The organism is Streptomyces sp. NPDC030165, from assembly GCF_055573595.1.
Window position 1 is genome coordinate 1 of record NZ_JBVIBD010000041.1, and the last position, 41,054, is coordinate 41,054.

General features: G+C 73.5%; 35 protein-coding genes, 1 other RNA gene and 1 pseudogene. 16 read left to right on the top strand and 21 right to left on the bottom strand.

What is annotated here, in order from left to right:
* Both ACZ4Z1_RS40030 and ACZ4Z1_RS40035 read left to right on the top strand, forming a co-directional pair.
* Window positions 1-1,677 (top strand): ArnT family glycosyltransferase (locus tag ACZ4Z1_RS40030; protein WP_468491629.1); only part of this gene is annotated, 1,677 nt, incomplete at its 5' end.
* 174 nt (window positions 1,678-1,851) lie between these two features.
* Complete coding sequence (locus ACZ4Z1_RS40035; protein WP_370443954.1) at window positions 1,852-1,929, top strand: 50S ribosomal protein bL37; 78 nt, start codon at window positions 1,852-1,854, stop codon at window positions 1,927-1,929.
* Window positions 1,930-2,008: 79 nt separating this feature from the next.
* Here ACZ4Z1_RS40035 and ACZ4Z1_RS40040 read toward each other — a convergent pair whose 3' ends face one another.
* The 3 genes from ACZ4Z1_RS40040 to ACZ4Z1_RS40050 form a co-directional block, all read right to left on the bottom strand.
* Window positions 2,009-2,509 carry a peptidylprolyl isomerase gene (locus ACZ4Z1_RS40040; RefSeq protein WP_468491630.1) on the bottom strand — a complete coding sequence of 167 codons (501 nt, stop codon included), beginning with the start codon at window positions 2,507-2,509 and terminating at the stop codon, window positions 2,009-2,011.
* Window positions 2,510-2,622: 113 nt separating this feature from the next.
* An RNA gene (rnpB, locus tag ACZ4Z1_RS40045) (RNase P RNA component class A) lies at window positions 2,623-3,023 on the bottom strand.
* Between the two features lie 84 nt (window positions 3,024-3,107).
* Window positions 3,108-4,571, bottom strand: coding sequence for an RNB domain-containing ribonuclease (locus ACZ4Z1_RS40050; RefSeq protein WP_468491631.1), 1,464 nt, complete (start codon window positions 4,569-4,571; stop codon window positions 3,108-3,110).
* A gap of 161 nt (window positions 4,572-4,732) precedes the next feature.
* Here ACZ4Z1_RS40050 and yaaA point away from each other — a divergent pair, with 161 nt between their 5' ends.
* Complete coding sequence (gene yaaA / locus ACZ4Z1_RS40055; RefSeq protein WP_468491632.1) at window positions 4,733-5,530, top strand: peroxide stress protein YaaA; 798 nt, start codon at window positions 4,733-4,735, stop codon at window positions 5,528-5,530.
* A gap of 77 nt (window positions 5,531-5,607) precedes the next feature.
* Complete coding sequence (eda, locus tag ACZ4Z1_RS40060; protein ID WP_468491633.1) at window positions 5,608-6,255, top strand: bifunctional 4-hydroxy-2-oxoglutarate aldolase/2-dehydro-3-deoxy-phosphogluconate aldolase; 648 nt, start codon at window positions 5,608-5,610, stop codon at window positions 6,253-6,255.
* Between the two features lie 37 nt (window positions 6,256-6,292).
* Here eda and ACZ4Z1_RS40065 read toward each other — a convergent pair whose 3' ends face one another.
* The 4 genes from ACZ4Z1_RS40065 to ACZ4Z1_RS40080 all read right to left on the bottom strand — a co-directional run bounded on the left by ACZ4Z1_RS40065 (window position 6,293) and on the right by ACZ4Z1_RS40080 (window position 11,455).
* Window positions 6,293-8,344, bottom strand: a complete 2,052-nt coding sequence (locus ACZ4Z1_RS40065; protein WP_468491634.1) for an alkyl/aryl-sulfatase — start codon at window positions 8,342-8,344, stop codon at window positions 6,293-6,295.
* Window positions 8,345-8,669: 325 nt separating this feature from the next.
* Window positions 8,670-9,845 (bottom strand): bifunctional RNase H/acid phosphatase, encoded by a 1,176-nt coding sequence (locus ACZ4Z1_RS40070; protein WP_468491635.1) that lies wholly within the window; start codon window positions 9,843-9,845, stop codon window positions 8,670-8,672.
* A gap of 3 nt (window positions 9,846-9,848) precedes the next feature.
* Window positions 9,849-10,592, bottom strand: coding sequence for a zinc ribbon domain-containing protein (locus ACZ4Z1_RS40075; protein WP_468491662.1), 744 nt, complete (start codon window positions 10,590-10,592; stop codon window positions 9,849-9,851).
* A complete protein-coding gene (locus tag ACZ4Z1_RS40080; protein WP_468491636.1) occupies window positions 10,589-11,455 on the bottom strand; it encodes a Nif3-like dinuclear metal center hexameric protein in 867 nt (288 codons plus the stop codon). The genes ACZ4Z1_RS40075 and ACZ4Z1_RS40080 overlap by 4 nt, the downstream gene beginning before the upstream one ends.
* Window positions 11,456-11,789: 334 nt before the next feature.
* Between ACZ4Z1_RS40080 and ACZ4Z1_RS40085 the strand changes: the two genes are divergently transcribed.
* The gene (locus ACZ4Z1_RS40085; protein WP_468491637.1) at window positions 11,790-13,169 is read left to right on the top strand and encodes a hypothetical protein; all 1,380 of its coding nucleotides are present in this window, start codon (window positions 11,790-11,792) and stop codon (window positions 13,167-13,169) included.
* Window positions 13,170-13,320: 151 nt separating this feature from the next.
* Window positions 13,321-13,485 carry a hypothetical protein gene (locus tag ACZ4Z1_RS40090; RefSeq protein WP_468491638.1) on the top strand — a complete coding sequence of 55 codons (165 nt, stop codon included), beginning with the start codon at window positions 13,321-13,323 and terminating at the stop codon, window positions 13,483-13,485.
* Between the two features lie 146 nt (window positions 13,486-13,631).
* Here the strand turns inward: ACZ4Z1_RS40090 and ACZ4Z1_RS40095 are convergent, their stop codons facing one another.
* The 3 genes from ACZ4Z1_RS40095 to ACZ4Z1_RS40105 all read right to left on the bottom strand — a co-directional run bounded on the left by ACZ4Z1_RS40095 (window position 13,632) and on the right by ACZ4Z1_RS40105 (window position 16,685).
* A complete protein-coding gene (locus ACZ4Z1_RS40095) occupies window positions 13,632-14,585 on the bottom strand; it encodes a 3-oxoacyl-ACP reductase (RefSeq protein ID WP_468491639.1) in 954 nt (317 codons plus the stop codon).
* A gap of 61 nt (window positions 14,586-14,646) precedes the next feature.
* Window positions 14,647-15,732 (bottom strand): Zn-dependent alcohol dehydrogenase, encoded by a 1,086-nt coding sequence (locus ACZ4Z1_RS40100; RefSeq protein ID WP_468491640.1) that lies wholly within the window; start codon window positions 15,730-15,732, stop codon window positions 14,647-14,649.
* Window positions 15,733-15,818: 86 nt separating this feature from the next.
* Complete coding sequence (locus ACZ4Z1_RS40105) at window positions 15,819-16,685, bottom strand: MaoC/PaaZ C-terminal domain-containing protein (RefSeq protein ID WP_468491641.1); 867 nt, start codon at window positions 16,683-16,685, stop codon at window positions 15,819-15,821.
* A gap of 360 nt (window positions 16,686-17,045) precedes the next feature.
* On the opposite strand from ACZ4Z1_RS40105, the gene ACZ4Z1_RS40110 reads away from it, so the two are divergent.
* The 3 genes from ACZ4Z1_RS40110 (at window position 17,046) to ACZ4Z1_RS40120 (ending at window position 20,605) form a co-directional block, all read left to right on the top strand.
* Complete coding sequence (locus tag ACZ4Z1_RS40110) at window positions 17,046-18,356, top strand: sensor histidine kinase (RefSeq protein ID WP_468491642.1); 1,311 nt, start codon at window positions 17,046-17,048, stop codon at window positions 18,354-18,356.
* A 127-nt stretch (window positions 18,357-18,483) separates the two neighbouring features.
* Window positions 18,484-19,881: a condensation domain-containing protein gene (locus tag ACZ4Z1_RS40115; protein ID WP_468491643.1), complete on the top strand. Its 1,398-nt coding sequence runs from the start codon at window positions 18,484-18,486 to the stop codon at window positions 19,879-19,881.
* Between the two features lie 85 nt (window positions 19,882-19,966).
* Entirely contained in the window at window positions 19,967-20,605 is a 639-nt protein-coding gene (locus ACZ4Z1_RS40120; protein WP_468491644.1) for a response regulator, read from the top strand.
* Between the two features lie 19 nt (window positions 20,606-20,624).
* On the opposite strand, the gene gcvH is transcribed toward ACZ4Z1_RS40120, so the two are convergent.
* The 5 genes from gcvH to ACZ4Z1_RS40145 all read right to left on the bottom strand — a co-directional run bounded on the left by gcvH (window position 20,625) and on the right by ACZ4Z1_RS40145 (window position 26,931).
* Window positions 20,625-21,020, bottom strand: a complete 396-nt coding sequence (gene gcvH, locus ACZ4Z1_RS40125; RefSeq protein WP_468491645.1) for a glycine cleavage system protein GcvH — start codon at window positions 21,018-21,020, stop codon at window positions 20,625-20,627.
* A gap of 52 nt (window positions 21,021-21,072) precedes the next feature.
* Window positions 21,073-21,876 carry an SDR family NAD(P)-dependent oxidoreductase gene (locus ACZ4Z1_RS40130; RefSeq protein WP_468491646.1) on the bottom strand — a complete coding sequence of 268 codons (804 nt, stop codon included), beginning with the start codon at window positions 21,874-21,876 and terminating at the stop codon, window positions 21,073-21,075.
* Window positions 21,869-23,317, bottom strand: coding sequence for an MFS transporter (locus tag ACZ4Z1_RS40135; RefSeq protein ID WP_468491647.1), 1,449 nt, complete (start codon window positions 23,315-23,317; stop codon window positions 21,869-21,871). Before ACZ4Z1_RS40135 ends, ACZ4Z1_RS40130 begins: the two co-directional genes overlap by 8 nt.
* Window positions 23,318-23,448: 131 nt before the next feature.
* On the bottom strand, window positions 23,449-24,645 hold the full coding sequence (locus ACZ4Z1_RS40140; protein WP_468491648.1) for a lipid-transfer protein: 1,197 nt from the start codon (window positions 24,643-24,645) through the stop codon (window positions 23,449-23,451).
* 30 nt (window positions 24,646-24,675) lie between these two features.
* Entirely contained in the window at window positions 24,676-26,931 is a 2,256-nt protein-coding gene (locus ACZ4Z1_RS40145; protein ID WP_468491649.1) for an acyl-CoA dehydrogenase, read from the bottom strand.
* A gap of 341 nt (window positions 26,932-27,272) precedes the next feature.
* Between ACZ4Z1_RS40145 and ACZ4Z1_RS40150 the strand changes: the two genes are divergently transcribed.
* The 4 genes from ACZ4Z1_RS40150 to ACZ4Z1_RS40165 all read left to right on the top strand — a co-directional run bounded on the left by ACZ4Z1_RS40150 (window position 27,273) and on the right by ACZ4Z1_RS40165 (window position 31,146).
* Window positions 27,273-27,923 (top strand): class I SAM-dependent methyltransferase, encoded by a 651-nt coding sequence (locus ACZ4Z1_RS40150; RefSeq protein ID WP_468491650.1) that lies wholly within the window; start codon window positions 27,273-27,275, stop codon window positions 27,921-27,923.
* 21 nt (window positions 27,924-27,944) lie between these two features.
* Window positions 27,945-28,925, top strand: a complete 981-nt coding sequence (locus tag ACZ4Z1_RS40155; RefSeq protein WP_468491651.1) for an N-acetylmuramoyl-L-alanine amidase — start codon at window positions 27,945-27,947, stop codon at window positions 28,923-28,925.
* A gap of 176 nt (window positions 28,926-29,101) precedes the next feature.
* Window positions 29,102-29,965 carry a DUF5336 domain-containing protein gene (locus ACZ4Z1_RS40160; protein ID WP_468491652.1) on the top strand — a complete coding sequence of 288 codons (864 nt, stop codon included), beginning with the start codon at window positions 29,102-29,104 and terminating at the stop codon, window positions 29,963-29,965.
* A 170-nt stretch (window positions 29,966-30,135) separates the two neighbouring features.
* The gene (locus ACZ4Z1_RS40165) at window positions 30,136-31,146 is read left to right on the top strand and encodes an LLM class F420-dependent oxidoreductase (RefSeq protein ID WP_468491653.1); all 1,011 of its coding nucleotides are present in this window, start codon (window positions 30,136-30,138) and stop codon (window positions 31,144-31,146) included.
* A 37-nt stretch (window positions 31,147-31,183) separates the two neighbouring features.
* On the opposite strand, the gene ACZ4Z1_RS40170 is transcribed toward ACZ4Z1_RS40165, so the two are convergent.
* Window positions 31,184-31,987, bottom strand: coding sequence for a maleylpyruvate isomerase N-terminal domain-containing protein (locus tag ACZ4Z1_RS40170; RefSeq protein WP_468491654.1), 804 nt, complete (start codon window positions 31,985-31,987; stop codon window positions 31,184-31,186).
* Between the two features lie 111 nt (window positions 31,988-32,098).
* Between ACZ4Z1_RS40170 and ACZ4Z1_RS40175 the strand changes: the two genes are divergently transcribed.
* The gene (locus ACZ4Z1_RS40175) at window positions 32,099-32,398 is read left to right on the top strand and encodes a hypothetical protein (RefSeq protein WP_468491655.1); all 300 of its coding nucleotides are present in this window, start codon (window positions 32,099-32,101) and stop codon (window positions 32,396-32,398) included.
* A gap of 35 nt (window positions 32,399-32,433) precedes the next feature.
* On the opposite strand, the gene ACZ4Z1_RS40180 is transcribed toward ACZ4Z1_RS40175, so the two are convergent.
* The 3 genes from ACZ4Z1_RS40180 to ACZ4Z1_RS40190 form a co-directional block, all read right to left on the bottom strand.
* Window positions 32,434-33,504, bottom strand: coding sequence for a prenyltransferase/squalene oxidase repeat-containing protein (locus ACZ4Z1_RS40180; RefSeq protein WP_468491656.1), 1,071 nt, complete (start codon window positions 33,502-33,504; stop codon window positions 32,434-32,436).
* A complete protein-coding gene (locus ACZ4Z1_RS40185; protein ID WP_468491657.1) occupies window positions 33,501-34,274 on the bottom strand; it encodes a class I SAM-dependent methyltransferase in 774 nt (257 codons plus the stop codon). Before ACZ4Z1_RS40185 ends, ACZ4Z1_RS40180 begins: the two co-directional genes overlap by 4 nt.
* A 118-nt stretch (window positions 34,275-34,392) precedes the next feature.
* Window positions 34,393-35,775, bottom strand: a complete 1,383-nt coding sequence (locus ACZ4Z1_RS40190) for a glycosyltransferase family 4 protein (protein WP_468491658.1) — start codon at window positions 35,773-35,775, stop codon at window positions 34,393-34,395.
* 295 nt (window positions 35,776-36,070) lie between these two features.
* Here ACZ4Z1_RS40190 and ACZ4Z1_RS40195 point away from each other — a divergent pair, with 295 nt between their 5' ends.
* Window positions 36,071-36,703, top strand: a complete 633-nt coding sequence (locus tag ACZ4Z1_RS40195; protein ID WP_468491659.1) for a TetR family transcriptional regulator — start codon at window positions 36,071-36,073, stop codon at window positions 36,701-36,703.
* A gap of 120 nt (window positions 36,704-36,823) precedes the next feature.
* Window positions 36,824-37,414 (top strand): annotated as a pseudogene (locus tag ACZ4Z1_RS40200) (response regulator transcription factor); the annotation flags it as partial.
* On the opposite strand, the gene ACZ4Z1_RS40205 reads toward ACZ4Z1_RS40200, so the two are convergent.
* A complete protein-coding gene (locus ACZ4Z1_RS40205) occupies window positions 37,340-39,226 on the bottom strand; it encodes an ATP-binding cassette domain-containing protein (protein ID WP_468491660.1) in 1,887 nt (628 codons plus the stop codon). The pseudogene ACZ4Z1_RS40200 and the gene ACZ4Z1_RS40205 overlap by 75 nt on opposite strands.
* On the bottom strand, window positions 39,219-40,925 hold the full coding sequence (locus tag ACZ4Z1_RS40210) for an ATP-binding cassette domain-containing protein (protein WP_468491661.1): 1,707 nt from the start codon (window positions 40,923-40,925) through the stop codon (window positions 39,219-39,221). Before ACZ4Z1_RS40210 ends, ACZ4Z1_RS40205 begins: the two co-directional genes overlap by 8 nt.
* Between the last annotated feature and the right edge of the window lie 129 nt (window positions 40,926-41,054).

Genomic DNA, 41,054 nt, shown 5'->3' on the forward strand with positions numbered 1-41,054 from the left:
CGCTGGCAAGGCCCCGCCACCGGCCTCCTGGCCGCCGCACTGCTCACCCTCACCCCCGTCACCGCCTCCCTGTTCGGCCACGCCATCCCCGACGCGGCACTGATCATGTGCCTGCTGCTGGCCGCCGACCGGTTCCAACTCGCCGTGCAGGGCGCCCGCTTGCACTCGCTGGTGTGGGCCGGTGTGTGGGTGGGCCTGGCCTTCCAGACCAAGATGATGCAGGCGTGGCTCATCGTCCCCGCCCTCGCCATCGGCTACCTCGTCACCGCCCCCGTCACGGCGCGCGCCCGGATCGGCCACGTACTGACCGCGGGGGCCGTGCTGTTCGCGGTGTCGTTCTCGTGGGTGCTGATGATGACGTTCACACCGAAGGACGTACGCCCGTACGCGGACGGCTCGACGAACAACAGCGCGCTGTCGATGGTCTTCGAGTACAACGGATTCAGCCGGCCGGCGGAGAGCGGACCGGGAGGGCCGGGCGGACCGAGCGGCAAATACCCGCCCACGGCCAACCGCCCCGACAGCCGCACCACCAGCCCGGCCACCCGCACCCCCGCCCCCGGCTCCCGCTCCGGTTCCGGCCCCGCCCGCAAAATGGTCAGCCTGGGCAGCGAGAAGAACACCTGGTACAAGCTGCTCACCTCCCGCTTCACCCCCCAGATCGGCTGGCTCTACCCGCTCGCCCTGATCGGCCTGGTCCACGGCCTGGTGCTGCGCGGCAGGCGTCCCCGTACGGACCGGCTGCGCGGCGGCTACCTGGTGTGGGGCGCCTGGCTGCTGACCACGGCCGCCGTCCTGAGCGTGGTCGACATCCCGCACACCGCGTACGTGGCGGGCCTGGCCCCCGCGCTCGCCGCGCTGGCGGCCGCCGGAGCCGTGACCTTGTGGCGGGTCCACCGCGCCGCCGCCGGCGCCCCGAGGCGCTGCCTCCTCCCTCTGGCCGTCGCCGTCCAGGCCGCCTGGGCGTCCTTCATCGCCGCCGGGCACACCGGCTTCGCCCCCTGGCTCGTCCCGGTGATCATCACGGCGGCGCTCGTCAGCGCCATCGCCCTCCTGTCGTACGGCCGCGCCACCGGCAGCCGCCTGCGCTCCGTCGCCCGCACCGCCCTGGCCGCCACCTGCGTCGCCCTCTTCGCGGCCCCGGCAGCGTGGTCCCTGTCCGTACTGGACCAGCGGTACGCGGGCTCGTCGTTCGAGGCGCACGCCGGGCCGGGCGGCCAGAACGCCACGGCCGGCGCGCCGGGCGGCGCGGTCTACGGGGGCGCGGGCGGCGCCTCGTACGACATGTCGCCGGCCCCGCTGACCGCCGCCCAGAAACGCCTGCTGGACTACGTGCGGCAGCACAACGGCCAGGCCGAGTACACCCTCTCCGCCGACGGCGGCTGGGCCCGCTCCCGGGCCATCACCCACACCGGTCTGCCGATCCTGCCGCTCGGCGGCTTCGCCGGCATGGCCACGTCGGTCACCCTCGCCGAGTACCGGCACCTGGTGGCCTCGGGTCATCTGCGCTTCGCCCTGCTCAACCCCACCGCGGCAGCGGGCGGCGGCGCCTCCGAAACGGCCAGGATCAACGCCTGGGTCCGTTCCGCCTGCGCCAAGGTCGACCCGAAGGCGTACGCCGCCGCCTCCGACCCCACCGTCCCCGAACCCCTCTACGACTGCGCTGCCGCCCCCTGATCCCTCTCCCCCGTGCCCTCCCACCTCTCCCCTCGTTCACCGTGATGTGTCTCACGAGACGTGTGGTGTTCCGTGAGGCGGGTATCCGGCCCCGGGACCGGAGGGCAGGACTCCGCCATGAAATGGTAGAAATGCGGAGGAAAGCCCTGCGAACCCCTGCGGAGAGGAGACGCCATGTCGTCGAAGCGACGCCGTAAGAAGAAGGCACGCCGGAAGAACGGTGCCAACCACGGCAGCCGTCCCCAGTCCTGAGCGGCCACGCCCGCCTCTACGCGAAGACCCCCGGGACACTGTCCCGGGGGTCTTCGCGGTCTCTGGCGCTATGGACCCGTTACGCGGCGTCCACGACGCCCGAGGACGCCACCTCGATCTTCGCGGAGGTGGCACCGGAGCGCGAGCCCAGCCCCTCGATCTTCTTCACCAGGTCCGTGCCCTCGACGACCTCGCCGAAGACCACGTGCGCACCGTCCAGCCACGGCGTCTCCACCGTCGTGATGAAGAACTGCGAGCCGTTGGTGTTCTTGCCGGCGTTCGCCATGGACAGCAGGAACGGGCGGTCGTGCTTCAGCTGGAAGTTCTCGTCCGCGAAGCGGTCACCGTAGATGCTCTTGCCGCCGGTGCCGTTGCGGCGGGTGAAGTCGCCGCCCTGCAGCATGAACTCGGGGATGACCCGGTGGAAGGGCGATCCCGCGTAACCGAAGCCGTGCTCGCCGGTGGCCAGCTCACGGAAGTTGCGCGCGGTCTTGGGCACGACGTCGTCGTACAGCTTGAAGACGATGCGGCCCGCGGGGGTGTCGTCAATGGTGATGTCGAAAAATACGTTGGAACTCATAGAACCCATCCTTCCACTTCCGTCACCCCATCCACCCCGCAGCCCGGCGCAGCCGTCCACGGTCACCGTGGACCGGCGCGGCTGCCCTGCCGGAAGAGTGCGGCGAAAGGCGGCGGACGAGTCGGCCTGTACGCCGGGTTCTGTCACCGGCGGGCCTCGCGGCCCGCCGGGAGACGGCCATCCATCTAGGGCTGCCGTTGCCGGCAGCCTCGTGCGGTCTACCCGCGGACTCGGGCGGGCAGCCCTCGAACGTCCGCGCAGAGACACCGGGGTGTCTCCTCTTGACCTTGCTCCGGGTGGGGTTTACCTAGCCCTCCGAGTCACCTCGGAGGCTGGTGGTCTCTTACACCACCGTTTCACCCTTACCGGCGCCTTGCGGCACCGGCGGTCTGTTTTCTGTGGCACTGTCCCGCGGGTCACCCCGGGTGGGCGTTACCCACCACCCTGCCCTGTGGAGCCCGGACGTTCCTCGGGAGGATGCGGTGCATCCCCACGCGGCCGTCCGGCCGGCTCGTCCGCCGTGCCGACCATGCTACCTTCCGGCCGGCTGAGGCCCGACCTCGCCGCGGGGGCAGGGCCGGCGGGGACCCGGACGCCGTCACGCGGGGGTGAAGCGGACGGGGACACGGCCGGGGTCGGCTTCGGTGAGGCGGACCCGCAGGGGGCGGCCCAGCGGCAGCTCCGGGACCTGCTCGCCGCCGTCGACGCGGCCGATCACCGCCGGGTCGTCCAGGTGCACCGTGCCCCGGTCCGGCCGCCCGTCCTGCACATCGACCACGTACCCGTCGAAGACCTCTCCGAGGCGGTCCTGCATCACGGCCGCCTCGACGAGGTCGACGCACTCCCGCTCGACCTGGGCTGCCCGGCGGCCGCCCTCCGCCATCTCGCCGGGGAGGGCGGGCAGCGCCGTACGGACCCAGTCCGGCGGTTCCTTTCCGGCCGCCGCGGCCAGGCACAGCTCGGCGCCGTAGCGGTCGGCGAGGCGGCGCAGCGGGGCGGTGACGTGCGCGTACGGGGCGGCGACGGCGGCGTGCCGGGCCTGGTCCGGGGCCGGCGGGTCGCCGTCGAAGACGGTGTAGCCCGCGCCGCGCAGCAGGGCCGTGCAGTCCTGGAGGAATGCGGCGTGCGTGCTGCGGGCGGGATCGAGGGTGCGGACGAGGGCGGCGTACGAGGTGTGGGGCGGCCAGTCGACGCCGAGGGCGCGGGCGGTACGGCGCAGGCGGGCGACCGCGCCGTCCGGGGCGGCGGGCAGCGTACGCAGCACACCGGTGCCGGAGGCGAGCATCAGCTCGGCCGCGGCCATGCCGGTGAGCAGGGAGATCTGGGCGTTCCAGGCGTCGGCGGGGCGGGGCGCCCGGTAGGCGAGGGCGTAGCCGTCCGGGCGCTCGACGATCTCCTGCTCGGGAACGTTGAGGGAGATGCCGCCGCGGGCCGGCTCCAGGTCCTCACGGAGGCGGCCGATGTCGCGCAGGAGGGCGAGCGGTTCCTCGGCGGTGCCGGTGTCGATGGCGCGCTGCACGCCTTCGTAGTCCAGCCGGGCCCGCGAGCGGACGAGGGCGCGGCGTACGTCCGTCGAGCGCAGCGCGCCGTCCGCGTCGAGGTCGAGCCGCCACAGGACGGCGGGGCGGACCTCGTCGGGGAGCAGGCTGGCGGCGCCCTCGCCGAGGACGGGCGGGTGCAGCGGGACGTGTCCGTCGGGGAAGTAGAGGGTCGTCACGCGGCGGTGCGCCTCGGCGTCCAGGGCGCCGCCGGGAGTGACGAAGGAGGCCACGTCGGCGATGGCGTAGTCGACGCGGAAGCCGCCGCCGGGGCGCCGGGACAGGTGCATCGCCTGGTCGAGGTCCATCGAGCCGGGCGGGTCGACGGTGAACAGCGGGATGCCGGTCTCGTCGGTGGCGGCCGTGTCGGCGGGCGGGTGCGGCCAGCGCGCGGCGCTGTCCGCCTCGGCCTGCGCGGAGAGCGGAAAGGTCTGCGGGATGTCCAGCCGCGCCCGCAGCTCCCGCAGCGCGGCGCGCACGGGCGCCTCGGCTGCGGCGGTCACGCGGAGGTGGCGGCGGGGCATGTTTTTGAGCGTAGGGGGGTTGGTGGGCGGGGGCACGTCAGGTCACTCAGGGGCGGGAGCCGCCCCTCGCCGCGCGGACCGGCCGTCCCTCGCCGCGCGGGCCGCCCCGCCCCGAACCGTAAGGTGGCGGAGCCAGTGCACAGGAGGTTAAGGAGAAGCGCGTGCTCGTGTTGTTGCCGCCGTCCGAAGGGAAGGCCGCGTCCGGGGGCGGGGAGCCGTTGGATCTGGGGGCGCTGTCGCTGCCCGGGCTGGGTCCGGCGCGGGAGGCGGTGCTCGAAGAGCTGGTCGGGCTGTGCGCGGCGGACGGGACGAAGGCGCAGGAGGTCCTCGGGCTGAGCGACGGCCTCAAGGGCGAGATCGCCAAGAACGCCGGGCTGCGGGCGGCCGGGACGCGTCCGGCCGGGGAGATCTACACCGGCGTGCTGTACGACGCGCTGGGGCTCGCCACGCTCGACGCGAAGGCGCGGCGGTCGGCGGAGTCGTCGCTGCTGGTGTTCTCGGGGCTGTGGGGCGCGGTGCGGGTCGGCGACCGGATTCCGTCGTACCGCTGCTCGATGGGGGTCAAGCTGCCGGGGCTGGGCGCGCTGGGCGCGTTCTGGCGTACGCCGATGGCCGAGGTGCTGCCGGAGGAGGCCGGGGACGGGCTGGTCCTGGACCTGCGGTCGGCGGCGTACGCGACGGCCTGGAAGCCGAAGGGGGAGGTGGCGGGCCGTACGGCGACGGTGCGGGTGCTCCAGTCGAAGACCGTGAACGGGGTGGAGAAGCGGTCGGTGGTCAGCCACTTCAACAAGGCGACGAAGGGGCGGCTGGTCCGCGATCTGCTGACGGCGGGGCGGGCGCCGGACGGGCCCGCGGAGCTGGTCGAGGCGCTGGGCGACCTCGGGTACGTGGTGGAGGCCGAGGCGCCGGCGAAGGCGGGCAAGGCGTGGGCGGTCGATGTGGTGGTGAAGGAGCTGTAGGCCCGGCCGCGGGACAGGGCGTTGCAGTATTTGCAACGACCATTGCGAACGATGACGGGTCGGCGCACTATGGGCCCGTGACCAGTGCTGCCGCCCCCTCCCCCGCCGCCCCGTCCTCCGTGCTGGGGCTCGCCCCCGTCATCCCGGTCGTGGTCCTCGATGACGCGGCCGACGCCGTCCCGCTCGCCCGCGCGCTCGTGGCGGGCGGGCTGCCCGCCATCGAGGTGACACTGCGGACGGCCGCCGCGCCGCAGGCCATACGGGCCATCGCCGACGCGGTCCCGGAGGCCGTCGTCGGCGCGGGCACGGTGCTGACCCCCGAGCACGTGGCCACAGGGGTCGCGGCGGGGGCCCGCTTCCTGGTGAGCCCGGGGTGGTCGCCGCGGCTGCTGGCCGCGATGAAATCCTGCGGCCTGCCGTTCCTGCCCGGCGTCTCGACGGCGTCGGAGGTGGTGACGCTCCTGGACGAGGGCGTGACCGAGATGAAGTTCTTCCCCGCCGAGACCGCGGGCGGCACGGCGTACCTGAAGTCGCTCGCCTCGCCGCTGCCCCGGGCCCGGTTCTGTCCGACCGGCGGCATCGGCCTGGCCTCGGCCCCCGACTACCTGGCGCTGCCGAACGTGGGCTGCGTGGGCGGTACGTGGATGCTGCCGGCGGACGCGCTGCGCGCCAAGGACTGGGGCCGGGTGGAGCGGCTGGCCCGCGAGGCCGCGTCGTTGCGCTGAGGCGACGACGCGGCCGCGGGCGCTACGGGCCGGCGCGTTACGGCGTGACGATCGGGAACACCGGGTCCGGGACCGTCAGGTAGCCGAAGACGGTGTCCGCGGCCGGCCGGTCGTCGACGCGGATGGTCCCCTTCTCGACGGCCGCGTCGAAGTTCCGCTGGAACAGCGGCCCTTCGAGGACGAGCGAGTCGAACGCCGACCTGGTGAGGGTGATGGTGGCCTGCGGCTTGCCGGCATACAGGTCCTTGCCCCCGACGTACACGAGGACACCGTTGCGCAGGGTGGTGGTGCACTCCTGCCCGGTGTCCGTGAACTGCCACTGGAGCACGATCGCGGCGCGCTGTTCCCGCGCCGCCGCCGGACCGTCCACGCTGCGCGCCATGGCCGCGAAGACCTGCTCCAGGCTCATGCTGCGGACCAGATCCGGCGCTCCCTTGCCGGCGGGCCGCTCCGGCGCCGTACGCAGCTCCTCCGCGCCGGTCAGGAAGAAGTTGCGCCACGGCCCGTTCTCGGCGCCGTAGCCGAGCTGGGCGAAGGTCTTGATCTGGAGGGCCTTGGCGTCCTGGACCGCCTGTTCGGAGACGGTGGCGGGGTCGGCGAAGATGACGTGGTTGAGCAGTTCCACGACCCAGCGGTACGCGTCCGGGTCGTCGTCCCGGCGGTCGTACGCCTCCTGCGCCTGCCGTACGACGGCCTCGGCGCCGCCCATCGCCGCCACGTAGCGGGTGCCGGCCGCGGCCGGCGGAAGGTTCCACAGGTGGGCCGGATTTCCGTCGAACCAGCCCATGTAACGCTGATAGACCGCCTTGAAGTTGTGGCTGAGCGAACCGTAGTAACCCTGGTTGTACCAGTGTTCGGCGAGACCGGCCGGCAGGTGCTGGAGTTCCTCGGCGATCTCGCTTCCGGTGTATCCCCGGTTGATCAGACGCAGCGTCTGGTCGTTGAGGTACGCGTACATGTCCCGCTGATTGCTCAGGAATTCAAGGATGCTTTCCTTGCCCCAGCGCGGCCAGTGGTGGGAGGCGAATTCCACTTCGGTGTGTTCGCCGAAGGTCTGGATCGCGTCGGTGAGGTATTTCGCCCAGGCGTGGGCGTCGCGCACCTGGGCGCCGCGCAGGCTGAGGATGTTGTGCAGGTTGTGGGTGGCGTTCTCCGCCATGCACAGGGCGCGCAGTTCGGGGAGGTAGATGTTCATCTCCGCGGGCGCCTCGGTGCCGGGCGTGAGCTGGAAGAGCAGCCGTACGCCGTCGATGACGCGGCGGTGCAGCCCCGCCCGCCACGGGATGACGTCGGCGGGCGACCAGTCGTCGCCGGTGACGGCCTGGGCGGCGCCGATGGAGTCGGTCGGCGGCAGCAGGGTGACCTCGCCGGTGGAGACGGTCAGCCCCAGCCCCGAACCGACCTGCGCGTACGGGCTCTTGTCCAGCTTCGCGGCGTACATGTACTCGGCGCGGCGCGCCATCGCCGGGCCCGCGTAGACGTTCTCGCTGACGGCGTGCTCCAGGAACCCTTCGGGTGCGATGACCGGCAGGTCGGCGGGGACCTCGTCGTTCCGCTCGGCGAACAGGCCGCGGGCGCCGCCGAAGTGGTCGACGTGGCTGTGGGTGTAGATCAGCGCGACGACCGGGTGCTGGTTGCCGGTGGTGTCCCGGTACAGCTTGAGCGCGGCCTGCGCGGTCTCGTAACAGGCCAGCGGGTCGATGACGATGATCCCGCCGTCCGCTTCGATGATCGTCATGTTGGACAGGTCGTAGCCGCGCACCTGGTAGACGGACCGGCTCGGGCCGGAGGTGACCAGGAACAGCCCGGCCATCGCGGTGAGCGTCCCCTGGCGCCACAGGCCCGGGTCGACCGTGCGCGGCGCCTGCCCCTCGCCGTCGGTGAGGAAGTCGTACGCGGTGAAGTCCCACACCACCGTGTCGCGGGCCGAGCGGGAGAAGATCACCGGGGCGTCCGGCCGCGCCATCAGATTGCGGCCCGCGTCCTCGAAGTCCTGTCCACCGCGTTCCGTCATACGCTCCGCGGCCTCCCGGTTGGCCGCCGCGACGGACGGGGAAACCTCGACGGGCTCGGTGTATTCGCTGGGCATACCAACCTCCGTACAGGCATGCGGAATTCCCGCATCGGCAAGGGAAAGGACACAGGCCGCGTCCCCGTGTGCCAGCGACGCTATGAAGACGGAGTGCGCGGTACAAGGAACCGATCGAGCCAGCCGCGCGATCCGGCCCGGGGCCGGTGGAGAACGCGGGATTCAGGCCAGATGGAAACGGCCGGAAAAGAGCCGGAAGGTGGCAGGAAAGAGCCCGGGAAGTCAGGAAAAACCCACGACAGCGGGCGGGCCCGTACGGTGACGGAAAAGCCCGGCCGGCCGGAGAACGGAAAAGCCCGCCCGCGCCCCGGGGTCTCCCCCGTCCTCAGCGCAGATGCGCCGTCTCGTTCACCAGCCGTACCGAAGCGTTCCCGTCGGCGTAGTACGCGACGGCCGACAGCGACGCGGCGGAGAGTTCCATCCGGAACAGCGCCTCCGGCGGGGCGCCGAGGGCCAGCCGTACCAGGGTCTTGACCGGGGTGACGTGCGTGACCAGCAGCACCGTGCGGCCCGCGTACCGGGCCAGCAGCTTGTCGCGGGAGAGGGCGACGCGGCGGGCGACGGCGGCGAAGGACTCGCCGCCGGTGGGTGCCGCCTTGGCGGAGCCGAGCCAGGCGGCGAGGTCCTCGGGGTGGCGCTCCTGGACCTCGGCGAAGGTCAGGCCCTCCCAGGCGCCGAAGTCGGTCTCGCGCAGGCCCTCGTCGATGCGTACGTCCAGGCCGAGGCGGGCCGCGACGGTCTCGGCCGTCTGCCGGCAGCGCTTGAGGGGCGAGCTGACGACGGCCTGGACCGTGCCGCGCGCGGCGAGCGCGGCGGCGGCCGCTCCGGCCTGCCGGTGCCCGGCCTCGGACAGCTCGGGGTCCGAGCCGCCGCTGCCGGAGAACCGCTTCTGCGGGGTCAGCGCGGTCTCGCCGTGCCGCAGCAGGACGAGCGTGGTCGGCGCCCCGAGGTCGGCGGGCGCCCAGCCCGCCGGCGGCGCCTTCGGCCCGGTGGCCTCCACCTCCGCGTCGGCCGCGCGGGCCGCGGCACTGCGCGCCGGGCCGCCCGCGTCCGGTTCGGCCCGGGAGTCCCGCGCCTGCCACTGCCGGCCGGCCTTGCCCGCGTCCATGGCCTCGTTGGCGAGCCGGTCGGCGTGCTTGTTGCGCTCGCGCGGGATCCACTCGTATGTGACCCGGCCGGGCGGGAAGACGCTCTGCGCCTCCGCCGCCAGCGGCCGCATGTCCGGGTGCTTGATCTTCCAGCGCCCGGACATCTGCTCGACGACGAGCTTGGAGTCCATCCGCACCCGGACGTCCGCCTCCGGGTCCAGCGCGTGCGCGGTACGCAGCCCGGCCAGCAGGCCCCGGTACTCGGCGACGTTGTTGGTCGCCGTGCCGATGTACTCGGCGGCCTCGGCCAGCGTCTCGCCCGTCTCCGGGTCGAGGACGACCGCGCCGTAGCCCGCGGGCCCCGGGTTGCCTCGGGACCCGCCGTCGGCCTCGACGACGAACGTACGGGCCACGGTCTACAGGCCCGAGTCGGGCGTGCGCACCAGGATGCGGCTGCAGTTCTCGCAGCGCACGACCTTGTCGGCGGGCGCGCTGCGCACGTCGTTCAGTTCGGTGATGTCCAGCTCCAGGCGGCAGCCTTCGCAGCGGCGCTGGTAGAGGCGGGCGGCGCCGAGCCCGCCCTGCTTCTCGCGCAGCTTGTCGTAGAGCGCCAGCAGGTCGGCCGGGATGTCGGCGACGGTCAGCTCGCGCTCCTTGCGCACCGTGTCGGCCTCGGCGTCGATCTCGCCGAACCGGGCGTCCCGGCGGGCGGCCGCGTCGTCGATCTTGGCCTGCACGGACCGCACGCGCTCGGTCAGCTCGGTGACGCGCTCCTGGGCGGACTCACGGCGCTCCATGACCTCCAGGACGACGTCCTCCAGGTCGCCCTGGCGCTTGGCGAGGGAGGCGACCTCCCTCTGGAGGTTCTCCAGGTCCTTGGGCGAGGTGATGGCACCGGAGTCCAGGCGCTGCTGGTTGCGGGCGGCGCGCTGGCGCACCTGGTCCACGTCCTGCTCCGCCTTGGTCTGCTCGCGGGTGGTGTCGCTCTCCTCGGTCTGCGCGGCGACGAGCAGGTCGCGCTGCTGGGTGAGGTCGCCCTCCAGGGTCTGGATCTCGGCCAGCTCGGGGAGGTTGCGGCGCTTGTGGGCGAGCTGGCTGAGCCTCACGTCCAGGGCCTGGACGTCGAGGAGGCGGATCTGGTCGGCGGGCGCGGCGTTCAGCGGGGGGCTCCTGATGTATTCGTCGGGGTCGTGCGGGCGTCGGACGCCGCGTGGGCGGTCCAGGGGTCGGTGACCGTGCGCGACACGTGGGTGCGCAGGTTCCAGCCGTGCCGGTCGGAAATCTCGTCGAGCTGGGCCGCGGCCTGCTCGCACCAGGGCCACTCGGTGGCCCAGTGGGCGGCGTCCAGCAGCGCCAGCGGGCTCTTCTGGGTCGCCTCGGAGGCGGGGTGGTGGCGCAGGTCGGCGGTGAGGAACGCGTCCACGCCCGCCGCCCGTACGTCGTCGAAGAGGCTGTCGCCGGAGCCGCCGGAGACGGCGACCGTGCGGATCGTACGGGCCGCGTCGCCGGCGATCCGGACACCCTGCGCGGTGGCGGGCAGCCGGGCGGCGGCGTACGGGCCGAACTCCGCGAGCGTCATCGGGTGCGGCAGCTCGCAGATCCGGCCCAGGCCGCGGCGTCCGTCGGCGTCCGTGGCGTCCGGCACCAGCGGGCGCAGGACACGCAGGTCCAGGGCGCCGGCCAGCGCGTCGGAGACGCCGGGGTCGGCGGTGTCGGCGTTGGTGTGCGCCACGTGCAGCGCGATGTCGTTCTTGATCAGCGTGTGCACGACGCGGCCCTTGAAGGTGCCGGCCGCGACCGTGGTCGTACCGCGCAGGTAGAGCGGGTGGTGCGTGACGAGCAGGTCGGCACCGATCCGGACCGCCTCGTCGGCGATCTCCTGCACGGGGTCGACGGCGAACAGGACCCGGCGCACCTCGGCGTCCGGATCACCGCAGACCGTCCCGACGGCGTCCCACGATGCGGCCCGCTCGGGGGGCCAGAGGGCGTCGAGCGCGGCGAGGACTTCAGACAGTACGGGCACGGGTGGAAGGTTACCTCTCAGCCGTACCGGTATGCCGGGCCGCTTCGGACGGCGGTCCGCAGGGGCGGGGCGCGGTGGCCGGAAAGAGCGGGGGCGCGGTGGCCGCCGGGACGTACGGCGGGCGCCCGGGCCGCCGGAGCGGTGGCGCTGCCTCCACCGTCCCCGCGACCGCCCGCGTGACCGTCTCCGTACCGCTTCACGGAGCACAAGCGCCTCCCCCATCCCAGGCGAACCGGACATCCGCCACTCTTTTGCGTGAAGTGCCGCAACCTTCACTACTCGTTTGAGAGTGCGAAAACTAGCTTCGACCGCACTGACTGGAGGTGAGCACTCGATGACAGCCTGTGTCACCGAGGACGCCGCGATGCCGGACACCCGGCAGCACAGCGCGGCGCTGACGATCGCCGCCGACGGCTCCTACGCCGCCCGGCTCGCGCGGCACGAGAGCACCGGGAGCTGGTTCCCCGAGCGCTGGACGCTGGCGGGACCCGAGCCGTACGCGGTTCCCCTGCCAGGGCGGCAGCCCGAGGAGGCGGACGCCGGGCTGCTGCCCCTCACGGACGGCCGGGTGCTGATCCGCCGCCGGGTCGCGGGCCGCTTCGCGCTCAGCCTGCTGTACCCGACCGGTCCGGGCACCGGCGAACTGCCGCTCGGCGCCGTGGAAGCGGCGGAGCTGACGCTGCTGCCGGCCGCGCCCTGCGGCTCGCGCGCGTACGCGCTCGCGCCCGGCGAGCACTCCACCGTGCTGTGGCTGGTGCACGACGGCCGGCAGTCCACCGTCCCCGGCCGGGCCCGCTCCGTACCCGCCTGTGCCGCCGAGATCGAGGGCCGCTGCGCGGGCGGCGTCTGGCTGGACCGTACGGGCCGGCTGCTCGCCCTCGACCAGGAGCTGGACGGGCGCACCAAGACGGTGGTGGTCGACCTGGAGCGCGGCGGCGAGGTCAGTCCGCTGCTGGAGATCACCGAGGCGAGCAACGACCGGCTGCTGCTGGCCGATCCGGACAGCGGGCTGCTGGTGCTGCGGTCGGACGCGGCGGGGCACGACCGGCTGGGGTGGGGCGTCCTGGGCAGTGCGCTGCCGGTGCGCTTCCCGGAGTGCCTGCGGCTGCCGGACGCCGCGCTCCAGCCGTTCGCCGTGCAGTCGGGGCAGGCGCTGGCGCCGGAGAGCAGCGCGGTGGCGTTCCGTATCGACGCGCTCGGCGGCACCTGGCTGGGGGTCTGGCGGCCCGCGGAGCGCCGGCTGCGGCAGCTTCCGCCGCCGCGCGGCTGGCTGGCGGGCACAGGGCTGTGGACGCCGGACGGGGAACTGCGGCTGCCGTTCGAGACGCCGGCGGTGCCGTGCGGGGTGGCCCGGCTGCCGGCGCCCGCCACTGGCGGGCAGCCCCCGGACGGTGCGACCGGCGGCGCCGGGCGTGGTCCGGACACGTCCGCCGCGACCGCTCCCGCCACGGTGCTCCCCTCCGCGCCGCTGCCCTCCGCGCCGCTGCCCTCCGGGGACCTCGTGCCGGCCGGCTTCCCGGTCAGACCCGCACGATGGGTACGAGTCCCCTCAACTCCCCCACCGATGTACGTGCATGCGCAGCCACCACCGCCCGCCGCCTCCACACCATCCACACAAGCGGAGGCAGTGATCCAGGAACCGTACGGCGCGTCCGCACATCCCTCTCCGTGCAGACCGGTGCCGCTGCAACAGGCGCCACTGGCGGCCCGGTAGAGCAAGATCTTTCGCTTCGTTAGTATCGGGCGGGGGCTGCGCGGCCGGTCGACCGGCCACCGACGGCATCGTGCCGCGGCACATCCCGGCTGCGGCCGGGAGAGGTCCCGACGCGTACAGCCGCAAGCGATCTGACGGAGTGACTCCTCGCATGTCCGAAGCCCGAACCGATACGACCCAGGCGCGCCCGCAGGACGCCGCCCAGGCCGCCGCGGCGGCAGGCTCCGGCAAACACCGTGGCCCGGCCGCCTCGGAGGACACCGACGCCTCCCCGAACGGCCGGCACCGCCGGAACAAGCAGCCCCAGGACGCCTGAGCCTGCGGGCCCGCTCCGGACCACGCGCCGCGCGACGGCCGTGGCTTCCGTACCGCCCGGTCAGGGGTACGGCAGCCACGGCCGTCGTCGCGCGTGCTGTGTCCTGCTGTCCTGCTGTCCTGCTGCCTTGCGGCCGGCGCAGGAGCTCAGCGCCGTTTGAGGCCCAGCACCTCCGTCGCCGCGAACGTCTCGTCCGGCGGGCGCTCCGCGTAGTACGGCGTCAGCACACCGTCCAGTTCCGCGTACGTGAAGACGTCCTTCGCGGTGTCGAACTGCGCCGCCACCTTGGGCCGTTCGACCACCGCGACCATGCCGCCGTGCACGACGAGCAGCTGCCCGTTGACCCGCGCGGCGGCGGGCGAGGCCAGATAGCCGACCAGTGGCGCGACGTGTTCGGGGGCCAGCGCGTCGAGGGACCCGTCCGCCGGCACCTCGAACCCGGCGAAGACGTCCTCGGTCATCCTGGTGCGGGCGCGCGGGCAGACGGCGTTGGCGGTGACCCCGTACTTGGCCAGTGCGAGCGCCGAGGAGGTGGTCAGACCGACGATGCCGCCCTTGGCCGCCGCGTAGTTGGGCTGGCCCGCCGAGCCGGCGAGGAACGCCTCGGACGAGGTGTTGACGATCCGCCCGTACACGGCGGCGCCCGCGGCCTTGGACCGTGCGCGCCAGTGGGCGGCGGCGAAGCGGGTGGTGTTGAAGTGGCCTTTGAGATGGACGCGGATCACCGAGTCCCACTCGTCCTCCGTCATGGAGAACACCATCCGGTCGCGCAGGATGCCCGCGTTGTTGACCAGGATGTCCAGCTTGCCCCAGCGTTCGACGGCCTGCTGGACCAGGCCGCGGGCCGTCTCGTGGTCGGCGACGTCACCGACGTGCGCGACGGCCTCGCCGCCCGCGGCGCGGATCTCGGCGGCGGTCTCCTCGGCCGGGGCCGCCGACGCCGCGCCGGAGCCGTCGCGGCCGGGCTGCCCGTAATCGTTGACGACGACGGCCGCGCCGAGCCGGGCGAGTTCCAGCGCCTCCGCACGGCCCAGGCCGCGGGCGGCCCCGGTGACGATCGCGGTCAGTCCGTCGAGCGGCCGTTCGGTGGGAGCAGTCACGTTCTCGGCTTCCTCTCGTTCGGTGTACGGGCGGGGACGCGGCGCACCGGGACCGGCCCGGTCACATCTCGATGCACGTACGGAGGGCCGTACCGCTGCGCATCTGCTCCAGCGCCTCGTTGATCTCCGGCAGCCGGACCCGGTGGGTGATCAGCCCCGCCAGGTCTATGCGGCCCGCCCGCCACAGGGCGATGGCCCGCTCGTAGGAGCGCAGCGCGTCCTGGCCGCCGTACAGCGACGGCAGGATGCGCTTCTCGTCGAAGAACAGCTCGAACATGCTGACCTGGAAGTGGTCGTCCATCGCCCCGGCGCCGACGACGCAGAGTGTGCCGCCGCGCCGCGTCGTCTCGTACGCGGTGCGTGCGGTGGCGGACCTGCCGACCACCTCGAAGACGTAGTCGAAGCCCTCGCCGCCGGTGATCCGCTGCTTGGCGTCGGCCAGCTCCTCCGGGGAGACCGCTTCGGTGGCGCCGAAGCGCAGCGCCGCCTCGCGGCGCGAGGCCACCGGGTCCACCGCGACGATCTGCGCGGCGCCGCACACCCGCGCGCCCTGTACCGCCGAGATGCCGACGCCGCCGCAGCCGATGACGGCGACCGACGCGCCGGGCTCGACCTGCGCGGTGTTCATCGCGGCGCCCAGCCCCGTCGTCACCCCGCACCCGATCAGCGCCGCGATCTCGTACGGCACGTCGTCCGGGACCGGTACGGCGCAGTGGGCGGCGACCACGACCTCCTCGGCGAAGGTGCCGGTGCCCGCGAACCCGAAGACGTCGGACGGGTCGGCGCCGGGACGGCGGAAGTTCGGGGTGCCGGCGCTCATGAACCCGGCCAGGCACAGGTGGGTCTGGCCGCGCTTGCAGGACGGACACGTACCGCAGGCGGGCAGCCAGCACATCAGGACGCGGTCCCCGGCCGCCAGGCCCTCGACGCCGTCGCCCACCTCCACGATCTCGCCCGCGCCCTCGTGCCCGGGGACGAACGGCGCGGGCTGCGGCAGCACCCCGCTCATCGCGGACAGGTCGGAGTGGCACAGTCCCGTGGCCCGCATCCGGATCCGTACCTTCCCCGGACCGAACCCCACCGCCTCGACGTCGTCGATGACTTCCAGCTTCTCCTGGCCTGTCTGGTGCTGTATCGCTGCGCGCATGGTGCGCTCCCTTCGCGGGGCGGCGGACCGGACGGGTCGGGCGCCGGGGACGAGGTGCTCACGTACCGTTCCTCACATGCCGTTCCTCATGTACCGGACGGGCTGATGTCGACGGCCGTGTCCGCCAGGACCGGCGCGTCCTCCCTGTCGGCCGCCGTCACCGACACCAGGACCCGCTCCGGCTCCTGCCACATGCGCACGCGCAGCGTCTCGCCGGGGAAGACCACCCCCGCGAACCGGGTCGTGTACGCGGCGACGCGCGCCACGTCGCCGCCCAGTACCTCGTCCACCACCGCCTTCAGCGTGATGCCGTAGGTGCACAGCCCGTGCAGGATCGGTCGGTCGAAGCCGGCGAGCTCGGCGAACTCGGGGTCGGCGTGCAAGGGGTTCCAGTCGCCGGACAGGCGGTAGAGCAGCGCCTGGTCCTCCCGTACGTGCCGTTCGACGGTGCGGTCCGGTGCGCGCTCGGGCAGCGGGAGCCGGCTGGACGGCCCGCGCTCCCCGCCGAACCCGCCCTCTCCCCGGACGAAAATCTGCGTGTCGCACGTCCACAGCGGCCCGTCGTCGTCAGCCGTCTCGGAGCGCAGCACGATGACCGCGGCCTTCCCCTTGTCGTACACGGCGGGGACGGTGGATGTCTGGACGGCCCGCCCCCGTACGGGCAGGGGCCGGTGCACGGTCACGGTCTGGCCGCCGTGCAGGACGGCGGCGAGGTCCACGTCGATGCCGGGCGCGGACAGGCCGCCGGCCAGCGCCATGCCGCCGCCCGCCACCGTCGCGAAGCTGGGTAGCACGTGCAGCGTGCTCTCCAGGGTGTAGCGCAGCTCAGCGGGGTCGGTGGCGGGCACGCCGGCGCCGATGCCGAGGTGGTAGAGCAGGACGTCCTTCGGCTCCCAGGCGAGTCCGGTGGTCCGCGGCTCGGCGGAGGTGGCCTTGGCGGCGTCGATGGGCATGGGGCTGCTGCTCCTTCACCACGGTGTTGAAGACCCCGGCCCGGCCGTCCGCACCGTCGGCCGTGCCGGGGTCGTTTGCGGTCGGCCGCCCGCGTCGGCGGTCCGGGCCGGCGACGGCGCCCGGCCCGACGTTCTAGAACGCGTTCTATCCGACGGCTCTCATGTATAGCCGATCCGGCGGAAGCCGGGAACCCCCTGACGGCCCGTCAGGTGCAGGCGCCGCCGCCACCCGCCCGCCTCTGTGACATTTGTCTGTCCCGACCGCGTACATTCACCTCTGCCGGGGCCGCCGACGGCATCGGTAGCGTCGCGGGCAGAGCGCGGACAGCGGCGCGGAACAGGGAAGAGGCAGTACGGAACGTGCGCAGGAACCGGCAGACCGAACGGGACGACCAGGACGGGCGGAGCAGGTGGGCCGGCCCCGGCCGGCGGGCCCGTACCTGCAAGCCGGCCGCGCCGGGCTGGTCAGGCCTGCTCGAAGTGACCGACGGAGCGCGCGAGGACGCCGGGGCCGAGGAGCGCGACGGGCGCGGCCCCGCCAAGGGCAAGGGCCCGCGCGGCTACACCTTCCTGCCGTGGCTGCTGATGGGCGCCGGCGCCCTGTCCAACATCATCAGCGGCAAGTCCCAGAACACCTGGCTGGCGGGGACCGGCCTGCTCGCCTTCAACTCGATCTACATCTTCGTCGTCTTCTCGGCCTTCGGCCCCCGCTACCGCGACTCCCGCGTCCCGGTGTACGGACTCGCCGCCCTGACCGCGGTCACCTACACCATCTCGATCGCCTTCGGCCACGCCTGGCTGCTCTTCTTCCCGCTCCTGTCCCTGGCCTCCGGCACGGTACGGGCCATCCGCGGCAGGACCCACTTCATCCTGCTGTTCGTCCTCAGCGCCTCGGCGGGCACCATCGCGGGCCGGCTCTTCGGCGATCACTGGATGGCCGCCGCCATCGGATACGGCACCTTCATCTCCGGCATGGTCGCCGCCACCGTCCTCAGCCTCTTCGACACCGTCAAGCAGCTCAATGCCACCCGCCAGGAACTGGCCCGCACCGCCGTCGAGAAGGAACGCCTGCGCTTCTCCCGCGACCTGCACGACCTGCTCGGCCACACCCTGTCGGTGATCGTCGTCAAGGCGGAGGCGGCACGGCGGCTGGCGCCGCGCGACCTGGACGCGGCGCTGGCCCAGACCGCCGACATCGAGGCGGTGGGCCGCCAGGCGCTCACCGAGATCCGCGAGGCGGTCACCGGTTACCGCGAGGGCAGTCTGAGCACCGAACTGGACCGCGCCCGCTCCGCCCTCCGAGCCGCCGGCATCGAACCCGTCGTACGCGAGTCCGGCCCGCCGCTGCCCCCGCAGGCGAGCGCGCTGCTCGGCTGGGTGGTACGCGAGGGCGTCACCAACACCGTCCGGCACAGCGGCGCGACCCGCTGCGAGATCGAGATCCGCACCGACGCCACGGGCGACCGCGCCCGCCTCACCGTCACCGACGACGGCCACGGCCCCACCCCGTCCGCCACACCGCCCACCACCGGCGGCACCGGCCTCAAGGGCCTCACCGAACGCCTGGCGGCCGCCGGCGGCACGCTGGACACGGGGCCGGACGGGCGGCGCGGGTTCCGGCTGGTGGCGGAGCTGCCGGTGGACGGCGAGGAACCGGCGCCGGAACGCTAGGGTGCGTCTCTCCGCGTACGGAACACCCGCACCGCAACGCAACTTCGCCCTCAGGGGATAACTCCCGCCCCGTCCGGGACAACCTGTAGCTGAGTTCCCGCGCCTACGAACGGAGAACCCTGTGCGCATGACCGACATCCAGCGTTGCGAGGTCCGGCCCGGACGGCTGGTGGAGTGGACACTGCACCCGACGGCCGTCGAGACCGCGATGAACCTGCCGAAAGACGTCCGGCCGCCCGCGTACATCCAGGAGTCCCACGTGCGCACGGCGCGCACGGTGCGCCAGGGCGGCCTGTTCGTACCGACCTGGCTCGGCACCGCCTTCGACATACACGGGCAGGCCGATCTCGACGTCCTCCAGGAAGCGCTGCGGGCCTGGACGCTGCGGCACGAGACGCTGCGCAGCGGTTTCCGCTGGCGCGACGACGAGATGCAGAGATTCACGCTCGACGCCGACGACGTCGTCCTGCACCGCGAGGAGATCGGCGACTTCCCCGACGCGGCGGCACTGGTCCAGCACCTGCAGGACCGCTTCGACGCCGAGGCGGACGCGCTCGGCTGGCCCAACTTCATCTTCGCCGCGGTCGTCCGGGACGACAGCACCAGCGTCTACATGGCGTTCGACCACAGCAACGTCGACGCGTACTCGATCCAGCGCATCACCGCGGAGATCCACGAACTCTACGCGGCCGGACTCCAACACCGCAGCGTGGACACCGCACCCGTCGCCAGCTACGTCGACTTCTGCGCCACCGAACGCACCGACGCCGACCAGATCGACGACACGCACGAGATCGTCGCCCGCTGGCGCAAGTTCATCGACCAGTGCGACGGAAAGCTGCCGAACTTCCCCCTCGATCTCGGGCTCGATCCCGCCGGACCGCTGCCCACGCAGAAGTTCCTGCACGAGATGCTGGTGGACGACGCCACGGCGGCCGCCTTCGAGGCGTACTGCCGCCCGTACGGCGGAAGCTTCATCGGCGTCCTCGCGGCCACCGGCCTGATCGTCCGCGACATCGGCGGGCATCAGGTGTACCGCACCGTCGTGCCCTTCCACACCCGGGCGCGATCCCGGTGGTCGGAGTCCGTGGGCTGGTACGTGGGCGGCGCGCCGATCGAGGTGCCCGTAGGGCAGGCGACGGACTTCGACAGCGCCCTGCGGATGGTCCGCGCCGCGTTGAGAGAGAACCGGTCCCTGTCCCGCATCCCCCTCGCCCGCGTGCTCCGGCTGCTCGGCTCGGACTTCCGCCCCACCTCCCCTGACCTGTACTCGATCGTCTCCTTCGTCGACGCCCGCGGCGTCCCGGGCTCCGAACGGTGGCAGCACCTCAAGGCGTACGGACTGATCCGGGTCTCGTACGGCGACCAGGTGTGCGCGTGGATCACCCGGCTCCACGAGGGCCTGCAGTTCGCCGGCCGCCACCCGGACACCGACGCCGCGTACGCCAGCCTGCGGCTGTACGTCGACCGGCTGCGGGACTTCATCGTCTCGGTGGCCCGGGCGGACACCGCACTGCCCGTCTGACACCCCGCTTCCGGCCGCCGGGCCGGGCCCGCCCCCGAGGCCCGGCCCGGCGGCCCCCGGTCCGGCGGCTGGCTAGGCTTGCCCCATGACCGATCCGGGCGGCGAGCAGGCCGAAGCGTGTGTGAAGGTCCTCCTCGCCGAGGATCAGGGGATGATGCGGGGCGCGCTCGCGCTGCTGCTCAACCTGGAGGACGACATGGAGGTCGTCGCCCAGGTGTCGGCCGGCGACGAGATCGTGCGGGCGGCGCTGGCGGCGCGGCCGGACATCGCGCTGCTGGACATCGAGCTGCCGGGCCGCAGCGGGCTGGACGCCGCGGCGGAGCTGCGGGAGGCGCTGCCGTCCTGCAAGGTGCTGATCGTGACGACGTTCGGGCGGCCGGGGTATCTGCGCCGGGCGATGGAGGCGGGCGCCTCCGGCTTCCTGGTCAAGGACGGGCCGGTGGAGGACCTGGCGGCGGCGATCCGGCGGGTGCTGGCCGGGGAGCGGGTCATCGACCCGGGCCTGGCCGCCGCCGCGCTCAGCGCGGGCCCCAACCCGCTGACCCAGCGCGAGCGCGACGTACTGACCGCGGCCGTGGACGGGGCGACCGTCGCCGACATCGCCGGGAAGCTGCACCTGTCGCAGGCCACGGTCCGCAACTACCTCTCCGGCGCCATCGGCAAGACCGGCACCCGCAACCGCATGGAGGCGGCACGCGCCGCCCGCCAGAACGGCTGGCTGTAGGGAGACGGCGGGCGGGTGGTCAGCCGGCCGTCTCCTCCTGGAGGTAGCTCTCGTACCCCTTCGCGTCCAGCAGCGCGTCGAGTTCGGCGGGCCGGGTCAGCCGCAGGACGATCAGCCAGCCCGCGCCGTACGGCTCGTCGTTGATCTGCTCAGGGGCGTCGTTGACGGTGTCGTTGACCACGAGGACCGTACCGGTCAGCGGTACGTAGACCTCGGTGACGGCCTTGACGGACTCCAGCGAGCCGAACGCGTCACCCGCCTCGAACCGCTCGCCCTGCTTGGGCAGTTCGGCATAGACGATGTCACCCAGCTGCCGCTGCGCGTGGTCGGTGATGCCGACGGTGACCTGATCGCCTCTGACCCGGAGCCACTCGTGGTCCTTGGTGTACGAAAGATCCGCGGGGATGTTCGCCATGCCGCGGACGGTGCCACCACGCCCGGGCGGAGGGAAGGCTTCCGGCGAGCGGTCACGTCCGCAAGTACGACGCCCCGTTCAGGTCCAGTACCGCGCCCGAACTCCACTGCGCCTCCGGGGAGGCCAGCCACCGTACGGCTGCCGCGACCTCGTGCGGGGCGGCGACGCGGCCGAACGGGCTCTGGGCGCGGACGGCCGCGCCTTCGGGGCCGGTCAGGCGGTGGGCCACCCGGTCGGTGTCGATGAAGCCGGGGGCGACGGAGGCCACGGCGATGCCGTGCGGGGCGAGGGCGACGGCGAGTGACTGGCCGAGGGCGTGCACGGCGGCCTTGGTGGCACCGTAGGCGGGGTGGTCGGGTTCGCCGCGGAAGGCGCCGCGGGAGCCGATGTTGACGATCCGGCCGCCGGTGCCCTGTGCGATCATCGCCTGCGCCGCGCCGTGGCTGAGGTGGGCCGTGCCGAGGAGATTGACCGCCACGTGCTGCTGCCAGGCGGCGGTCCAGTCGTCGTACGGGGTGGTCGCGGGCGGGTGCGGGGTGTTGACGGCGGCGTTGTTCACCAGGACGTCGATGCCGCCGAGGGCTTCGACCGCCGCGCCGGTCAGGGCGGCGGCGCCGGACGGGCCGGCCAGGTCGGCGCCGAGCAGGACATGGCCGCTGCCGGGCAGGGCCGCCAGGGTCTCCTCGGCGTCCGCGCGCCGCGACCCGTAGTGCACCGCGACCCGGTCGCCGTTCTCGGCGAAGGCGTGGGCGACGGCCCGGCCGAGGCCGCGTGAGGCTCCGCTGACCAGGACGCGGCGGCCGGTGGCGGGGAAGGGGGTGGTGCCGGGCAGGGCAGCGGGTCCGGTCTCAGGCATGGTGGGCGTCCTCCGGGCGGCGGGGCAGGGCCAGGACCATCAGCAGCACACTGGCCAGCAGGATGACCGTACCGACCTGGAAGGCGAGGCCGTACCCCGAGGCCATCGCGGCCGGGCCGCCGTGGCCCGCCGCGATGCGGGTGGCCGCGACCGTGGACAGGACGGACAGGCCGAGCGCGCCGCCCATCTGCCGCGAGGTGTTGATCAGGCCGGAGACCAGGCCCTGGTCGGAGGGGGCGGCCCCGGAGGTGGCGATGGAGGCGACCGGGGTGGCGGTCAGACCAGCGCCGAAGGCCATCAGGATGCCGGGCCCGAGCAGCGTGCCGAGGTACGTGCCGTCGGCGCCCATCTGCCCCTGCCAGAACATGCCCACGGCGGAGACCAGCGCGCCGGCGACGGCCAGGGACTTGGCGCCCACCCGGTTCATCAGGCGCGGCCCGATCTTGGAGCCCAGCACGATGCTCAGCGAGTGCGGGATGAAGGAGAGGCCGGCTTCGAGGGGCGTGTAGTCGAGGACGTTCTGCACATAGAGGGAGAGGAAGTACCACATGGAGAACATCGCGGCGCCCGCCAGCACCATGGCGCTGTTCGCCGCGTACACCGAGCGCAGCCGGAAGAGCGTCAGCGGCATCAGCGGCGCCTTCGTCCGGGCCTCGACGGCCACGAAGGCGAGGAGTACGAGCAGGCCCGCCGCCAGCGGCAGCAGCGCGCTCGCCGAGGTCCAGCCGTCCGACTCGGTCTGCACGATGCCGTACGCCACCAGCGCGAGGCCCGCGGTCACCAGGAGGGCGCCCGGGATGTCGAGCCGCCGCCCCTCGCCGCGCCGGCTCTCGGTGAGCCAGCGCAGCGCCCCGGCCAGCACCAGCGCGCCGACGGGCACGTTGATCAGCAGCACCCAGCGCCAGGACAGGTACTCGGTCAGCACCCCGCCGACCAGGCCGCCCACGGCGCCGCCGCCCGCGCCGACCGCGGTCCAGGTGGCGATGGCACGGGTCCGCGCCGGGCCCGCGGGGAACGCGGTGGTGAGGATGGTGAGGGTGGCCGGGGACAGAATGGCCGCGCCGACCCCCTGGACCGTACGGGCCGCGATCAGGTGCCACGACTCCTGCGCCAGGCCGCCCGCCAGGCTGGCGACGGTGAACAGGGTGAGCCCCACGACGAATATGCGTTTGCGCCCGAAGATGTCGGCCACCCGGCCGCCGAGCAGCATGAATCCGGCGAAAGTGATCACGTACGCGTTGACCACCCACTGCAGCCCCAGCTCGCTGAGCCCGAGGCCGGTGCGCATGCTCGGCAGCGCGACGTTGACGACCGAGACGTCGAGGACGACGAGGAACTGTCCGGCGCAGACCAGCAGCGTCACCAGCCAGACGGGCGGCGGGGTGCGGCGGGCGTTTTCGGGCAGGGTGGCGGGAGCGGCTGTCGGGGGCATGGTCTCCATAGTTGCACCCGGCACGCGTCCGCGGCATCGGATTATCGGCCCGGACGTAGCCGGTCACAGGTCCTAGGACGGAGGACCTGGGGCCCCCGGGCGTCGGTCCCGGGGACTCCGGATACGTACACAGAGGCCCTTCACCCCCTGCGCAGCAACGTCACCACCGCCGCCCCGCCCAGCCCGATGTTGTGCGCGAGCCCGACCCGCGCGCCCGGGACCTGGCGGGCACCCGCCGTCCCGCGCAGTTGCCACACCAGCTCGGCGGCCTGCGCCAGGCCGGTCGCACCGAGCGGGTGCCCCTTGGAGATGAGGCCGCCGGACGGATTGACCACCCAGCGGCCGCCGTGGGTGGTGGCACCGTCCTCGACGAGCTTGCCGGACTCGCCCTCCGCGCACATGCCCAGCGCCTCGTACGTCAGGAGTTCGTTGACCGAGAAGCAGTCGTGCAGCTCGATCACGTCGACGTCCTCGATGCCGAGCCCGCTCGCCTCGTACGCCTGGCGGGCGGCCGCCCGGGACATCGGCCGGCCGACGACGTCGATGCAGGATCCGGAGGCGAAGCTGTCCCGCGTGTCCGTCGTCATCGCCTGCGCGGCGATCTCCACCGCCCGGTCGGCGAGCCCGTGATCGCGTACGAATCGTTCGGAGGCGACGACGGCGGCGGCCGAGCCGTCGGAGGTCGGTGAGCACTGGAGCTTGGTCAGCGGCCGGTGCACGGTCCGGGCGGCGAGGATCTCCTCGACCGTGTACACGTCCTGGAACTGGGCGTTCGGGTTGTCCGCCGAGTGCCGGTGGTTCTTGGCGCCGACCGCGGCCAGCTGTCGCTCCGTGGTGCCGTACCGGTCCATGTGCTCGCGCGCCGCGTTGCCGAAGATCTGCGCGGTGGGCGGTGTCGTCTCGAAGCCGTGCGCGGCGGCCATCACGCCGTAGTGGCGGGCCACGGGTGAGGTCGCGAAGTCGCCGCTGTCCGCGCCGCCGCCGAGCGCGCCGCGTTTCATCTTCTCGAAGCCGAGGGCCAGTACGCAGTCGTTGAGGCCGGAGGCGACGAACTGCCGGGCCATCATCAGCGCGGTGGCGCCGGTCGCGCAGTTGTTGTTGACGTTGTAGACGGGGATGCCGGTCAGGCCCAGTTCGTAGACGGCGCGCTGCCCGGCGGTGGAGGCCTGGTGGCAGAAGCCGACCGGCGCCTGCTCCACAGCGCTGTACGGGATGCCGGCGTCGGCGAGGGCCTTGCCGCCCGCTTCCGCCGCCATGTCCCAGTACTGCCGGTCCCGGGCCTCCGGCTTCTCGAACTTCGTCATGCCCACGCCGATGAGGTACGCCTTGCCGGTCATGTCCGTTCTCCTCCTTGGGGGCGCTCGGGATCAGATCAGCGGGCGGGGTTCCGGGTCCCTGGGCAGGCCGAGCAGCCGCTCGGCGACGACGTTCAGCTGCACCTGCGTCGTACCGCCCGCGATCGTCAGGCAGCGCGACATCAGGAAGCCGTGCAGGGCGCGTTCCGCGTCGCCCTCCCCCGTCGCGCCCTCCGGGCCGAGGAGTTCGAGCGCCAGCTCGGCGGCCTTCTGCTGGTGCGCGGTCTGCACCAGCTTGCGGATGCTGGCGCCGGCGCCCGGCTCCCGGCCCGCCACCTGCTGGAGGGTGGTGCGCAAGCCGATGCAGGCCAGCGCGTGCGCCTCGGCGGCCAGCGCGCCCACCCGTTCGCGTACCGCGCCGTCCAGTCCGGCGGACCGCTCGATCAGCGCCGCCAGGCCGGTGCCGAAGGTCACCTGGTCGGCCATGTGGACGCGCTCGTTGCCGAGGGTGTGCCGGGCCACCTTCCAGCCGTCGTCCACCTCGCCCACCACCGCGTCGGCCGGCAGCAGTACGTCGTCGAAGTACACCTCGCTGAAGAGCGCGTCGCCGGTGATCTCCCGCAGGGGCCGCACCTCGATGCCGGGTGCCGACATGTCGACCAGGAAGAAGGTCAGGCCCTGGTGCTTGGGCGCCTCCGGGTCCGTCCGGGCGAGCAGGATGCCGTACCCCGCCCACTGCGCCGCCGACGTCCACACCTTCTGGCCGTTGACCCGCCAGCCGCCGTCCACCCGCTCGGCCCGGGTCCGCAGCGCCGCCAGGTCGGACCCGGCCTCCGGCTCGGAGAACAGCTGGCACCACAGCTGGTCGCCGCGGAGCGTCGGCAGCAGGTGGCGCTCCTGCTGCTCCGGCGTCCCGTAGGTGATCAGGGAGGGCACCACCCAGGTGGCGATCCCCAGGTCGCTGATCCTGACGCCCGCGTCGCGCAGTTCCTGCTGGACGGCGAGTTGCTGTACGGGGCCGGCGCCCAGGCCGTACGGGGCGGGCAGGTGCGGCGCCGCGTACCCGGTGGGCGCCAGTTCACGGCGTACGGCGCCGGGGTCCAGGCCGCGCACCTTCGCGATCACCTCGCGGGCCTGCTCGCGGAACCGGGCCGCCTCCCGCGACCGCTCCACGGGCAGGTCCACGCGCAGCTCGCGCCGGGCGCCCCCGGCGCCGTACCGGGCCGCCCGCAGCCGGTGTTCGCCGCCGCTGCCCAGCAGCTGCCGGGCCACGGTCGCCCGCCGCAGGTACAGGTGCGCGTCGTGCTCCCAGGTGAAGCCGATGCCGCCGAGGACCTGGATGCAGTCCTCGGCGCAGGTGAAGGCGGCGTCCAGGGCGGTGGCGGCGGCCAGCGCGGCGACCAGGCCGCGGGTGGCGGGCGTCTCGTCCATGGCGCGCGCCGCGTCCCAGGCCAGGGCGCGGGCCTGCTCGACGCGTACGAGCATCTGCGCGCAGAGGTGCTTGACGGCCTGGAACTGGCCGATCGGCCGCCCGAACTGCTCCCGTACGGCGGCGTGCGCGGCGGCGGTGCGCAGGGCCCAGTCCGCCGTGCCGCACGCCTCGGCGGCGAACAGTGTCGCGGCCAGGTCCCGTACGAGGGCGGAGCCGACGTCGAGCACCTGCGCGGACGGGACCGTGACACCTTCGGCCGTCACGCGCGCGGTGGGCCGGGTGGGGTCGGCGGCGGACGGCACCTGTACGGAGAGCGTGTCGGCGTCGACGGCGAGCCAGAGGGTGCGCGGCGGCGGTTCCGCCGAGTCGTCCGCCTTGGCCGCCTTGGCTGCTTCCGCCGCTTCCGCCGTTTCCGCCGTTTCCGCCGCCAGCAGGATCAGGTCGGCGTCGCCGCCGCCGAGGACGGGCGGTGCGGCACCGTCCAGCACGTACCCGTCCGCCGTCGCGGCCGCGCGGAGTGTGCCCGTACCGAGCGCGACGGCACCGATGCGGTCGCCGGCGGCCAGGGCGCGCACCAGGCCGGTGGCACCGCCGCGCCGCAGCACTTCGGAGGCGAGCACGCTGGGCAGGTACGGGCCGGGCAGCGCGGCGCGGCCGGTCTCCTCCAACACGACGGCCAGGTCGAGGAGTTCGCCGCCGCCACCGCCGTACTCCTCCGGCAGGTGCGGGCCGAGGAGCCCCATCGCGGCGAGCCCGTCCCAGAAGGCGGGCCGGCCGCGCCGGCCGGGTCCGGCGTCGAGCAGCTTGCGCACCTCCTCCGGCGGCACGGCCCTGGCCGCCCATCCCCGTACCGCCTCGGCCAGCTCCCCTTGCTCCGGTGTGATTCCGATGCCCATGCCGGGCAGACTAGAACACGTTTCAAACTGACGGTAGGTCAGGTGGGGCACCGGCTCCGGACCGGACGGCCCGGGCGGTCCGGCCCGGGAGGGGAAGCGGTACGGACGCCCACGCGCCCCGGAAGGGAAGCGGTACGGACATCCACGCGCCCCGGACGGAATACCCGCCACGGCACCACCCCGCCGGATTCCCAGCCCTCTCCAAAGCCCCCGCATTCCGCCCGAACCCCACCGGTCCGTAAAACCGCCCACCCCCACCCCCGCGCATTACCGGCACGTACGATCCGTCGATATGAGTCACCGCCGCACTCCGGTGACCGTACGACCGAGGAGGAATCCCCATGGCCGCCGCGAACTCCCCCAAGCCGGAGATACTCGCCGCATTCGAGGCGGCAAAGGGTTTCATGCCGCTCGACGAAGGACTGGCCCTTTACGAGGCCGCCGGCGAGGCGGCGGCGCTCGGGCTGCCGCTCGTCGAGGTCGGCACCTATTGCGGGCGTTCCACCCTCCTGCTCGCCGACGTTGCGCGCGCGGCAGGCGTGACGGCCGTCACCGTCGACCACCACCGCGGCAGCGAGGAGCAGCAGCCCGGCTGGGAGTACCACGACCCGTCCGTGGTCGACCCCGAGGTCGGCCTGATGGACACCCTGCCCGCCTTCCGCCGGACGCTGTACGCGGCCGGGCTGGAGGACCACGTCGTCGCCCTGGTGGGCCGTTCCCCGCAGGCCGCCGCCCTCTGGAACACCCCCGTCGGCCTGGTCTTCATCGACGGCGGCCACACCGACGAGCACGCCACCGCCGATTACGAGGGCTGGGCGCCGCACGTCGCGCCCGGCGGGCTGCTCGTCATCCACGACGTCTTCGCCGATCCGGCGGACGGCGGCCAGGCCCCGTACCGCGTCTACCGGCGCGCCCTGGAATCCGGCGCCTTCACCGAAATGTCGGTACACGGATCGCTGCATGTGCTGCGTCGCACCGGTGAAGGGCACTGACCTCCCCACTACGATCGCGATGTGTCGAACGGCAGTACTTTCCCCCCGCGCCGCCGCTTCGGCGGCACCCTCGTCGTCCTGGCCGCGCTGCTGGCCGCCTGCGCCGCGGGCTGGCTGATCTGGCGGTCCGCGAGCGGGCCCGGCGGCGACAAGCCGCCCAAGGCCCTGCCCGCGGCGAGCCCGGCCTCGCCCGGCAGCACGCCCGGCAAGGACGGCCCGCCCGGCAAGGGCGACGCGGGCAGAGCGGACGGCGGCGGGAATGCCGGGGATCCCGGGAAGGATGAAGACCGGGACGGCAAGGGGGCCGGGACCGGCGGCCGCGCCGGGACCCGGCTCAAGGGCAGGACCGTCCTCCTGGACCCCGGCCACAACCCCCACAATCGCGACCACACCCGCGAGATCGCGCGCCAGGTGGACGTCGGCAACGCGCGCAAGGAGTGCGACACCACCGGCACCTCCACCGACGACGGTTACGCCGAGGCGTCCTTCACGCTGGACGTGGCGCGGCGCGCCCGTACCCTCCTCCAGGCCGAGGGCGCCAAGGTCGTCTTCACGCAGGACGGCGACCGTCCGTACGGCCCGTGCGTGGACGAGCGCGCCCGCGCCGGGAACGAGGCCGAGGCCGACGCCGCGGTGTCCGTGCACGCCGACGGGGCGGGACGGGGCAACCGCGGGTTCCACGTGATCCTGCCCGCCCGCGTGACCGCGGGCGCGGCGGACACCTCCGCCATCGTCGGTCCGTCGCGGCAGCTCGGCGAGCACCTGGCGGGCCGCTTCGTCGCGGCCACCGGGAGCGCGCCGGCCAATTATCTCGGCGGCGGGACCGGGTTGGTCGTACGGTCCGACCTCGGCGGTCTCAACCTCTCCGGCATTCCCAAGGTGTTCCTGGAGTGCGGCAATATGCGGGACCCGAAGGACGCCGCGCAATTGACCGATCCGCAATGGCGGGAAAAGGCGGCCCGCGGGATCGCCGAGGGCATTACGGGCTTCCTGACCCGGTAGCGGCCGGTGCCGATACCGACTCGATACCTGACCGATACCGACAAGACGGCCCACAGGATCCGGCGGTAGGTTCCCCCTTACGATGGGGGGCCACCCCGTGCCTCGCCACGCGCCCGCCGGCGCATACGGCAGCGACAGCGAAGACCAGAACACCGGAACCGACAAAGGACCCTTACGTGAACATCCGCTCCCTCACTAGAGGCGACGGCGTGGTGATCGGAGCAGCGGTGTTGCTGTTCATCGCCTCGTTCCTCGACATCAGCTCGTACGACGGATCCGACTGCACCGGCAGCTTCTGCCCGAAGATCACGTCCTCGAACGCCTGGGACTCGCTGTCCCTGCTGATGGGCATGTTCCTGGCCGGCGTGATCGCGGCCGCCCTGATCGTCGTGGCGCGCGCCCTGCCGCAGCCGCTGAAGGTCGCGGGCCTGGACCTCGGGCAGTTCGGCGTCGCGTGGACCGTGTTCGTCGCCTGGTTCGCCTTCTGGACGACCGTCAACAGCGGCAGCGCGGGCGCCGGCCTGATCCTCGGCCTGATCGCCGCGCTCATCCTGGCCGGCGCGGCCGTCGCCACCCCGCTCGTACCCGCCCTCAAGGCCGGTCTCGTCCCGGCCCCGCGGCCGCAGACCCCGTCCCCGTACGGCGCGGCCGCCCCGGGCCAGGGGTACGGCTACCCCGGCGCCCACCAGCAGCCGGTCCACGGCGGGTACGGCTACCCGGGCGCCCAGCAGCCCGGCCAGGGCCAGCCGCAGCCGGGGCAGGGCCAGGGTCAGCCCGGCCCGCAGTCGTACGGCGGGCAGCAGCCCTCGCCGGCCGCCGCGCAGCAGCCGGCGCCCGCCACGGACTTCGCGCCGTTCTGGTTCGCGGTGCCGGTGGCGCGTCCGCTGTACGGCGAGGACGGCACGCCCACGCCGATCGCCGAACTGGCGCCCGGTACGTGGTACCTGGCCGTGGACCAGCGCGGCCAGGCCCTCATCGCGCAGACGCAGGACGGGCGCCGCGGCGTCCTCCAGGACACGACCGGCATCCAGCGCGGCTGACACCGCCCTGCCCCCACGCCGTCACGGCCCCTCCCCCCCGGGTGAGGGGCCGTCGCCGTACCCTCCCTTCCCCTCCCCTCCCGCACCTCGTACGCTGCACCGACGCACCTGACGGCCCGTCAGGGCGGCTACCTGCGGGGGAACACCGAACCGGAACGGAGGGCCCTGCCATGCGACTCGGCCTGGCACTCGGCTACTGGGGCCGCGGCCCCGGCCCCCGGCACGTCGAACTCGCCCAGGAGGCCGAACGGCTGGGCTACGACTCCGTATGGACCGCGGAAGCCTGGGGCTCGGACGCGTTCACCACGCTCACCTGGATCGCCGCCCACACCTCCAGGATCAAGCTGGGCACCGCCATCGCCCAGATGGCCGCCCGCACCCCCACCGCCACCGCGATGCAGGCCCTGACCCTGGACCACCTCTCCGGCGGCCGGATGCTGCTCGGGCTCGGCCTGTCGGGGCCGCAGGTGGTCGAAGGCTGGTACGGCCGCCCGTTCCCGGCGAGCCCGCTCACCGCCACCCGCGAGTACGTGGACATCGTGCGCCAGGTGCTGCGCCGGGAAGCCCCGGTGACCCTCGACGGCCGCTTCCACCCGCTCCCCTACCGCGGCCCCGACAGCACCGGCCTCGGCAAACCTCTCAAGCCCATCACTCACCCCCGCCGCTCCGGCCTGCCCGTCCTCCTCGGCGCCGAGGGCCCCAGGAACATCGCCCAGACCACCCGCATCGCCGACGGCTGGCTCCCGCTGTACTGGTCCCCGTACCGCACCGACGTGTACGAAGCGTCCCTCGCCGCCGCCCCCGAAGGCTTCCTCGTCGCCCCCATGGCCCGCGCCCGGCTCTGCGACGACGTCGCCGAGGGCCTGCTCCCCGTCAAGGCCATGCTCGCCTTCTACATCGGCGGCATGGGCCACGCCTCCCGCAACTTCCACGCGGACCTGATGGCCCGCATGGGCCACGAGGAAGCGGCCCACCGCATCCAGGACCTTTTCCTCCAGGGCCGCCGCGACGAAGCCGTCCGAGCCGTTCCCGACACCTTCGCCGACGAGATCTCCCTCACCGGCCCCCGCCCCCGCCTCGCCGACCGCCTCACCGCCTGGCGCGAGGGCCCGGTGACCGACCTCCTCGTCACGGCCCCTGACACCGAGACACTGCGGGTGCTGGCGGAGCTGAACGGCTGAGGCCGGCCCGGCCCCCGGCCGCGCCGCCTCCTGCGGGTCAGGCGAACGTCGCCGCCGCCAGCCACTCCTCCAGGAACGCCCGGTCACCGGTGACCTCGACGCTCGGTGTGTCGAGCGGGAGGCGGCGGTAGTAGACGCGCAGGAGGTCGGCGGTGGGGGCCTGGAGGGTGACGGTGGGGTGGTCGCTGGTGTGGCGGTAGGTGGGGGTGGGGCCGGTGAAGTCGAGGAGCCAGTCGGCGGGGACGTGCGGCGGGGTGTCGGTCGCGTGCAGATGGAGGGTGCGGCCGGTGTTCATGAAGCCGCGGAGCTGGTGGTCGGGGCGGATGGTGCTGATCAGGCAGATCAGCTGCGTCCACTCCTCGATGGTGTCGGCGGCCAGCTCGGGGTCGAGGGGGAAGCCGGCGCCCGTGGCGGCGACCGCGTCCGCCCGGTGGATGATCGTCTCGTGGACCATCCGCCGGGGCCAGAAGCCGGACGGCTGTCCCGGCGCCCAGGCCCAGACCTGCGCGTCGGGGCCCGCCTCGCGCATCGCCTCGGCGGCCAGGCGTGCGCCCTCGGCCAGCCAGGCGTCCAGGGCCGCGGGGTCGTCGGCCGGCGGACCCTGGCTCTCCGGAACCGCGTCGAAGGGCAGCATCTCGGTGGCCCGGGTCCGTACGGTCCGGCCCGCCCAGCGGTACGCGCCGCCGACGTGGCGTACGAGGTCTTCCAGGGTCCACTCCGGACAGGTCGGTACGGGCGTCGTGAGGTCGGCGCCGCGTACGGCCTGCCGGAACCGGTCGCCCTCGGCGAGGACTTCGGCGCAGTAGCGGTCGTGGTCGAGTATACCGTTCAAGGTCGTCATAAGGGGCACAGTAACGGGCGGGGAGATCGGCCCGCCTCCGGGTTTCGCGGTGAACGGTCCGCCGCCGAGGGGCAGTTGTTTATGGCGGGCTCATGCGGCTACCCGGCCGCCATGTCCAGGAGACACCGGTACGGAAGCAGTCACGCGGCCACGGCCGTGACCGTCGTCGCGGACGTCACGGCCGTCATCCTCGGCCTGTGGATCGTGATGTACCTGCTCGACGCGAACCGCGCCAACGACCTGGTGCACTTCGTCCAGGGCGCGGCACGGTGGCTGGCAGGCTGGTCGTACAACCTCTTCACGTTCGACACGGACTGGCTGCGGACCCTGCTGAACTACGGGCTCCCGGCGCTCGTGTACCTGGTGGTGGGGCACGCGCTGGCCGCCCGTATCCGCCGCATCGAGCGCTGAGGGGACGACCCCGGGGTGCCGTCCCCGCGTACCCGTCAGCGGCAGCAGTCCGGGTCCAGTCCCGTCGGCAGGCGTTCACCCCCGAAGACCGCCGTGGTCGCCTCGTCACCGCCCAGCGCGGCCACGGCGAGCAGCATCGAGCCCGCCGTCCAGGAGGTCTGCTCCTCGGGCCAGACCGCGTCGTCGTCGAAGACGTAGCCGGTCCAGTACATGCCGTTGTCGGCGCGCAGGTGCTGGACCCACTTGAGGATCTGCACGGCGCGGTCGGACTCCCCCATCGCCCAGAGCGCCAGGGCCAGTTCGGCGCTCTCGCCGCCGGTGACCCACGGGTTGGGCAGGACGCAGCGTACGCCGAGGCCGGGGACGACGAAGTCCTCCCAGGCGGACTCGATGCGTTCCTTGGCGGCGGTGCCGCGCAGGGCGCCGCCGAGGACCGGGTAGTACCAGTCCATCGAGTAGCGGGCCTTGTCCAGGAAGCGCTCGGGGTGGTGCTGGATGGCGTGGCCGAGCCGTCCGAGAGCCAGTTCCCAGTCGGGCTGGGGTTCTTCGCGCTGTTCGGCGAGGGCGAGGGCGCAGCGCAGTGCCTGGTAGACGGAGGAGGAGCCGGTGAGCAGGGCGTCGGTGACGGGCGTGCCGTCGTCCTCGCGCTTCCAGCCGATCTCGCCGCCGGGCTGCTGGAGGTCGAGGACGAATTCCATGGCCGCGTACACGGCGGGCCACATGCGGTCCACGAAGGTGTCGTCGCCGGTGGACAGGTAGTGGTGCCAGACGCCGACGGCGAGGTACGCGCAGAAGTTGGTCTCGCGGCCGCGGTCGGTGGGGGCGGCGGCGTCGCCGTCGGCGTAGGCCGCGTACCAGGAGCCGTCCGGGTTCTGGTGCCGGGCCAGCCAGACGTACGCGGCTTCGGCGCGTTCGTGCTCACCGGCCGCGTCCAGGGCCATGGCGGCCTCGGTGTGGTCCCACGGGTCGAGGTGGTGGCCGCGGAACCAGGGGATCGCGCCGTCCTCGCGCTGGGTCGCCAGGATGCCGGCGACCGTACGGGCCGCCTGTTCGGCGGTCAGCACTCCGGGCAGGACCAGGCGTTCCGTACGTCCTGGTGTGGTCACTTGGCGGCCTCGCCGGCGGCAGCGTCGGTGGCGGCGGAGGCGGCGGCCCGCTCGGGCAGGTGCGGCTTGGTGGCGTACGCGACGAAGCTCTTGCCGATGACCGGGTTGAGCACCTGCTCGGCCAGCCGGGTGGCCAGCGGCTTCTTCATGATGTCCCAGACCAGCAGCTTGTGGTACGCCTTGACCGGCAGTGCCTGGTCGTTGTCGACGCCGAAGGCGCACTTGAGCCACCAGTAGGGGCTGTGCAGTCCGTGGGCGTGGTGGGTGCCGTACGGCTTCAGGCCCGCCTCGCGCATCTTGCCGAGGAGTTCGTCGGCCTTGTAGATGCGGATGTGGCCGCCCTCGACCTCGTGGTATTCGTCGCTGAGCGCCCAGCAGACCTTCTCCGGGCCGTAGCGCGGCACGGTCACCGCGATCCGCCCGCCGGGCCGCAGCACCCGCACCATCTCGGCGAGCACCCCCTTGTCGTCGGGGATGTGCTCCATGACCTCGGAGATGATGACGACGTCGAAGCTCTCGTCAGGGAACGGCAGGGCCAGCGCGTCGCCCTCCATGGCGGTTGCGGTGGCGCCCGCCGGGGCCTCCCCGGCCTCCTTCATCGCGGCGAACCACTTGGCGACCTCGCGGATCTCCTCGGCGTTCTGGTCGAGCGCCACGACCTGCGCGCCGCGTCGGTAGCACTCGAAGGCGTGCCGGCCCGCGCCGCAGCCCAGGTCCAGGACGCGGTCGCCCTGCGCCAGCGGGAATCGGGAAAAGTCGACGGTCAGCAAGGGCTCTCTGCTTTCGTCCTGGGGGAACCGGGGGCAGGCTAGGCCCGACGGCGGCGGGTCCTGACGGTGGTCTTGGCGGTGGTCGTGGCAGGGGTGGCCGGTGCCCGGCGGGGCCGCATCAGGCGTGGCCGACAGGGGACGGGGCGGCCGCGGTGGCGCGGCGGTCGCGCGCGGCACGCCCGCGCGGGTTCTGCAGGGCGATGGCCTCCCGGTAGCGTTCGGCGGTGCCGATGGCGGCCTGGCGCCAGGTGAAGCGGGCGAGGACGCGTTCGCGACCGGCGGCGCCGAGGCGGCGGCGCAGGGCGTCGTCGTCCAGCAGCCGGATCAGCCCGGCGGCCAGCGCGTCCGCGTCACCGGGCGGTACGGACAGGCAGGTCTCGCCGTCCGGCCCGGAGACCTCGGGGATGGCGCCGCCGGTGGTGGCCAGCAGCGGCGTACCGGTGGCCATGGCTTCGGCGGCGGGCAGCGAGAAGCCTTCGTAGAGGGAGGGGACGCAGGCGATCTGGGCGCCGCGGACCAGGTCGACCAGTTCGGCGTCGCTGATGCCCTTGACGAATTCGATGGCGCCGCCGAGGCCGTGGCGCTCGATGGCGGCGGCCACCGGTCCGTCGTCGGCGCGCTTGCCGACGACCACCAGGTGGGCCCGCGGGTTCTCGGTACGGACCTTGGCCAGCGCTTCGACCAGGTGGATGAGGCCCTTGAGGGGGACGTCCGCGCTGGAGGTGGTGACGATGCGGCCGGGGATCTCGGGGACCGACGGGTCCGGCGAGAAGAGGTCGGTGTCGGCGCCGATGTGCACGACGTGGATGCGGCCGTCCCGTACGCCGAGGTGGTCCACGATCTCCTGGCGGGAGGAGCCGGAGACGGTCAGCACCGACGGCAGGCGGCGGGCGACGCGCTTCTGCATACGGGTGAAGCCGTACCAGCGGCGCACCGAGGCGCGGCGCTTCCAGCCCTCCGCGGCGGCCAGGTCGAGCTGCCGGTCGACGGTGATGGGGTGGTGGATGGTGGTGACCAGGGGCGCGCCGAGGTCGCCGAGCAGGCCGTAGCCCAGGGTCTGGTTGTCGTGCACGACGTCGAAGTCGCCGCGGCGGGCGGCGAGGTGGCGGCGGGCGCGCAGCGAGAAGGTGAGCGGTTCGGGGAAGCCGCCGGTCCACATCGTGCCGACCTCGACGGCGTCGATCCAGTCGCGGTACTCGCCGCGCCCGGGCGTGCGGAACGGGTCGGGCTGCCGGTACAGGTCGAGGCTGGGCAGTTCGGTGAGGGTGACCCCCTCGTCCAGGACCGGGTACGGCTGGGCGCCGATCACCTCGACGGTGTGGCCGAGGCGGGCCAGTTCGCGGGAGAGGTGGCGGACGTAGACGCCCTGGCCGCCGCAGAAGGGGTTGCCCTTGTAGGTGAGCAGGGCGATGCGCAGGGGGCGGTCGCCGTCCGGCCCTGTGGAGGCGGTGGGGGCCTCGGCGGGGTGCGGCGCGGCTGCCTGGACGGCCTCGGCGGACACTCTCGGCCCCCTTCTCGCTGGACTTTCGCCGGAGCGTAACCGCTGGCGCTAATCTAGAACAAGTTTCAGTACGGTTCGGCCGCGGCCGGCCGGCGGCCGGTTCCGCGGCACCCGCGGGCCACGGCGGCCGGCAGGCTACTGATCAGTTCAAGGAGCTTCGAATCTACCGGCCGGAAACCCGGCGGAAAGAGCCGCACCAGGTGATTCGCGCCACCACCCGCGCCCCTGCCATGCTGTGCCGATCGCATGACCGGTACGTACCGCACCGCGGACGGACTGTCACGGAATGGGACATATGACTACGGACTCCACAGCGGCCGGAGCGGCGCTCCCCGCCAGTCCCCCCCTGACCGCGCGTCAGGAAGCGCGACGCCGCCGCATCCTGCACGCCAGCGCCCGGCTGGCTGGCCGCGGCGGGTTCGACGCCGTGCAGATGCGCGAGGTCGCCGAGTCGTCCGACGTCGCGCTCGGCACCCTCTACCGGTACTTCCCGTCCAAGGTGCACCTGCTCGTGGCGACGATGCAGGACCAGTTGCAGCGCATGCACGAGACGCTGCGCAAGCGCCCGCCGACGGAGCGGGAGCCGGGCGCGCGGGTGGCGCAGACGCTGATGCGGGCCTTCCGGGCGCTCCAGCGCGAGCCGCAGCTGGCGGACGCCATGGTGCGCGCCCTGACCTTCGCCGACCGGTCGGTGAGCCCGGAGGTGGACACCGTCTCCCGGCTCACCACGGCGATCATCCTGGACGCGATGGGGCTGGACGGAGCGCCGACGCCGGAGCAACTGTCCGCCGTCCGGGTCATCGAGCACACCTGGCACTCGGCACTGATCACCTGGCTCTCCGGGCGGGCCTCGATCGCCCAGGTGAAGATCGACATCGAGACGGTCTGCCGGCTCATCGACCTCACCGCGCCGCCGCGCCGTGCCTGAGTAAGGGCTACGAACGGGTAACCCCTAACTCGGCGCATTCGGGGGGCGCACAACCCCGACGCGCGCCCCCACGCCCCCGCTTGGCCAATTCTTCGGGTCCATGACAGCGGCATTGCCGGTATGAATTCCGGGTACTCGCAACCGTGCCGGTACACGGGGGTTCGGAGGGGGACTGCAGTGATCCGGGTGCTGCTCGTGCACGACATCTGTCTGTTCCGGTGGGCATTGACAGAAGTACTCGACCGGGAGAACGACATCGACGTCTCTGCCGCCACCACCAGGGACGTAACCGAACGGGTGCGCGCATTGCGCCCCGACGTCTGCGTGGTGGATGCGGAGAGCCCGGAGCCCACCGGGCAAGGCATATTGCGCAAGTTATCCAGGCTCGCGAAAGGGAAAGGCCCCGGGAAATCACCGGCCCTGCTCGTGCTGGGCTCGGCACACCGGCCCGGCCCGCTGCGCCGGGCCTTCGAGGCGGGCGCTCTCGGATACGTCGACAAGGAGGCCTCGCCGGTGCAGCTGACCACCGGGATACGGCAGGTGGCCGCGGGGAAACGGTTCATCGACGGGTCGCTGGGCTTCGGCTTCCTACAGGCCGCGGACATCCCGCTGACCCGCCGCGAGCTGAGCGTGCTGTCACTGGCCGCCGAGGGCTCCTCGGTCTCCGAGATCGCCGGCGTCCTGCATCTGTCGACCGGGACCGTACGCAACTACATGTCCGCCATCACCCGCAAGACGGGAGCCCGCAACCGCGTCGACGCCATCCGCATCTCGCGCGGGGAGGGCTGGCTGTAGCGGCGGGGCGGCCCGGCCCTGGGCGGCGGCGCTCCCCGGGGCCTCGTGCGCCCACCCGCCCGCCAGTTCGCGGTAGAGCGCGGACCGCCGCAGCAGCTCGCCGTGCCGGCCGGTACGGACGTGCGTACCGTCCATCACCAGCACCCGGCCGGCCCGCAGCGCCGAGCTGATGCGGTGCGCGACGACGATCAGCGTGCCGCCGGGCCGGGCCGCGAAGGCCCGCTCGGCGCGGGCCTCGGCCTCCGGGTCCAGGTGGCAGGTCGCCTCGTCCAGGACGACCAGCGGCGCGGGCGCGAGATAGGCGCGCACCAGGGCGATCAGCTGGCGCTCCCCCGCGGACAGTTCACCGGGGGCGAGGGTGGCGTCCGGCCCGCCCAGCCGCGCCAGCAGCGCGTCCGCGCCGATCTCCGTGGCGGCGGCCCGGATGTCCGCGTCCGTGACGCGGCCGTCGGCGCACAGATAGAGCAGGTTCTCCCGTACGGTGCCGGAGAAGACGTACGCCTCCTGCGGTACCAGCACCCGGTCCGCCGTGGCGGGCCGGCGGACCTCGCCGCTGCCGGGCTCCAGCATGCCCGCGACCAGCGCGGCGAGGGTGGACTTGCCGATGCCGCTCGGCCCGACGACGGCCAGGTGCCCGCCGGCCGGCACGGTCAGGTCCAGGCCGCGCACGACCGGGTCGGCGTGCGGGCCGTACGCGAAGGTCACACCGGTGAGTTCGACGGCGTGCCCGTCGCGGGGCACCCGGTGCGGCCGGGCGTCCGCCGCCCCGGTGGCCGGCTCGGCGGTGAGGCGGCGCAGCACCACGCCCAGGCGGGTGCCGGCCGTACCCAGCCCGTGCATCAGGCTCTGCAGCGCGGGCAGCAGCGACTGCGTGAGGTACGCGAGGGCGCCCACCAGCGCGCCGGGCGTCACCCCGCGGCCGAGCAGCCAGGGCGCGGCGAGCAGCAGCAGGACGATGGGCAGCCGCCCGCTGATCCCGAGGGCGAGCACCCGGCTCACGCTCCAGCGGGCCAGGGCGCGGGACGCCCGCAGTTCGGCGTCGAAGCGCTCGCCCGCCGCGCGGGCCACGGACCGCTCCGCGCCGGCCGCGGTGATGTCACGCAGCCCGCCGACCGCCGTACCGGTCTCCTCCGCGATGGCCTCGTCCGCCGCGAGGAACGTCTCCTGCCGACGGGCCATCGGCCGCAGTGCCCCGGCGAACAGCGCCAGGCCGAGCACCAGCGGCGGCACCACCACCAGCAGGAGTACGGGCGCGAGCGAGCAGAGCCCGACCAGCGCACCGGCGGTGACGAAGACGAACGAGCGGGACACCAGCACCAGCCCGGCGAAAGTGTCGCGGGCGATTTCCACCTGGTGGGTCAGCCGGGAGACCGCCGCGCCGTCGGGGGCGTACAGCCCACGGGCGACGACCTTGCGCACCAGGGTGTCGCGCAGCGGTTCCACCAGGTCGGCGACGGCACCGTAGACCCGTGCGGTGCCGTACGCGCCGGCGCCGACGCAGACCGCGGCGGCGGCCAGCCAGACGACGCCGACGACCGGGGCGCCGCGCAGGAACCCGTCGTCGAGGGCGTGCGCGAGCGCGTACCCGAACAGGAAGGTCTGCCCGGACTCGACCAGCGACCAGCCCGCGAGCCGGGCCAGGACCGCGCGCCGCCGCTTGAGGAAGCGCAGTCCGGACCGCCTCAGGGGGGCGCCCGGGACCACCCCCCGCTGCTGGGCTTCAGGCATGCGCGGTCTCCTTCGGGGCCGTGGCGAACAGCGCCCGGTAGGCGGGCAGCTGCCACAGTTCGGCGTGCGGCGCAAGGGCGCGAATCCGCCCGTCGTCGAGCCAGGCCACCAGGTCGGCGCGGGCGGCGGTGGCGGCGCGGTGCGCGACGACGATGCGGGTGGCGGCCCGCACGTCGTGCAGCAGGGCGCGGGTGACGTTCAGTTCGGTGACGGTGTCCAGGCTGGAGGTGGCGTCGTCGAGGATGAGCAGCCGCTCGGCGTGCGCGAACGCCCGCGCGAGGCCGAGGCGCTGGGTCTCGCCGCCGGACAGCGGGGCGTCCGCGCACCGGGTCGCGTAGCCGTCGGGCAGCCGGTGGATGAAGGGCGTGGCGCAGGCGGCTTCGGCGGCGGCCTCGATCTCCTCCCGCCCGGGTGTGTACGAGCCGAGCGCGAGCGTGTCGCGGAGGGTGTCGCCGATCAGCGCCGGGCGTTCGAAGGCGTAGCCGACCGCGCGGCGCAGGGCGTCGTGCGTCAGGTCGCGCAGCGGTACGTCGTCGAGCGTGATCATGCCGGAGTCGGGGTCGGCCAGCCGCCCGGCCACCGCGGCCAGCACCGACTTGCCGGTGCCGGAGCGGCCGACGACGGCGACCGAGGTGCCGCCGGGCACGGTGAGGTCCAGGCCGCGCAGTACGGCACGGTCACCGCGCCGCACGGTGACACCGTGCAGCTTCAGCGTGCCGCTGCCCGCACCGAGCGGCCGCCTCCCGTAAGGCATCGCCGGCACCTCCAGGGCCTCCGCGATGCGCCGGGCGGCGGCGCGGGCGTGCACCAGGCTGTTCAGCCGCCCGACGATCTGGCCGACCCCGGTGGCCAGCGCCGCGTACCGGGACGCGGCGAGCAGCGCGCCGATGGTCAGCGCGCCCTGCGACAGCCGGACGCCCGCCACGCACAGCACGGCGATCTGGAGCAGCGGTACGAGCATCGCGGCCTGGGCCGTCGACCGTCCCAGGACGTGCCACATGCGGTGGCCGTGCGCGGCGAGGCCGGGCAGCGGGGCGAGAATGCGGGCGGCCTCGCGGCGCTGGGTGCCGGCGGCGGCGATGGTACGGGCGCCCCCGACCGCTTCGACGAGGCGTCCGGCCATCTCGCCCTGGCTCTCCTGGTACCGCCCGACGCAGTCGCCGGTGTCGCGCGCGAAGGCGCGCAGCAGGAGGGCCAGCAACGGCATCCCCAGGAGGAAGGCGGCGGCGGTCCACACGTCCAGCAGGGCCAGGGCGACCAGCGCGCCGACCGGGGTGACGACGGCGGCGAGGGAGGCGGGCAGGGCGGTGGGGGCGGTACCGGCGTGGGCGGCATTGCCGACGACGCGGGTGACCAGGTCGCCGGTCCCGTACCGCTCGGTGGCGCGGGGCCCGGCGGCGAGCAGGTGGTGGGTCAGGCGTCGCCGTATCCAGGCGGTGCCGCGGGCGTCGGTGGTGCCGGTGAGCAGCCCGTCGAGGGCGTCCAGCAGGACGATCAGGCAGGTCAGCGCCGCGCAGAGGGTGAGCCAGCCGGCTGCGGGCCGGTGTTCGAGCAGCAGGTCGAGGGTGTGGCCGAGGACGGCGGGCAGGGCCAGGCCGACGCCGGCCGAGGCGGCGGTGAGCAGCAGGAGCGCGGTGGCGCGCAGGGCGCTGTGGCGCAGGGCGCCGCCCAGCAGCCGGTCGGCGGGGGTCACGGTCACAGCCTCTCCACGGGGTGTGGGGGGGGGGGGGGGGGGGGGGGAAAAACAAGCCAAACCCCACCCCCCCCACCACTCTTTCCCATTTCATACGTCCCGGGGTGGGGGTGTGCAAAGTCGGTTACAAGTAAC

Coding starts and splice junctions, on each gene's coding strand:
- ACZ4Z1_RS40035 (WP_370443954.1), top strand. CDS start 1,852: ATGTCGTCGAAGCGACGCCGTAAGAAGAAGGCACGCCGGAAGAACGGT.
- ACZ4Z1_RS40040 (WP_468491630.1), bottom strand. CDS start 2,509: ATGAGTTCCAACGTATTTTTCGACATCACCATTGACGACACCCCCGCG.
- ACZ4Z1_RS40050 (WP_468491631.1), bottom strand. CDS start 4,571: ATGCCCCGCCGCCACCTCCGCGTGACCGCCGCAGCCGAGGCGCCCGTG.
- ACZ4Z1_RS40065 (WP_468491634.1), bottom strand. CDS start 8,344: ATGCCCAGCGAATACACCGAGCCCGTCGAGGTTTCCCCGTCCGTCGCG.
- ACZ4Z1_RS40085 (WP_468491637.1), top strand. CDS start 11,790: ATGACAGCCTGTGTCACCGAGGACGCCGCGATGCCGGACACCCGGCAG.
- ACZ4Z1_RS40090 (WP_468491638.1), top strand. CDS start 13,321: ATGTCCGAAGCCCGAACCGATACGACCCAGGCGCGCCCGCAGGACGCC.
- ACZ4Z1_RS40100 (WP_468491640.1), bottom strand. CDS start 15,732: ATGCGCGCAGCGATACAGCACCAGACAGGCCAGGAGAAGCTGGAAGTC.
- ACZ4Z1_RS40105 (WP_468491641.1), bottom strand. CDS start 16,685: ATGCCCATCGACGCCGCCAAGGCCACCTCCGCCGAGCCGCGGACCACC.
- ACZ4Z1_RS40115 (WP_468491643.1), top strand. CDS start 18,484: ATGACCGACATCCAGCGTTGCGAGGTCCGGCCCGGACGGCTGGTGGAG.
- ACZ4Z1_RS40120 (WP_468491644.1), top strand. CDS start 19,967: ATGACCGATCCGGGCGGCGAGCAGGCCGAAGCGTGTGTGAAGGTCCTC.
- gcvH (WP_468491645.1), bottom strand. CDS start 21,020: ATGGCGAACATCCCCGCGGATCTTTCGTACACCAAGGACCACGAGTGG.
- ACZ4Z1_RS40130 (WP_468491646.1), bottom strand. CDS start 21,876: ATGCCTGAGACCGGACCCGCTGCCCTGCCCGGCACCACCCCCTTCCCC.
- ACZ4Z1_RS40135 (WP_468491647.1), bottom strand. CDS start 23,317: ATGGAGACCATGCCCCCGACAGCCGCTCCCGCCACCCTGCCCGAAAAC.
- ACZ4Z1_RS40140 (WP_468491648.1), bottom strand. CDS start 24,645: ATGACCGGCAAGGCGTACCTCATCGGCGTGGGCATGACGAAGTTCGAG.
- ACZ4Z1_RS40145 (WP_468491649.1), bottom strand. CDS start 26,931: ATGGGCATCGGAATCACACCGGAGCAAGGGGAGCTGGCCGAGGCGGTA.
- ACZ4Z1_RS40150 (WP_468491650.1), top strand. CDS start 27,273: ATGGCCGCCGCGAACTCCCCCAAGCCGGAGATACTCGCCGCATTCGAG.
- ACZ4Z1_RS40165 (WP_468491653.1), top strand. CDS start 30,136: ATGCGACTCGGCCTGGCACTCGGCTACTGGGGCCGCGGCCCCGGCCCC.
- ACZ4Z1_RS40170 (WP_468491654.1), bottom strand. CDS start 31,987: ATGACGACCTTGAACGGTATACTCGACCACGACCGCTACTGCGCCGAA.
- ACZ4Z1_RS40175 (WP_468491655.1), top strand. CDS start 32,099: ATGTCCAGGAGACACCGGTACGGAAGCAGTCACGCGGCCACGGCCGTG.
- ACZ4Z1_RS40195 (WP_468491659.1), top strand. CDS start 36,071: ATGACTACGGACTCCACAGCGGCCGGAGCGGCGCTCCCCGCCAGTCCC.
- ACZ4Z1_RS40205 (WP_468491660.1), bottom strand. CDS start 39,226: ATGCCTGAAGCCCAGCAGCGGGGGGTGGTCCCGGGCGCCCCCCTGAGG.